The sequence below is a fragment of the Urechidicola vernalis genome, from assembly GCF_031846385.1.
Taxonomy (GTDB): Bacteria; Bacteroidota; Bacteroidia; order Flavobacteriales; family Flavobacteriaceae; genus Urechidicola; species Urechidicola vernalis.
Genome location: NZ_JAVRHV010000008.1, coordinates 1 through 57671 on the forward strand (window position 1 = coordinate 1; position 57671 = coordinate 57671).

Sequence of the window (57671 nt, forward strand, 5' to 3'; positions counted from 1 at the left end):
CAGACTGTCAACTAGAAATCTAAGTACGGGAGTTTATATTGTTAACCTTGAAACCGAACAAGGACTGATTTCTAAAAAGGTAATTCTTAAATAAAAAAGAGTCGCTTATTTAGCGACTCTTTTTATTTATGATAAAGTTTATTTGAATGCGCTCTCGCCAGTAATATCCAAACCAGTAATTAATAAGTGAATATCGTGTGTACCTTCATAGGTAATTACACTTTCAAGATTCATCATATGCCGCATAATGGAATATTCTCCTGTAATACCCATGGCGCCTAATACTTGCCTCGCTTCTCTAGCAATGTTTAAGGCCATATCAACGTTATTCCTTTTGGCCATAGAAATTTGAGCAGAGGTTGCGTTGCCTTCATCTCTAAGAACGCCTAAACGCCATGTTAACAATTGCGCTTTTGTTATTTCCGTAATCATTTCAGCTAATTTTTTTTGTTGTAGTTGAAAAGCGGCTATAGGTTTGCCGAATTGCGTTCTTTCCTTGGCATATCTAAGGGCAGTATCGTAACAGTCCATTGCAGCACCAATAGCACCCCAAGCGATTCCAAATCTAGCAGAATCAAGACATCCTAACGGAGCACCTAATCCGGTTTTATTTGGTAATAAGTTTTCTTTAGGGACCTTAACATCTTCAAAGATTAATTCACCGGTTGCTGATGTTCTTAAGGACCATTTATTATGTGTTTCTGGCGTTGAGAATCCTTCCATTCCACGCTCCACAATTAATCCATGTATTCTTCCTTCTTCATTTTTAGCCCAAACTACGGCAATGTCTGCAAAGGGAGAATTCGAAATCCAAAGTTTTGCTCCATTCAACAAATAGTGATCTCCCATGTCTTTGTATTTGGTTTCCATCCCTCCAGGATTAGATCCATGATTAGGTTCAGTTAACCCGAAACAACCAATAAATTCACCACTTGCTAATTTAGGTAAGTACTTTTGTTTTTGATCTTCAGTCCCATATTTAAAAATAGGATACATCACCAAAGATGATTGAACAGAAGCGGTAGATCTAATACCTGAGTCTCCTCGTTCTAATTCTTGCATAATTAAACCATAAGAAATTTGATCTAATCCTGCACCACCATATTCTTCAGGAATATAGGGTCCAAACGCTCCAATTTCTGCCAATCCATTTAAAATATGCTTCGGAAATTTTGCATTTTGCGCAGCATCTTCGATAATCGGAGAAATTTCACGTTTTACCCAATCGCGAGCAGCATCACGAACCATTTTGTGCTCATCGGTTAATAAATCATCTAAATTGTAATAATCTGGCGCCTGAAATAGATCTTGACTCATTCTGTTTAAGTTTAATTTTGTCAAATGTACAAATTAGCTCAACTTTAAATAAATTTAATTTAAAAAAAGCATTACTAATTAAGGTTTCATTAAAGACACTGCTAACTGCTGTCTATATCCGCATTTTACTTCATACGTTTTTCAATCGCTAATATTATTTATATTTGCTCTAATGAGAAATACGTTTTCAAAAGAGGAAAAACTTAAGAGTAGAAAACAAATTGCGTTATTATTTGAAAAAGGAAACTCGATTAAACAATTTCCAATTCGGATAAAGTATTTGAAGTTGAGCGATGTAGAAATTCCTCCAAAGATTGCTTTCTCAGTACCAAAGCGAAATTTTAAATTAGCGGTGGATAGAATTCGAATGAAACGATTGTTGAGAGAGTCTTATAGAAAGAATAAAGAGACTTTGTATCATGGATTATCTGGAGAATACATTTTAATGATTTTGTTCACAGATAAAAAGGAATGTAATCAACAAGATTTAGATGATAAATTATCCACAGGATTACAAAAACTTAAAGACAGATTAGAAGCAGATGAATAGTGATGAAATGACATCAATTTTAATTACAGGAGGAGCCGGTTTTATTGGCTCTAATTTTATACCATTTTTTCTGGAAAATAATAAAAATATTCGAGTCGTTAATCTTGATAAGTTAACTTACGCGGGAGATTTGGAAAATTTGAGAGAGATAGAATCTAATTCGAATTATGTTTTTGTTAAAGGTGATATTTGTGATAGAGAATTGGTTGAAGATTTATTTCAGAGGTATGATATTCGAGGGGTTATAAATTTTGCAGCAGAATCTCATGTAGATAATTCCATTAAAAACCCCGATGCCTTTATTAAGACTAATGTTTTTGGAACATTTAATTTAATCGATATCGCTAAGAACTTTTGGATGGAAGCTCCTCATAAATATAAAGAAGAATATAAAGATTGTCGTTTTCATCACGTATCTACTGATGAGGTTTACGGAACATTAGGAGAAACAGGACTCTTTACAGAAGAGACTCCTTATGCCCCAAACAGCCCTTACAGTGCTTCAAAAGCATCTTCCGATTTTGTGGTGCGAAGTTATTATCATACTTATGGCATGAATGTGGTTACGACCAATTGTTCTAATAATTATGGACCGAAACAACATGATGAAAAATTGATTCCGACCATTATTAGAAAGTGTCTAGCGGAAGAAAATATTCCAATTTATGGAGATGGTATGAATGTTAGAGATTGGTTATATGTGCTAGATCACTGTAAAGGAATTGATTTAGCCTTTAAAACCGGAAAAACTTCAGAAACCTATAATATTGGGGGTAAAAATGAAAGTACAAATATGTATATTGTTGATGCGATTTGTGTCATTTTGGATGAGGTAAGCCCTCGTGAAAATGGAAGTTCATACATTGATTTAAAGTCGTTTGTTACTGATAGACCTGGTCATGATTATAGATATGCCATTGATGCGAGTAAAATTGAAAATGAATTAGGATGGAAAGCAGATGAAAATTTTGAATCTGGAATTCGTAAAACGATTGAGTGGTATTTAAATAAATATTCAAAATAATGAAAGGAATTATATTAGCCGGAGGTTCAGGAACAAGACTCCATCCGATTACATTAGCAATGAGTAAGCAATTGATGCCTGTTTATGACAAACCATTGATTTATTATCCATTGTCTACTTTAATGTGGGCCGGTATTAATGAAATTCTAATTATTTCAACACCTCATGATTTACCATTGTTCCAAAAATTATTGGGAGATGGAAAAAAATATGGTTGTAGGTTTGAGTATGCAGTTCAAGAAAACCCTAATGGATTAGCAGAAGCATTTATTATTGGAAAGGAATTTATTGGAGAAGATAAAGTAGCACTCATTCTAGGAGATAATATCTTTTATGGCTCGGGATTGGCAACGTTGTTACAATCCAATAACAATCCGAATGGAGGAATAATTTATGGGTATCACGTAAACGATCCTGAGCGTTATGGTGTTGTAGAGTTTGATGCAAAAGGACAAGCGAAATCTATAGAAGAGAAGCCAAAGAAGCCAAAATCGAATTATGCGGTTCCAGGAATTTATTTTTATGACAATGATGTTATTTCGATAGCGGAAGGAATAAAACCAAGTGAACGAGGAGAATTAGAAATTACGGATGTAAATAAGGAGTATTTAAAAAGCGGAAAACTAAAGGTGAGCATTTTAGACAAAGGAACTGCCTGGCTAGATACCGGTACTTTTAATTCTCTAATGCAAGCATCTCAATTTGTTCAGGTTATTGAAGAAAGACAGGGATTAAAGATTGGAGCCATTGAAGAAGTTGCATATAAAATGAATTATATTTCCAAATCTCAATTTGAGAAACTAATTAATCCGCTATTAAAAAGTGGTTATGGAAAACACTTATTAAGTATTTTGAATAGTTAAAATGAAAGTAACTAAAACAAGTTTATCAGAGTGCTTTATAATTGAGCCAACAATTATTGGTGATGAAAGAGGTTATTTTTATGAAAGTTTTCATCAAAAGAAATTTGAAGACCTAACAGGTTTAAAAGTGAATTTTGTTCAAGATAATCAGTCACTTTCAAGAAAAGGAACATTAAGAGGGCTGCATTTTCAAAGAGATGACTACGCTCAAGCTAAATTGGTTCAAGTATTAAGAGGAACTGTTTTAGATGTAGTTGTTGATTTAAGGGAGGGTTCTAAAACTTTTGGTAAGCATTTTTCAATTGAATTATCTTCAGAAAATAAAAAGCAGTTGTTTATTCCAAGAGGTTTTGCACACGGATTTGTTGTTTTAAGTGCTGAAGCAGAGTTTTTCTATAAATGTGATAATTACTATCATAAAGACGCTGAATCAGGAATAATGTATAATGATCCTGATTTAGGAATTGATTGGGAATTACCACAACGAGAATTAATTATTTCTGATAAAGACTTGCACCTTCCATCGTTTTCAGCCTTATGAAAAATGTATTAGTAACAGGTGGAAATGGACAATTGGGCCAATGTTTAAAAGACTTAATTCTAAATGAAGACGGAATTAAATTCATTTTTACTGATTACAAAGAATTGGATATTACCAACAATGTTGAGGTAAGTCGTTATTTTCAAAAGAATAAGATAGATTACTGCATTAACTGTGCAGCTTATACAGCAGTGGATTTGGCTGAATCAGAAAGTGAAACAGCGATTGCAGTTAATGTAAAGGGCGTTCAAAATTTGGCGAGTGCATGTAAAAATTCGGGTGCAATTTTAATTCATGTTTCTACCGATTTTGTATTTGACGGAACTAAGAACACCCCTTATAGAGAGGATAATTTGACTTCTCCAACAAGTGTTTATGGTTCTACGAAATTGGAAGGGGAACAAGTAATTCAGAAAACTTTGAAAGAACACTTCATTATTAGAACTTCTTGGTTGTATTCTGAGTATGGGAATAACTTTATGAAAACCATGATTCGATTGGGTAATGAGAGATCAGAACTAGGTGTCGTAAATGATCAAATAGGAACACCCACTTATGCGAAGGATTTAGCTCAAGTTATATTGCAAATTGTCAAATCAGATTCCGATTTGTATGGGATCTATCATTACAGCAATGATGGTGTAATTTCTTGGTTTGATTTTGCTAAAAGTATTTTTGAATTAGAGAATATCTCAGTTCAACTAAATGGAATTCCAACAAAATTGTATCCAACACCTGCAAAAAGACCTAAGTATAGTGTTTTGGACAAGACAAAGATTAAGGAAATGTTAAAAATGAATATTCCTTATTGGAAAGATTCGTTAAAACAAGCCTTACAAGCCTATCATAACCTATAATTAAGTATTTTAGTTGCAATTATTGCCTAAATACTTGCATTATGAAAAATACACGTAAAATTCTTTCAGGGATTTTTCTAGTTATTGCGGTTTCATTTTCGTTTTCTTATAAATCGGATTTTTTTGAAATTGCAAAGCAGATTGAAATATATACAACCTTATTTAAAGAATTAAACCTTTATTATATCGATGAAATAAATCCTGCTGAGGTCATGGATCGAGCAATAGAGAATACGCTAAAAGACCTAGATCCGTATACAACTTTTTACGACGAACAAGGAGTAGAAAACGCCAGGATTGCGGCAGAAGGTGAATATGGAGGAATTGGAGCATCAATTGCGTTTAGAAATGGAGGTTTAATTGTTCGTGAAGTCTATAAAGATTTTCCGGCCCATAATGCAGGATTAATACCAGGAGATAAAATAGTTAAAGTTGACAATGTTATCTTAAAAGAACATGACGAACAATTTGTTCGGTCTTTATTAAAAGGATTACCAGGTTCTACGATAAACGTTCAATTTGAAAGACAGGGAGAATTGAAATCATTGGAATTAGAGAGAGAAACTGTAGAATTAAATCCTGTTCCTTTTTATGACATGATTGATGATGAAGTGGGATATATTTCGTTTATCAAATTCAACAGAAAGGCGTCGCAAGAAGTTAAGAACGCTTTTATGGATTTGAAGGCGCAAGGAATGAAAAAACTAATTATTGATGTGCGCCATAATCCGGGAGGTTTACTAGGTGAAGCAGTAAATATTGTTAATTTCTTTATTCCAAAAGATAGGGTCGTTGTAACAACAAGGGCAAAACTAGACAAGTGGAGCACCACTTTTAAAACCAAAAATGAACCGTTAGATTTAGAAATGCCAGTAACTATAGTCATAGATGAGCGGTCTGCGTCTGCGTCAGAAATATTGGCTGGAGCATTACAAGATTACGATAGAGCAGTTGTGGTAGGGCAACGTTCATTTGGAAAAGGATTGGTACAGAGAAGTAGAAAATTGTCTTATGGAACACAGTTAAAATTGACAATTTCAAAATATTACACTCCTAGTGGAAGATGTATTCAAGAGTTAGATTATACCAATAGAAATTTAGAAACGGGTGAGATTCCGAAGTTTTCGGACGGTGATGTAAGTACATTTAAAACAACGAACGGACGAACGGTTTATGATGGAGGCGGTGTAACACCCGATGTATTGGTAGAACAAAATGAATTATCAGAAGCAAGTAAAAAATTATTGTTATCTGAAATACCGTTTAATTATGCCACGCGATATTATTTTAAGAACGGAAAAATAGAGCCGCCGAAAACCTTTAAACTAACGAGTCAAGACTTTAATGATTATCAGGAATACGTTTCGAATAATTCGGAGGAGTTCAAGTTAGATTCTGAAATTATTTTTGCAAAAAGTGAGGAATTATTTATGGAAGAAAATGTAGATGCAAAGAATGAATTAAGTAAATTATCAGAAAAGATTAATTCACAAAAACTAGCATTAATTTCAGAGAACGAAACAAGAATTTTAAAGGATTTGGAAAATAGAATTGTAAATCGGTTTTATTTTAAAGAAGGAGAATATAAGCATAAAATGCTTTTTGATGATGAGATTAAAGAAGCCACAGCTTTGCTAAATAATGCTTCAGCATATCACAAAATTCTGGATTAGGTACAAAAAACCAAGAATTCATCGATGTAATATTTTTAAGAGCTCAACTTTTATCTAAATTGTCAATCTGAGCCTGTCGAAGACATTTTGAAAACTAGAATAATAAAACTTCGACAGGCTCAGTTTGACATTCGGTTGTCATTCCGATAGAGTTCTGAAAGACGATGAGGAATCTCAAAATTGAATACATCTACCTCGCTTAGCACTCCTCCTTGAAATCGAGGAGAATGTATTCTGAATTTAAATTCGAGCACAAAATAATTCCTTCCCTTAGTAACGGAAGGTGCTAAAAGAGGAAGGGTTGAAATACTCAAAATGAAAAAGAAAATTCACAATAGAGATTATTTAAAAGACAGAAGAAAAGACTTTCGAAGTAATCTTACATCTGCAGAAGCAACTTTATGGGAATCTCTGCAAAAGCAGCAATTGAATGGAATAAAATTTAGGCGTCAACATAGTATTTTAAATTTTATAGTTGATTTTTATTGTGTTTCTGAAAAGTTGATAATAGAACTGGATGGATCCGTTCATTTAGATTTTGCACAACAGAATTATGATGCTCAAAGAACTGAGAAGTTAGAAGCTGAAGGACTCACAGTTGTTCGGTTTAAACAATAAGGAAGTTTTTGAAAATTTAGAAATTGTTTTGGATAATATTGCAGAAAACTTTAAAAATTAACCACCTCGAATTTACTTTCAGTAAATCCACTCCTCCTTAAAAAGGAGGAGCGTTTTTTTAAGTGTTGGTTTTACAAAAAAGTAAAAATTCCGTAAAAACTAGATTTTGTATATTTGCTCAGTAAAAATTATATGCAAAACACAAAAACAAAAGGAAGAACTCGGGCGCAAGAATCTTCCGCTGCTATTGAGAAATTATACATAACCATGCGCCACTTATTTAGTCGTGGTTTTTATAAACCTATGGGGGTTTCGGGAGAATCTCTTAGAGAGGCATTATTGCTTTTAAGACCAGAAATCTACGGATCTATTGCCGAAGAGAAAATAGAGTTAAATGGACTTACCTATATTTTGGATCGTTTGCCAATTGGTATTGAAGAATGTAGATATATAAGTTTAACAGCCGATGAAGGGTATTCAAATTCCCATTTCAAATCCATCGTTCCGCCAAAAAGAAGGCGCAATTGTTATCGAATTGATAAGGATCAAATGAACATTGAGATAACAAGAGGACGTTCAGAAATCTACGATATTTTAACACACTTAACATTTCTATTCATAGAGTCTCATAAAATCAAAAATCGTGTTTTGGTTGGAGAAGGTAAAAAGTTGATTCGTGAGTGGAAATTGTTAGAGGAAATAGTGTTGTCGAATAAAAAACTGAACAACGAAGAATGCGATATTACCATTGCTCATATGGGTAGTGTTTTAGGTCGTTCTTTTGAAGAGGTTCAGGAAATTTATAAGGCATTAGCAACGAAAGAAAATCCACATCGTTTCTTACATATTATTTATTGGTTAGGGCATTTAGCAATTAAAGAAGTAACCGAAAACAAGAAAAGAGAGATTAGTTTTAGCCCATTGTTAAGAGAACAAATAGGGCACCATATTTATGGTGAGATTTGGGCAAATGATATAAAAAAGGTATTGGATAAAGAAGGGCTATTAGAAAGACCGATTCATATTATAAGTGCAAACATGCATAGTGTTATGAACTCCATTTATGCTCCAATTGTATTAAAAGATCAATATAACTCAGAAGATGCAAATGCATTGTTTGAAACGTTGAGCGAAGATAGTAATGATGGCTTGCGTAAAAAGGTGAAGAATTTTGCAGCGAAAAATGGATTGACTTATATTCCGGATGCATCAGGAACAAATATAAATGTTCAAGTTATTGATACAGCTAAAATAAAAATAGAAGAAACGCCATTTTCAATAGTTAACTCACTTGAGGAAAAACCTGTAATAATTGTTATGGATTATGCCTTTGGTGAGCAAGCATATGAAACAATGGATGAATTGTTGAAACCCTATTATTGTTCTGAAGGAGTGATACATCATTTGGATGTAGATAGTATTTCTATTATGGGGAAAGCGGGAATTTTAGAAGGAGGAAAAGGAGATATTATGATTCCATCATCTCATATTTTTGAAGGAACAGCAGACAATTATCCGTTTAAAAACAGATTAAAAAAGAAGGACCTCGAAGGTTTAGGGGTTGAAGTATTTAGTGGAGCAATGATTTCCGTGTTAGGTACTTCGCTTCAAAATAAAGACATTCTTAAATTTTTCCATGAATCTACTTGGCGTGTGATTGGATTAGAAATGGAAGGAGCGCATTATCAAAAAGCAATTCAAGCGGCGTCTAAGATTCGAAGAAACATCAAGAGAAAGGTGAAAGTAAGGTATGCCTATTATGCTTCAGACAATCCATTAGAAACAGGAAGCACTCTTGCATCTGGAGGTTTAGGAACTACAGGGGTAAGACCCACGTATATAATAACACAAAAAATGTTAGAGCAAATATTTTAAAAAGTATACTTTTGCCACATTAAAATCAATTCAACCATGTCAGAAAAAGAGACTCCACAAAACGAAGAAGTAGATTTAGGCCAATTGTTCAAATTGATTGGGAATATGTTTAATAAGTTCTTCAACTTTATTGGAAGCATATTTCAAGGAGCATTTCAATTTTTAATTTTAATTCTTGTTCATTTTTATAGAGGATTAAAATGGTATATCGGAGCTATTGTTTTAGGTGTTATTACAGGGGTAATACTTGATATGCGTTCAGAGAAAAGTTATGGGGTAGATATGTTTGTAAAGACCAATTTCGATTCTTCTAGGCAAATATATGAGAACATCAAAAACTTGCACCATTTAGTTGAGGGAGAAAAGGCCTTTGACGAGTTAGCAGGACTTCTAGAGTTAAAAATTGAAGATGTCGAAAATATCCGAGAGTTTACCGTTGAACCTGATTTGGACGAAACTCAAATAATCAAACTATTCTCCGAGTATAAAATGAGTTTGGATTCGGTTTCTAGATTAGAAGCCAATTATGAAATGTTTAAGGAGGATTTATCGTATCATAATTTTCCAATTCATAAAATTGAAATGTTATCAGCTACCAAGGAAATTCCAATAGGCTTGAATAGAAAGTTGGTGAACTATTTAACAAGTAATGACTATTTGAATGAACTACGTGATAGGACTCAAGATAATTTGAAGGCAGAGGCCGAAATCTTAGAAATTCAAACTAAGGAGTTAGATTCATTAACTAAGGAGTATTTTAAAATAAGAGTTCTTGAATCTCAAAAACAACCAATTCCGGGAGCAGGAACCAATTTGTATTTGGCTGATACGGAAAAAAACAGTCTGTTAATTGACGAATCTGTATTGTTAGAAAAGAGATATGCACTTGAAAAGAGAAAGCGCGAAATAGAATTAGAAAAATTGGAAAAGAAGGATGTGATTACGGTTGTTTCTGAATTTCCAAAATCTGGATATGAAGTGACGCGTTGGTATCAAAGAAAAACCATTCAATTACCTATACTATTATTTGGTCTAACTTTTATAATAACTTTAGCGTTTGTTTTACTTGACTTTTTGAAGACTCAAGATCAAAAGTTAAGGGCAAAATCTTAATAAATACTTGTGATTAGGGATGAATTATGATCTATTGACTACGGTTGTAATAAAAGCAGCTCTAGAAGCGGGAAATGAAATTCTGAAGGTTTATGATTCTGAGAATTTTGAAGTACAAATCAAAAGTGATAATACTCCATTGACAATTGCTGATGAAAAAGCAAATGCTATTATAAATTCTTATTTGGTTCAAACTGATATTCCTATTATCAGCGAAGAAAATAAACAAACGAGTTATTCAATTCGACAGTATTGGGACTCTTGTTGGATAGTAGACCCGCTTGACGGTACGAAAGAGTTTATTAACCGAAATGGTGAATTTACCGTAAACATCGCTTTGGTTGAAAAAGGCCAGCCTATAATAGGAGTTATTTATGCTCCAGTTACCAAGACTTTATATTACGCAGATGTTAAAGTGAAAAAGGCTTTAAAAGCAGTTCTGAATTCTCATGATTCAACTATTGAGGAAGTTATTGAGAAATCAGTCTCGTTAAAATTAAATAGACTTGAATCTGACATTATAAGGGTTGTGGGAAGTAGATCTCATATGAATAATGAAACACTTAATTTTATTGAAGAAATAAGAGTTGGAGGAAACGAAATTGAAGTTGTTTCTATAGGAAGTTCTTTAAAGTTTTGCTTGATAGCAGAAGGTTCTGCCGATGTTTATCCTCGTTTTGCACCTACAATGGAATGGGATACTGCAGCTGGACAAGTAATTTGTAACGCAGTAGGAGTTGAAGTTATTTCTCAAAAAACCAACTTACCTTTGAGATACAATAAGGAAAACTTATTGAACCCATCATTTATTTGTAAAAAGAAATAGTGATTTCTTAGAATGGCAGCAGTGCCTCTTAATGTCAGTCTGAGCCTATCGAAGACTTCTTATTTGGAATTAGTACAACTAAAATACTTTGGCTACTCTGATTCAATGTTAAATTCGGTTTGACGTTCAACTATCATTCCGACAAAGTTCTGAAAGGACGACGAGGAATCACAAAAATTATTAAAACCATCTCATTTCACACTTCTTCTTAGAGTCGAAGCCAAACGATGCTTTATTAATTGATCTTCGACAGCACTTCGACAGGCTCAGTGTGACATCAGGTTGTCATTTGTACGGAGTTCTGAAAGAACGATTATGTTTTAGGTAGAAATTACAAAAGATGCTTCACTTCGATTCCACTCATTGCCAATGGGCTCAGGAGTGTAATTATTGAGTGCTTATAGGGCTCAATTCTAGGCTTTCTATTTTTTATTTTAAAAACCCTACTAATTTAGTAGGCTATTAAAAATAGATTTGTATTTTTGGCAAAGATTTAGATTAAACATATTAAAATGAAAGATATTTCGCAAAAAAGACATTTGGCAAAAACGATCACTTGGAGAGTTCTAGCATCTTTAACTACATTTGTAATAGCGTTGATTTTCTTTAGAGAAGATCCTTTAGCTGCAGAAAAAGCAACTGGTGTTGCTTTAACGGAATCAGTTATAAAAATGGGCTTGTATTATTTTCATGAAAGAATATGGTATAAATCTAATTTTGGGCTGAAATCGAGAAGAAGCGCAAAAAAAATAGAATGACACATATTATCCCTCATAATTTTTCAATTAAAAAACAGGAACGAAATAAATTAAATAAGCACAATTCTTTTGTGGTCTGGTTTACCGGACTGTCGGGTTCGGGAAAGTCAACTTTGGCAAATGCTTTAGAGATTGAACTGTATAAAAGAAGCGTTAGCACATATGTTTTAGATGGGGATAGTATTAGGAAAGGATTAAATGAAGATCTAAGTTTTAGTTCGGAATGTCGTTCCGAAAATATTAGAAGAGTGGGAGAAGTTGCGGGTTTAATGGTAGATGCAGGTATAGTTGTTTTAGCATCTTTTGTATCACCTTATAAAAACGACAGGAAAAAAGTAGAAAGTATTGTGGGTTCTTCAAACTTTGTTGAAGTTTTTGTAAACACAGATATTGAAGAGTGTAAAAGGAGGGATGTAAAAGGCTTATACAAAATGGTAAAGGATGGTGAGATTTTAAATATGACAGGAATTACCTCACCTTATGAAGCACCGGAAAATCCGGAAATTGAAATTAAAACAGAATTAGAATCGATAGAAACATCAGTACAAAAAATACTGAAGTTTATATCACCAAAATTAGAACTCAAACATGAGTAAGTATTATTTAAATTATTTAGACGAATTAGAAAGTGAAGCGATTTTTATTTTGCGCGAAGTTTGGGCGCAATTTCAGAATCCGGTTATTTTATTTTCAGGAGGAAAAGATTCTATTTTGGTTACTCATTTAGCGAGAAAAGCATTTTATCCTGCTAAAATCCCATTTCCACTAATGCATGTAGATACTGGGCATAATTTTCCAGAAACTATTCAGTTTAGAGACGATATCATCAAAGAATTGGGTGTTGATTTAATCGTTGGTTCGGTTCAAGAATCAATAGATGAAGGAAGAGTTGCCGAAGAAAAAGGCAAAAACGCTACCAGAAATGCATTGCAAATAACAACACTATTAGATGCTATTGAAACAAATCGAGTAGATTGTGCAATTGGAGGAGGAAGACGTGATGAGGAAAAAGCACGAGCAAAGGAGCGTTTCTTCTCACATAGAGATGATTTTGGACAGTGGGATCCTAAAAATCAAAGACCAGAATTGTGGAATTTGTTTAATGGACAGCATTTCGAAGGAGAGCACTTTAGGGCTTTTCCAATAAGTAATTGGACAGAAATGGATGTTTGGAATTATATAAAAAGAGAAAATATTGCAATTCCATCGCTTTATTTTGCTCATGAAAGAGAGGTTGTTAGAAGGCAAGGTACCTGGATTCCGAATTCTGAATTTTTAAAGTTAGAGGAACATGAAGAAGTTGTAACAAAGAAAATTCGATTTAGAACCTTAGGAGATATCACCATTACAGGTGGAGATGAATCTGAAGCAGATACTTTGCAAAAAATTGCTGATGAGGTAGCCGGGATGAGACAAACTGAACGTGGAAATAGAAGTGATGATAAGCGTTCTGAATCTGCAATGGAAGATAGAAAGCGGCAAGGATACTTCTAGTGTTGAGTTGTGGAATTGTGAAGACGTTAAATTGTGAATTGGTGATTGGTTAATTGGTTGAAAGAAAAGAGCACAAATTGATATTTAAAATAAGGAGTTCTGATTTAACAAATAATTAGGTATGGCAGAAAACTTTGAAAAGTTAAAATGTTGGCAGGCTTGCCATGAGTTAAAGAAGTATTTCAAAGAAAATGTTCTAACTAAATTACCGAAAGAAGAGAAATACGATTTATATAGCCAAATTTTAAGGGCTTCGAGATCTGCGACAGCAAACATTGCGGAAGGATGGGGAAGGTATCATTACAAAGACAATGTGCGATTTTTATTAAACGCAAGAGGTTCGGTGGCGGAACTATTGGATCATGCATTAGAAGCGGGAGATTGTAATTATATATCGAGTGCAATTTTAATTGAAATTAGAGAAATTATAGATAAATGTATTCGTTTGATAAATGGATACATTAAATAGTTAAGAGAACAGGGAGATAAAAAGAAATGATGAATGAGGATTAATAAGTTGAATTATAAAAACAAGTTTCGAATCAACGAATCCCAAATTAACGAATAAACATTATGCTTGACAACAACCAATTATTAAGATTTACTACTGCAGGAAGTGTGGATGATGGGAAAAGTACCTTAATCGGAAGACTTTTATACGATTCAAAATCTATTTTTGAAGATCAATTAGCCGCAATTGAAAACACGAGTAAAAAGAAAGGACATGACGGTGTTGACTTGGCTTTGTTTACAGATGGGTTAAGAGACGAACGAGAGCAAGGAATCACCATTGACGTGGCGTATAGATACTTTACAACACCAAAACGTAAATTCATAATAGCAGATACGCCAGGACATATTCAGTATACAAGAAACATGGTTACAGGTGCTTCAACGGCAAATGTGGCAACGATTTTAATTGATGCGCGGCACGGTGTAATTGAACAAACCAAAAGGCATGCCTTTATTGCTTCTTTATTACAAATTCCTCATATAATTGTTTGTGTGAATAAGATGGACTTAGTTGAATATTCCGAAGAGGTATTCAACAATATAGTTGCCCAGTTTGAAGAAATTTCTTCCAAAATGTTAGTGACAGATGTTCGCTTTATTCCGATGAGCGCATTATTAGGCGACAACGTAGTAAATAGGTCTAAAAAAATGGGCTGGTATCAGGGAGCACCTATGTTACATACTTTAGAGACAATGCACATTAGTAGTGATGTGAATAAGGTGGACGCAAGATTTCCGGTGCAAACAGTTTTAAGACCACAAAGTGATAGGCATAGAGATTATAGAGGGTATGTGGGTCGAATTTCAAGTGGGGTTTTAAGAGTTGGTGATGAAGTAACAGTTTTGCCTTCTGGATTTACATCAGTAATTAAAGGAATAAATTTATTTGACCAAGAATTGAGTGAAGCATTTGCGCCCATGTCAGTTTCAATTACCTTAGAGGACGATATCGATATTAGCAGAGGGGATATGATAGTCCGTTCTAATAATAAACCAGCTGCATCTCAAGACATAGAAGTAATGCTATGTTGGTTAAATGACAAGCCTGCAAGACCAAGAGCAAAATATACGATTAAACACACTTCTAACGATCAAAAGGCAATGATTAAGGAAGTGATTTATAAAGTTGATATTAATACGTTGGGTAGAGTTAATGATAATTCAGAATTAGAAATGAATTCAATATCTAAAGTAAAGATTAGAACAACCAAACCCTTGATGATTGATTCTTATCGAGAAAACAGAACTACAGGAAGCATTATATTGGTTGATGATGCCACCAATGAAACGGTGGCTGCTGGAATGGTAGTTTAAAATTAAGTATATCCTTTTCTGTCATGCTGAGCATGTCGAAATAGACAAAAAAGGAATTATTCTAATAACTGAGGGTTTTCAATTTCTAATTTAGAATATAATTCCTTAACTTCTTGAGAGTTTTCTTTGTTCAAAATTAGATTTGCATCAGGAGTACTTACAAAAATCGTATTTTTCATTCCAAGAAAATACATAGGCTTCTCTGATCCTAAAACCATATTTCCATTTTCATCAACGGGATGCCCTGTACTTTTTAAATAGTCATAGACTGCTTCAAAAGAACCTAAATCGGACCATTCAAATTCAGTTGGTACGACTTTTATTTTTTCAGATCGCTCCATTACGGCATAATCTACGCTTATAGAAGGAATCTCCATTGAAAGATCGAAATCTAATATTCGTTTATTGTCAGTCGACGAATTTTGACTTTCCATAAAAGCCTTTTTGGATGAATGATATATTTCTGGAGACAAATTTTTTAATTCATCTAAAAATACATTTGCTTTAAAACAAAACATTCCACTATTCCACAAAAATTTTTCACTTTTAATAAATTCTTTGGCAGTCTCAATATTGGGTTTTTCACGAAACGAAATAACATCTGTACCATTAAATTCAATATAACCATATCCCGTTTCAGGCTTTGTAGGTCGAATTCCAAATGTGACAATATTCCCTTCTTCTGCCAATTTAATGGCTTGAGTTAAAGCCTCATTATATGCTTTTTTACCTTTAATAATATGGTCAGAAGGAGTCACTAAAAGGATAGAATTGGCAGAGGCTTCAAATGCAGCAAAGGCAATCGCGGCGGCAGTATTTCTTGGAGTCGCTTCGGTAATATCCGTATAATGCTCATTACATAATATCTTTTCACTTAAATGACGGTTGTCAATATTTCCAACAACATAAATAGAGTCCGAAATGAATGTATTTCGTTCAATGGTCATTTGGAACAGCGATTTATTATCAAAGATGTCTAAATATTGTTTTGGCGTGCTTTTTCTTGATATCGGCCACAACCTGCTTCCAACCCCACCTGTTAACATGACTTGAATGATCTGTTTCGGGTTTTTTAAATTAAAACTCATAATTAAAAATAAGACTTCTTTTAAAGAATAAAAAAGTTGATTTTGAGATTGCGAAAATAAAGAATTCCTTTTAATTATATTTTATAACTCAAGAAGGAAATATAAAATAATATAATTAGTAGTACGGAGTCATTTAAAATTTTATTTTTGCGATTAAAATAGTTGTTAGTGGATTTATTAAAGTTAATCGGCAGGAGTAAGGAGTTATTTTCACCTGATATCTCTTTTTATAATAATGAACTTAAAAAAAAGGTCTCAAAATCAAGATTTTTAGTAATTGGAGGGGCAGGGTCTATTGGGCAAGCGGTAGTCAAGGAGATTTTTAAAAGAAACCCATTGAAATTGCATGTGGTTGATATAAGTGAGAATAATTTAGTCGAAGTTGTTCGAGATATAAGAAGTTCATTTGGTTACATTGAGGGAGATTTTAGAACCTTTGCCTTAGATATAGGTTCCATTGAATATGATGCATTTATTGAGTCTGATGGAAGGTACGATTATGTTTTAAATCTATCTGCGTTAAAACATGTAAGAAGTGAAAAAGACCCATTTACTTTAATGAGAATGATTGATATAAATATTTTTAACACTGAAAAAACATTACAGCAATCAATTGATAACGGAGTTAAGAAGTATTTTTGTGTTTCTACAGATAAAGCAGCAAACCCAGTAAACATGATGGGGGCATCTAAAAGAATTATGGAAATGTTCTTGATGAGAAGAAGTAAAGAGATATCAATTTCAACAGCACGTTTTGCTAATGTTGCTTTCTCCGATGGATCTCTTCTACATGGTTTTGAACAGCGCATAAAGAAGAGGCAACCTATTGTTGCACCTAATGATATTAAACGTTATTTTGTAATACCAAAAGAATCTGGAGAGCTGTGTTTGATGTCTTGTATTTTTGGTGAAAACAGAGATATATTTTTTCCTAAACTAAGTGAAAATTTACATTTGATCTCTTTTGCAGATATTGCTGTTAAATATTTGAAAGGGTTAAATTATGAACCTCATTTGTGTTCAGACGAAGATGAAGCTAGAAAATTAGTAGAAACTCTTCCTGATGAAGGAAAATGGCCATGTCTATTTACTGCAAGCGACACTACAGGAGAAAAAGATTTTGAAGAGTTTTTTACAGTGAATGAGTCGTTGGATATGGAACGTTTTGAAAATTTAGGCATTATAAAGAATGATGCCATTTACGAAGATGATAAGTTAAACTTATTTGTAGAAACTATTCAGAGTATGAAGCGGAAAAAGTATTGGAAAAAAGATGAAATAGTTAAATTATTCTTTAAAATGATTCCCGATTTTGGACACAAAGAAACAGGTAAATATTTAGATAGTAAGATGTAATCTTTATGCATAGAGAAACGATAGACTTTATAAAAAAGTTATATAACACAAATGAATTTATTCCGTTACATGAGCCACGTTTTTTGGGTAATGAGAAAAAGTATTTAAATGAGTGTATTGACTCTACATTTGTTTCGAGTGTTGGAAAATTTGTTGATAGATTCGAGAGTGAAGTGGCAGCATATACAGGAGCAAAATTTGCCATTGCAACGGTAAACGGAACAGCCGCGTTACATATTTCTTTATTGATGGCTGGTGTTGAGAGCGGTGATGAGGTAATTACTCAGCCTCTCACATTTGTTGCGACTTGTAATGCTTTAAGTTATATAGGAGCAAAACCAGTATTTGTTGATGTAGATAAAAATACTTTGGGTTTGTCACCTGAAAAATTAGAACATTTTTTAGTTAATAATACAGAAGTAAAAAACGGTCATTGTATTAATAAAATTACAAAGAGGAAAATTAAAGCAGTCGTACCCATGCATACATTCGGATTACCGATAAAAATGGATGAATTGATTGATGTGTGTGAAAGATTCCACTTGATAATAGTAGAAGATGCAGCCGAATCACTCGGGAGCTATTATAAGGGGAAACATACAGGTACATTTGGACTATTAGGAACTTTGAGTTTTAATGGAAATAAAACCATAACAACTGGTGGAGGTGGAATGGTTTTAACAAATGATGAAAATTTAGCAAAAAGAGCAAAACATATAACGACTACCGCTAAGATGCCTCACCGTTGGGATTTTGAACATGATATGGTGGCCTATAATTATAGGCTACCAAATTTAAACGCTGCATTGGGTTGTGCTCAAATGGAAAGTCTTCCTAATTATATCAAGAGTAAAAGAAAATTAGCGTTAGAATATAAAACCTTTTTTCAGAATAAATTACAAGAGTTTATTACTGAACCTAGTGATGCTAAATCAAATTACTGGCTAAACGGATTAATTTTTCCTGATTTAATGGAAAGAAATAAATTTCTAGAGGAAACGAACGACAATGGAGTTATGACAAGGCCAATTTGGAAGCTAATGAGTAACTTATCAGTTTATAGTCTGGCCCAGACAGGAAATTTGGAAAATGCAAAATGGCTTGAAGAAAGAGTAGTTAATATACCAAGTAGTGTTAGAGTCTAATTCAATTTATATATTAGGTTATTCAGGGCATGCATATGTGGCTATTGATATTGCCTTAGCTAACAATTTGAATGTTAAAGGGTATTTTGATTTTAAAATGGTAGATAATAACCCATATAAAATTGATTTTTTAGGATCGGAATATAGTGTTGATATAAGGTCTATTGTAAAATCCGATGTAGTGTTCCCTGGAATAGGAGACAATAATTTAAGGAAAAAAGCTGTTAATTTTATAGAATCAAATAATTTGAATCAAACAACATTAATAGATTTATCTGCATCTGTTTCATTACTGTCATCTGTTAACAAATCAACATTGATTTGCCCTAATACGGTAGTAAATAGTATGACAGTAATCGATAAAGGATGTATAATAAATTCTGGAGCTATTATTGAGCATGAATGCAAAATTGGAGAATTTTCCCATATAGCCCCTGGAGCAGTTTTAGCAGGGAATGTTAGAATAGGGATAAATACGCTTATTGGTGCAAATGCTGTTGTTAGAGAAGGAATTAAAGTAGGAAATAATGCAACAGTTGGAGCAGGAGCAGTTGTAATTAATGACATTTCTGATGGTGAAATGTGGGTAGGAAATCCGGCTAGAAGAATACGATAAGATGAAAAATAGAGTTTTAATTATTGCAGAAGCAGGAGTAAACCATAATGGTGATATTAACTTGGCAAAAAAGTTGATTGATGCCGCTTCTGAGGCAGGTGTTGATTACGTGAAGTTTCAAACTTTTAATTCTAAAAAATTGGTGAGTAAAAATGCCCAAAAGGCTACTTATCAAAAAGAAAACACTAATAATAAAACAGAGTCTCAACTTGAAATGCTTCAAAAACTAGAGCTTAGTAAAGAGGCTCATTTTGAACTAATAAAATATTGTAAATCTAAAAAAGTTAAATTCTTATCTACTGGTTTTGATTTAGAAAGTATCGAATTTCTGAATGATTTGAATATAGACTTGTTTAAAATACCTTCTGGTGAAATAACAAATTTACCATATTTAAGAAAAATCGGAGGGCTTGGGAAACCTGTAATAATCTCTACTGGAATGGCAGATATGAGCGAAATTGAAGATGCAATTAATGTTGTGATTGAGGCTGGAACAAATAAAAAAGATATCAGCATATTGCATTGTAATACAGAGTACCCGACGCCAATGGAGGATGTAAATTTGAAGGCAATGCTTTCAATTAAGAAAGAGTTTAATGTTAACGTGGGGTATTCAGATCATACATTGGGAATTGAAATTCCTATTGCAGCAGCAGCAATGGGAGCCAAAGTTATAGAAAAACATTTTACACTAGATAATAATATGGAAGGACCTGACCATAAAGCATCTTTGGAGCCAAGAGATTTGGAGAGTATGGTACATGGTATTCGAAATATTGAAGAGGCTTTAGGTAATGGGATTAAGGAGCCGAGTAAAAGTGAAATCAAGAATAAAATAGTTGTTAGAAAAAGCATAGTTGCAAGCACTAGAATAAATAAAGGAGAAATTTTAACAGAGAGTAATATTGCCGTAAAACGCCCGGGAAATGGAATTTCTCCAATGTTGTGGGATTCAATTATTGGAACAAAAGCAACAATGGAATATAAGGAAGATGAATTAATATGAAGAGAAAAATTTGTGTTATAACTGGGACTAGAGCCGAATTTGGCTTAATGTTTTGGCTATTAAAATTCTTAAAAGAAGATAAAAATATTGAGTTGCAATTAATTGCAACTGGAATGCATTTATCTCCAGAGTTTGGCTTAACTTATAAGACGATTGAGGAATCAGGCTTTGATATAAATAAAAAAATAGAAGTATTACTTTCTTCTGACACTGGTGTTGGAATTTCGAAATCCATGGGGTTGGTTCAAATTAGTTTTTCCGAGGCATACCAAGAATTGAACCCAGACATTATTGTTGTATTAGGTGATCGATTTGAAATTTTCTCTGCAGTATCTGCAGCGATGATATGTAATATCCCTATTGCTCATTTACATGGAGGAGAAGCTACGGAAGGATTAATTGATGAGTCAATTAGGCATTCAATTACTAAAATGTCTCAGATTCATTTTACTGCTACGGAAATATATAGAAGAAGGGTTATACAATTGGGAGAAAACCCAGAAAGGGTATTTAATGTTGGTACTCCAGGATTAGATAATATCCATTATTTAAAACTATTAACGTTTGATGAATTTGAAAAATCCATTGATTTTAAGTTAAAGAAGAAAACGATTTTAATAACCTTTCATCCCGTAACACTTGAAAATAATACAGCCGAAAGGCAGTTTTTAAACTTGTTAAAAGCATTAGATAGGCTAGAAAACACAAGTTTTATTTTTACAAAACCAAATGCCGATACCAATGGTCGAATTATTATAGAACTTATTGACCAATATGTCACTAAAAATCCATTAAAGGCTTGTGCTTTTGTATCTTTAGGACAGTTAAGATATTTATCGGCTTTAAAGCATGTTGATGTTGTTTTAGGAAATTCTTCAAGTGGTTTAACAGAGGCTCCAAGTTTTGGCATCCCAACTATTAACATTGGAGATAGACAAAATGGAAGAATTAAAGCTGAAAGTGTTATTGATTGTAACCCTGATGTCTTAGGAATAGCAGAAGCTTTGGAAAAAGCTTTTTCTCACGAGTTCTTAATAAATATAAAAGACGTAGTTAATCCATATGGTGATTCAGGAGCCTCTGAGAAAATTGTGGAAAAACTAAAGGAAGTAGACTTGGAGAATATTCTTAAGAAATCGTTTTATGATTTAGATTTTAACATGTAAGACTAATGAGAATATTTTTTATTGGTACCGTAGAGTTTTCGAAGAGATCCCTTGAAAAATTAATTGACATTAACGCAAATGTAGTTGGTGTTGCTACAAAAACGAAATCAAGTTTTAATGCAGATTTTGCAGATATTGTAAAAGTATGCAAAGAAAACGATTTAAATTATAAATCAATTGCGAATATTAACTCTGCGGAATGCATCAATTGGATAAGAAGTTTAAAACCCGATGTAATATTTTGTTTTGGTTGGTCAAACTTACTCAAAAAAGAAATATTAAATTTAGCCCCTTTAGGAGTGGTTGGGTATCATCCTACAGAGTTGCCAAAAAATAGAGGAAGACATCCAATAATTTGGGCGTTGGTTTTAGGCTTGAAAAACACTGCCTCTACGTTCTTCTTTATGAAAGAAGGAGCCGATGATGGTGATATTTTATCTCAGAAGAAAGTGTCAATATCTTGGGATGATGATGCTCAAAAATTATATGATAAATTATCGACTGTGGCTTTGACCCAAATAGAAACATTCCACGAAGAGTTAAAGTCAAAGACTTATACTAGAACTCCTCAAGACCATTCCATTGCCAATTTGTGGAGGAAAAGGGGAAAGAATGATGGTAGAATAGATTTCAGAATGTCTAGCGAAGCAATCTATAATTTGATAAGAGGTCTTGCCAAACCCTATATTGGCGCGCATATAGAAAAAGAAGGCAAGGATATAATGGTATGGAAGTCTAAGGTCGGTAATAATTACAATAGAAACATTGAGCCAGGCAAGGTAATACAGATAGTTGATAGCCATATTGAAGTTAAAACTGGGAATGCAAGTATATGGTTAATTAACCATGAGTTTAGTAATTTACCTAAACCAAATGAATATTTATAATCTATGAAAAAAAAAGTAATTGTTATTTCAGCACATCCAGATGATGAAATGTTAGGTTGTGGAGGGACACTATTAAAACACGTTGCAAATGGGGATCAAGTAGATTGGTTAATTACTACAAGTATTTTTACAAGTCAGGGATTTTCGAAAGAAAGAGTTTTATTTCGAGAAGAGGAGGTAAAACAAGTTAAAAATAAACTAGGATTTAACAAAGTATATAAACTTGGATACCCTACTATGTGTTTAACCGATGACTCTTTATTAAAGATGATTCCAGAAATAAGCAAAATTTTTAATGAGTCAAAACCAGAGATTATTTATGTATTAAACAGGTCTGATGCACATTCTGATCATAATATTACATTTCGGGCGGTAATGGCTTGTACAAAATCATTCAGGTATCCTTTTATAAAAAGGGTGTTAATGTATGAATGCATTTCAGAAACGGAATTTGGCCCTACGCTTCCTGAGAACGTATTTATACCTACTTATTACGTAGATATAAGTCTTTATCGTGATAGAAAAAATGAAATTATGTCCATATATGAATCAGAAATTGGAGACCATCCGTTTCCAAGAAGTTATAGAAATATGGACGCTTTATCAACATTTAGGGGCGCTACCATTGGAGTTGAATATGCAGAGGCATTTCAAGTATTAAGATGGATTGATAAATAAAAACTTAACTAAAATTAACGTTAAGTTTAAAAGTTTTAAATTATGACAGATTATAGAGATCATTTGCTTTCATCTGAAAGCACAATAAAGGAGGCATTAGTTAAATTAGATCATTTAGCCAAGGATGCAATATTATTTATAGTTTATGCGGACAACACCTTATTGGGCTCATTAACAGACGGGGATGTAAGACGGGCATTAATAAAAGGAACGAGTATTAGTGAAAATGTTGAGGGTGTTATACAGTCCAATCCAAGATTTATAAGGAAAGGCGAATCCAATATTCAAAAAATTATTGAATATCGAGAGGGTAATTACAGAATAATACCCGTACTTGATAAATTCAATAGAGTTGTGAACGTTATTAATTTTAGATTTTTAAAGTCATACTTACCTATAGATGCAGTTGTAATGGCAGGAGGTAGAGGAGAGCGTTTAAAACCACTAACAAATGACACACCAAAACCCCTTCTTAAGGTTGGAGAGAAACCAATTATTGAGCATAATATTGATAGGTTAAGATCTTTTGGGATAGATGACTTTTGGTTGTCTGTTAGATATTTAGGAGAACAATTAGAAGATTATTTCAAGGATGGTTCACATAAACATATATGTACGGAATATGTTTGGGAAACAGAGCCTTTAGGTACGATTGGAGCAGTTTCTAAAGTGAAAAATTTTAAGCATGATTATATATTGGTAACGAATTCAGATATATTGACTAATTTAAATTATGAAGAATTTTTTCTAAATTTCTTAGAATCTGGAGCAGATTTATCTGTTGTAACTATTCCATATGATGTGCCTATTCCATATGCTGTAATGGAGACTGAGGATAATAAAGTAATAAGTTTTAAAGAAAAGCCAACTTATACGTACTATTCTAATGGGGGAATTTATTTGATGAAAAAAGAAGTGCTAAAATTAATCCCAAAGGATAAATTTTACAATGCTACTGACCTCATGGAGGCCTTGATAGAAAAGAATTTTTTAGTGCATTCGTATCCCTTAAGAGGTTATTGGTTGGATATTGGAAAGCACGATGATTTTGCTAAAGCTCAAAAAGATATTAATAAGGTAAATTTTTAATTATGAATTTATTAATAACAATTTGTGCCAGAGGAGGATCTAAAGGTATACCTCAAAAAAACATTAAATTGTTAAATGGTATTCCTTTGATCTTTTATTCCTTGAATACAGCAATAAAATTTTCCACATTATCTGATTTTAATGTTGATATTGTTCTATCTACAGATTCTAAACAAATTTTAAATTTAGTTAAACAAAAATACAATCAAATAGATATCGATTATATAAGACCAGAATATTTAGCGACAGATACTGTTGGTAAGATAGACGTTATAAAAGATGTCTATAGCTATTCAGAAGAAAAAAATAATTTACGTTATGATTATATTTTGGATTTAGATGTCACTTCTCCATTAAGGACAATACTAGATTTAGAAAACGCTTTACGAATTATTGAAACAAAAAAGGAAGCCTATAACATTTTTTCTGTGAGCCCCTCTAGTAGAAACCCTTATTTTAACATGGTAGAGGAAAATAGGGAGGGTTATTTCGAAGTATGTAAAAAAGGAGATTTTTTTACAAGGCAATCTACCCCAAAAGTTTTTGATATGAACGCGTCATTTTATATTTATAGAAGGAACTTTTTTGAGGAAAAAATCACTAAATCGACAACAGTTAGGTCGTTGATTTATGAAGTTCCACATTTATGCTTTGACCTTGATGAAGAAATTGATTTTGAGTTTATGAGTTATTTATTAGAAAACGATAAACTCGAATTTGAGTTATGATGAGGGCTTTAATTATTGGGTTAGGATCTATAGCGCAAAAGCATATTGAGGCGATTAGAAAATTAGATTCAAATTCTGAATTATATGCTTTAAATTCCTCCTCACAAAAATTAGAGAAACTAGGAGTAACTAACTTAACATCTTTAGAAAATATCGCGAGACTAAATTTAGATTTTGTGATTGTATCTAATCCTACATATAAACATTTCGACACCATACAAAAACTCAAAAAATTTAAAATACCTTTGTTTATTGAGAAACCACTCTTCTCTAATTTAAATGCAAAGGAGGAATTAGTACATTTTATTATTTCTGAAAATATTGTTACATATGTTGCTTGTAATCTAAGGTTTTTGGAGTGCTTAATTTATACCAAAAAATTAATTACAAATAAGAGAATAAACGAAGTAAATATTTATTGTGGCTCATATCTTCCGGAATGGCGAAAGAATGTTGATTTCAAGAAAGTGTATAGTGCAAATAAAGAACAAGGAGGAGGGGTTCATTTAGATTTAATTCATGAAATTGATTATGCATATTGGTTATTTGGAAATCCAATCAAAATTAATAGAATATTTTCGTGTAAATCATCATTAAATATAGATTCTTATGACTATGCCAATTATAATCTTCAATATGACAGATTTAATATAAATATAGTTTTAAATTATTTTCGAAAAGATTCTAAAAGAACTCTTGAAATTGTTTGTGATGATGAAACGCTCTTAATTGATTTGTTAAATAATAAAGTTTATAAAGGAGACAAGATTATTTTTGAATCAAGGAATAAAATATATAATACTTATGAATCTCAAATGAAATTCTTTCAAGAAGAGATATTATCAGGAAAGAGTAAAATGAATTCTATTGAAGAAGCATATAAAATATTAAAAATATGTCTGAAAAAAGATTAAAAAACAAAGTAGTAATTGTAACTGGAGGAAACGGATTAATTGGGAGACCTATTTTAAATCATTTGAAAGATAATGGAGCAATTGTCATTAATGCAGACATTAATGTAAAAACAAGTATTGAAACAAATAATTATTCCTGTGATGCAACATCTGAAGAATCAATTTCAAAATTAGTAGAATCTGTGTTGAAAAAACATGGAAAAATAGATGGATTAGTTAATAATGCATATCCTCGAACTAAAGATTGGGGAAATAAATTTGAGGATGTAACATTAGAATCTTGGAGGAAAAATGTAGATATGCAAATGAATAGTGTTTTTTTTATTTGTCAGCAGGTATTAAAAGTAATGCAAAATCAAAAAAGTGGATCTATTGTTAATATATCTTCTATTTATGGTGTTGTGGGAAATGATTTTACTATTTATGAGGGATATGGAGGAACCTCTCCTGCGGCTTATTCTGCAATTAAAGGGGGAATAATTAATTTTACTAGATATCTCGCATCTTATTATGGAAAACATAATGTGCGAGTTAATTGTGTATCACCAGGTGGTATAAAGGACAACCAACATTCTTCTTTTATAAAGAGATATGAAAATAAATCACCATTAAAAAGAATGGGTCAGCCCTATGAAATTGCTCCTTCAATAACTTTTTTATTATCTGATGAAGCCTCCTTCATAACGGGTCATAATTTAATGGTTGATGGAGGATGGACAGCTATATAAATTGTTAGAGTTTTGATAGGAATTATAAAAAAAATAAGATTTGATTTTTCTTCTGATAGGATTGGTCCGGATTGCCCCTTTACTCATTGGAAATTATTTTTTAAAAAATCAATGGTTACATTTTGTAAATCAAAATTTCACACTTTTGGAAATTATTCCGAATTTAGACCCTATGCCTTTGCAATTAATTGTTCAAAAATTAGAATTGGGAATAATGTAGTAATTAGACCTGGAGCTATGCTTTTTGCCGATAAGAGAAAGGAAAAAAAAGGTTGGATTATATTAGAGGATGATGTACTGATCGGATCAGACGTACATATTTATGTTTCTAATCATAAATTTGGAAAAACGGATACTAAAATAATTGATCAAGGTCATTTTGAAGCCGAGAACACACGTCTTGAAAGTGGGTGTTGGGTTGGTGCTAAATGTGTTATTTTACCAGGTGTTACAATTGGTAGAAATAGTGTTATAGGTGCTGGTAGTGTTGTTTCAAAAAGTATTCCTCCAAATTGTATTGCGGTTGGCAGCCCTGCAAAAGTTATTAAAAATATAATATAAAAGATCTTATTATGATATTTAAGAAAAAACATACAATTAAGTTGATCAAAATTATTACCTTATTTACTATAGGTTTAATTGTTTTTGCTCAATGTAAAAAGAGAAGTGCTCAATCGATAAAAACTGAAAAGGAATCTTTAATAAAGAAAGAGGCTAATTCTGAATATGTATACTTGCTTGATAAACAGCCTGTTTATCGGGATAGTATATATAACATATATATATCTGAAATAAATTCGGACACTGAAATTATATTTATAAAATCAGATACTCTATCTGAAAAGCAAAGGAAAAGTAAATTTTTTGTACATGTATATCCAGCAGATAAAAATGAATTGGATGAAGGTATGAACTTTATTGGATTAGATTTTAAAAATAATAGTCAACAGTTTATTTACAATGGGCGCAAATATTTTGTGTCTAGTACTACTCTTCCATATATCAATATAGATAAGATAAATGTCGGGCAGTATGCATTTAATGGAGATAGTAGCATAAATTGGAGAATAAAAGAATTATTGAAAAGGGAAAGTGTACTAAAAATCCTTGATGTGAATAAAGAAAATATTTTCATGTTTGACAAGTTTGAAGAAAAATAAGAATGAAAGGATTATTCTGTAAATCAAGATTAAAAATGTTGCCAGTTTGAAAGAAAGTATTGAAAGTCTAATAACCAGAGGAGTTTCTATTGGATTGAAATTCCTTTTGTTGGGGTTTTTAGCAAGAAATATGAGTTTAAATGATTTTGGGGCTTTTCAATTGATAAGTTATTTCGTTTTAATTGGAATTACATTATTTGGTTTCGAGTATTATAATAAAAGTAATAGAGAGATTGCGAAAGGATTAGACTCTAATAAAATTTATCAAAAACATATTAGGTTTTTTTTTACTATCTCTCCAATTCTTTTAGGTTCATATATTCTATTTTATATTTTAATCCTTCCTAAGGAATTAATTTCTTTAAAAAACATAATAATAGTATTTATAATAATTATTTGTGATTATATATCACAAGAAATTTATAGATATTTGATGATCTCTAAAAAATTCAGATTAGGAAATATTCAATTAATATATAAAAGCAGTATTTTTTTGATTTTGTGTATTTTACTGTCTTTGTATAGTAGTCCTATCAATTTTGATTCTTTATTGGCTATAATGTTGATTTCATACATATGTTTACTTCTTTTAGCCTATTTAACTTTTAGTTCAAAACTATATTCGGTTTCCAAAGAAGATTTTAGATTTTTAAAAGGTCAAGAAGTTTTCTCAGAAATAAAAAAATTGTGGCCTTTTATTGTATTGATAGCATTTGTTAAAGGGATTGAGTTTTCCGATAAATTTATTCTTGGAAAGTTTCTAAGCCTAGAAGAAGTAGGTGTATATTCCTTTATTTTTTCTATGGCATTTGTAATAAATGTATTTGTCTTAAGCGGTTTTTATATTATTTACTTACCTCAATTAATAGAAGCTTATGAATCAAATTTTAATTTATTTAAGAAATTGATACTTAAATTTGGTTTATTAAACTTCTTGTCAAGTTTGGTAATGGGGTTAATGATAATACTTTTGAGCGAATCTATTTTTATGTTAATTAATAAACCAGAATTAATTATTCATACCAATCTATTAATTTACATAATAATTGGTTTTATATTTTGTAACATGTCATTAATTGGACACATTTATTTGTACATTGTTCACGATGAAAAATTTATTACATTAACTATGGGCCTAGCATTATTTACAAATATAATTTTGAACTTTTATTTGATTGATATTTATGGTTTAATGGGTGCATCAATTAGTTTTTGTATTACCTACGTAATAGTTTTAATTTTTAAATCTCTTAGAGCCATTTTGTTATGGAAAAGGAAGGTTGTTTATTAGTTTTTGAAAATTCAATGAATGAAAGGTTTGGTAGTTTAGCGAAGCACCATAATTTAAATTTATTTGAAGTAGGATTTGATAATTATTTCTCAACTAGTATGTATTCTTTAATTAAGAAAAGATATAAAAATAGGATAATTATTAAAAATCAAACAGAAGAAATTATCAAATATATTAATGAGAATAAATTTAAAAAAGTTTATTTATCAAATGGAGAGGGATATATATGTATGAATATTATCAATGAATTGATGAAAGTGTTTCCTGAAAAAGAATTTATAGCCCTTCAACATGGTATTTTTGTCTTAAAAAATCGTTTGTATATTGAATTGGCAAGAAATTTTATAAATCGTTTATCGTTTCTTTTTTCTAATTTTTACATTTTTGGGGCAGGTTTTGGTGGAATAAATTTCGATAAGTATATTGTTTATTCAAATCTAGAAAGAAACTATTTAGTTGAAGAAAAGAAATGGGCAAAATCCGATGTTGTGGTAGATTTGAATTTTTTAAAAAAACCGTTATTTGAATTTTTTGACAAGCAAATAATAAACCAAAAAAATAAAAACGCGGTTTTCTATTTACAAAACTTATCATCATCTGGACTCTGCAGTGAACAGGATGAAATTTATTTAATTAGTAAATCACTTCAATATTTAAGTAAAAAATATACAAAAGTATTTTTAAAGGATCATCCTTCTTGTAAGGATAGAACTAAACATTTAGATTTGCCGAAAAATATTAAAATTATAGATTCTGCTTCTGATGGATTTATTCATTGTAAATCTGCTTACAGTTTTTTTTCAACGGCATTAATAGATGCTAAAGTTTTCAAGATGAAAACTTATGGGATTTATTCGAATAGAATTAATGTAGACATTAATATTTATAATAATTTTGATCAAAGTTTAAGTTTTGAAAATAAAATCGATATCTAAACTTTTACTAGGAATATTATTTTTTATGATTCCGCTTAATGTTGTGGTCGTAGAAAGTGTCGGAAATCTATATATTTCATCTATTCTCATCTTTGGGATTATTATGCTTTACACTCTTGTGAAAAGGGGGAAAATATTTCAAAATCAACTTTCTTTATTGGCAATATTTATCCTTTTTTTTACTTGCTTTTTTACAATGATAAATGTAATGCTTTATAATGGGGATTTATTAAATATTCAAATTGTAAACAGTATAATTTATTTGCAAAATACGATTGTATTTATTTTAACACTTAACTTTCTAACTAATGTTCGTTTAGATTACGTGATCAAATTATTTATTTGCGTTATCTTTTTATCTTCTTTAAGAGTATTAATTGAAGAACCGAATCAATTTTTTCAACTTAGTATAAGATGGACTGAGCGGATAGAGGCTCTTTTCATTGGAGGAGTAAATAATTTTGCACTATTTAATGGTCTTGCTTTTTGTTTCAGTTTTTTTTATTTGAAAAAAGGATGGATAAAGGTATTTTTGTGTTTAGTTTTCCTAGTTGTTATTGTTTTAACAATGTCTAGAGGTGCTTTATTGGGAGTAATTCTTGCGGTTTTCATTACGGCGTTTTACGATACAAATAGAAGAACATTAAGGTTGTTGATTAAATTTGCATCAGGCCTCTTTTTTATCGGATTGTCTTTTTTATATTTTACTGGAAAATTAGATTCTGTAATTGAAATTGTTAAAAACAGATTTTTTAGTTTATTCACTGGAGAACAAGAATTAAATGTGTTTTTTTCAGGGAGGGGGTCCTTATTTATAAATATTTTTGAAAGAATGAAAGAAGCTCCTTTATTTCAATTTTTATTCGGGCACGGTAATGGAGGAATTAGTTTTTTTGATCCAGAATCAAATCAAGATTATGAAACATCTCATAATATTTTAATCGATATATTATATCGAAATGGAATTTTTATTTTGGGAATTTATATTTTAGTTTTTATTTATATATTTTTATTATTTATAAAGCATAGGCATAAACAAAGGTTGGCATTATTTAGCACTTTTGTGTTTTTTCACCTTGAGTTGTTGGTAAATCCAGTTTTATTTGCGGCTCAGGTTGGATGGATATATTCAATTTTTTTAGGGTTGTTTTTAATGCAAAACAAATTACTTGTTGATGAAGGGTAGACTCACTTATTTATTGCCTATTACATTAGCATTATTACCAATAACTGCAGTTTTTCTCTCGGTAAAAATGATTCCTTTCATGGTATTAATGCTATTATTTATTTCTTTATTAGAGATAGATAAAAAACAAACATTAAGAAAAAACAAAAAATTCCTTTACCCTTACATTTTATATGTATCAGTATTTTTTCTTTATACTGTTATTTCTATTGATTTAAAGGAATCTTCTAGAATTTTAGAGAGGCAAATTTCTTTGCTACTTATTCCTTTCATTGTGTTTTATAGTAATTTATCTAGAATAAGGATTCAATTATTTTTTAAATGGTTTATCTTATTAATGCTTGGAATTACTGTTATTTCCGTGCTCAAATTAGTGATTTTTATTTATGAATTTGATGAGTGGATAAAAATAATGAATGAAGTCAGTAGTAACAATACTTATATTCAATTTAAATATCCTCATCTAATGAATGTACACCCAACTTATTGGAGTTATTTATTAGTAATATCAAATATTGTATTATTAAATAATAGGATTTCCAAAATATTTCCAAATAGGTTATCTATTTTATTGTTAGCAATTTTTAATTTGAATATTCTGTTTTTATCTGCACGAACACCATTGATAATAAACCTTTTCATTCACTTTTTTTACCTTATCATATTTTTCAAGTCTGTAGCAACAAATAAAAAAAGTAAAATGTTTGCAGCAGTTGTAGTTGTAGTAATTTTAGGTTTAATTATTGGCAATTTCCCATATTTAATATTTAAGTTCAAAACAATTTCAAGTGATGAGAGAGTTTTTCTATGGCAAAATGCTTTTAATAAAATTCAGGATAATATGTTTATTTTAGGGGAAGGATTAGGTTCGGGAACTAAAGTGTCAAAGGAATATATTCTTTCGATTAATGACCCGAGAATTCATTATAAAGGCTATGATTTACATAATCAATATTTGATGCATTTTCTTGACATGGGTATTTTGGGTTTTACAAGTTTAGTTTATTTGATTTTTGGTCCATTAATTAAAATTAAAAGGTGTTTTTCCTTTACTCATTTTGAATTGGTGGCTTTTATTATTTTCTCGAGTTTATCAATATTTACCGAGTCTTCGCTTTATATAATAAAAGGTATTATAGTGTTTTCTGTTTTTTCTTCAATATTTGTATTATATTTAAGTAATAGTATAAATAAGAATTAAAAAAACTATTATTAACTATGCCGTTAGATTTTTATGATAAAATTTTTAAACTTAAAAAGGAAGTAAAGAAATGACAGAATTGATAGATAAATTAAAGGCAGACTTAGATAAAGTATTTGAAGAGGAAACAATTTTAAAATCTGGATTTTATTTGAAACAATACGAATGGATTCACAAGAATACGTCTAAATTAGTCGGAAGAAATTTATTAGATTGGGGAGCTGGGTATGGACATTTTTCGTATATTCAATCTATGCTAGGTAAGAATGTAACAGCTCTAAGCCCCCAAGAAGACGATTATACAATTTATACGAAATCGTTGAAGTCACTTTCTGAAAAAGGGAAATTTGAATGTTATTTTACAGATTCCCCAATAAAACTTCCATTTAGAAATAATCAATTTGACATTGCAGTTTCGTGTGGGGTACTTGAACATGTGAGAGAATTTAAAGGAGATGATACGAGTTCTCTTAAAGAATTGAATAGAGTTTTGATTAATTCTGGTTTTTTAGTTATTGCTCACTTACCGAATAAATATTCCTGGATTGAATTTATTTCGAGACTTTTTAATCGACAACATCATGCATTTCTTTATTCAAAAAAAGAAATTATTTCAAAAATTAATGATTCAGGATTTTATGTTGTAAAACATAAAAGATATGGGTTTTTACCGAAGAATATGATGTCTAAAATTATCCTAAAAATTTCAAAAAATAGAATAAAAAAAATTGAAGTTCTTTTTTATTATTTTGACAACATTTTAAGTAATTTATTTCCATGGTTTTCTCAAAACCACTTTTTAATTGTTAAGAAACAATAAACAGTTTTTCGTTTTAATTCTAATTTAAATTGTGTTATTTTTGCAATAAATAGTATAGAGTGAAAATTGCAATTATTTTTGGAGGGGCTGGTTATATAGGCTCCTTTTTAATTGAAAAACTTCTTGAAGAGAAGGTATTTAGTAAAATATACGTTTATGATTTAAATCTAAATCCATTTCTATGTGATTTAAAAGATGATGACAATATTAATTATCTAGTTGGAGATGTTAGAAATAAAATTAAATTTGACGTTGAAGCAGAATTTGACAAGGAGAAAAGTTGGATTTTTAATCTAGCTGCAGTCCATAGGGAGCCGGGACATGAGTTTAAAGAATATTTCGATACAAATATTCCTGGAGCAGAAAACATTAATGAATTTGCAAGAACTTCTGGAATAAAAAATTTGTTTTTTACGAGTAGTATCGCCCCATATGGAAGATCTCTTGATCAAAGGAATGAAAATTCTATGCTTTATCCAGAAACAGCATATGGTATTTCTAAAGGTTTGGCAGAAAAAATTCATCAACTATGGTTAAAGGAGGACGATTCGAGACGACTCATTATTGTGAGGCCAAGTGTAATATTTGGGCCAAACGACCCTGGGAATGTTTATAGAATGATTAAATCATTAAAAAAAGGAACTTTTGTTTTACCTGATGGAGGTAAAGTAGTTAAAGGTTATGGCTATGTTTATGGGCTTGTCGATAGTTTTTTGTTTACGATGAATAGAAAAGTGCCCTTAATTATATATAATTATGCTGAGAACCCAGTTGTTCCTTTAAATGAGATGGTTGAAATAGCCAAGGATGAATTGGGTTACAAAAAACCAACAATTAAAATGTCAGTAAAATTGCTCTCTTTTATAGCTTTTTTTATTCAATTCGGATTTAAATTAATAGGGAAGAAATCTGATATTCACCCAGTAAGAGTTAGAAAAGCTGGATTCCCGACAAATATTAAGCCACAGTATTTGATTGAGAATGATTTTGAGTTTAAATATGATTTTAGAAGCGCATTGAAGCACTGGAAAACTATTACTCCAAAAGATTTTAATTAATATGAAAGTAGCTATAGTTCATGAATGGATTACTGTTGTGGCAGGGTCTGAAAGTTGTTTTAAGGTTTTTACAGAAATTTATCCAGAAGCAGATATTTTTGTTTTAGTTTCTGATGAAAAAAGTGTTAATGCATTAGGTATAAATCCAAAAAGGGTAAAAAATTCTTTTATTCAGAAATTACCAAAGGCTAAAAAAAAGTGGAAGAGTTATTTACCATTATTTCCGTATGCTATCGAGCAGTTCGATTTGTCAAAATATGATTTAATTATTTCATCATCACATGCGGTTGCAAAAGGTGTTATTGTAAATGCAAATCAAACCCATATTTGTTATATATATTCTCCGATAAGATATGCGTGGGATCTTTATCATCAATATTTAAAGGAGGCGGGTCTAAAAACTGGATTTAAAGGGTTTTTAGCCAAAAGTGTTTTACATTATATTCGCAGATGGGATTTAGGTACGTCAAATAGGGTTGATGAATTTATTCCTATTTCAAAATACATTGAAAAAAGAGTATGGAGAACATATAGAAGAGAATCATATAAAGTTATTTATCCACCTGTTTCAGTTGAGGAGTTCACTTTTAACGAAAAGAAAGATGACTTTTATTTGGCGGCATCTCGATTGGTTCCATATAAAAAAATTGATTTAATTGCTGAAACCTTTACACGACTTCCTGAAAAAACTTTAATAATAATAGGAGATGGGCCAGAAATGGATAAAATTAAGAAGAAATCAGGACCCAATATTCAAATTATGGGATATCAAAAGTTCGAGGTATTGAAAGATTTTATGCAGCGAGCGAAAGCATTTATATTTGCAGCCGAGGAAGATTTTGGAATTATTCCTATTGAGGCACAGGCATGCGGTACACCCGTAATTGCTTTTGGGAAAGGAGGATCTTTGGAAACCGTGAAGGGTAAATTTGTTAATGAATTTATTAATAACGATGATACTGGAGTTTACTTTGATAATCAAAGCCCGGCATCATTAATGGCTGCAATAGAATATTTTGAAAAATGTAATTCGGTTTTTGACCCCGTTAAAATTAGAGAATTTGCACTGACTTTTGGAAAAGATATTTTCGAGAAAAACATAAAAGAAACATTTACAGAGATAATAGAAAAACATAAAAAATGAAAAAGGCAATAATTACTGGTATTACAGGTCAAGATGCAGCGTATCTTGCTGAATTATTATTAGATAAAGGGTATCTAGTTTATGGTACGTATAGAAGAACAAGTTCAACTAATTTTTGGCGAATAGAAGAATTAGGTATTGAAAATCATGCTAATCTGAAATTATTAGAATATGATTTAATTGATTTGTCTAGTGCTTACAGGATTATATCAGAAGTAGAACCGGATGAGATTTATAATTTAGCCGCTCAAAGTTTTGTAGGGGTTTCGTTTACACAACCTGTAGCAACTGCTAATATTACTGGAGTGGGAGCGTTGAATTTATTAGAAGCTATTAGAGCAATTAACCCAAAAATAAAGTTTTATCAAGCGTCGACTTCAGAAATGTTTGGGAAAGTTCATGAAATCCCTCAATCAGAATCTACACCATTTTATCCAAGAAGCCCATATGGAAGCGCCAAGGTGTTTGCTCACTGGTCGACGATAAATTATAGAGAATCGTATGATATTTTTGCATCTTCTGGGATCTTGTTCAATCATGAGTCGCCTTTGCGTGGAAAAGAGTTTGTTACTAGAAAGATTTCAGATTCTGTGGCTAAAATTATGCTAGGGAAACAAGATAAAATTGAACTGGGAAATATTGATGCTAAAAGAGATTGGGGTTATGCAAAAGAATATGTTGATGGAATGTATCGTATGCTTCAAGCTGATAAGCCGGATACATTTGTTTTATCTACGAACCAAACCCAAACAGTAAGAGATTTTGTAAACTTGGCTTTTAAAGTTATTGATGTTGATTTGGTATGGAAAGGAAAGGATGTTAATGAAGTTGGGATTGATGCTAAGTCTGGAAAAACACTAGTTTCAATTAATCCTAAATTTTACAGACCAACTGAAGTTGATTTACTGATAGGAGATGCAAGTAAAGCAGAAGAAGTATTGGGCTGGAAAGCCAAAACTAGTTTAGATGATTTGTGCGAATTGATGGTTAAAAAAGATATAGAAAGAAATAAAAATGGAAGTACTTTCTAGAGAGAAGATTTTTATAACAGGAATAGAAGGATTTACTGGAAGATATCTTGAAAAATATTTTTTAGAGCAAGACTTTTTAGTTTATGGAACTTGTCTTCATGAATCTGAAAAAGAGAACATCTTTACCTGTGATATTTTGAATGAAAACGCTATTTTCGATTTATTAAATGAGGTAAATCCAGATTATATAATACACTTGGCTGCAATTTCTTTTGTTGCTGAAAAAAATCAAAAGAAAATATATGATGTTAATATTTTTGGAACACTTAACCTTTTAAATGCAATTGAAAAATCGGGTTGCAATCCTAGAAAAATATTAATTGCTAGTAGTGCGGCTGTATATGGGAATGTAGAGGGCGTATTAGAAGAGTCAATGTGCCCAAACCCTGTAAATCACTATGGAAATAGTAAATTAGTCATGGAAAATATGGTCAAGCAATTTTATAATAGATTAAACATAATTATTGTTAGACCATTTAATTATACAGGAACCGGACAAAAGAATCACTTTTTAATTCCCAAAATAGTATCTCATTATAAGGATAAAAAAGAGAAAATTGAATTAGGGAATATTGATGTTTACAGAGAGTTTAATAGTGTGTTTTTTGTTATAAAATGTTATAATGAATTACTTTTTTCTGAAATTAAGTCTGAAGTTTTCAATGTATGTACGGGTAAAGAGAAAAACATTAGAACAATTTTGAATACGATGAACGATATAGCTAATTACTCTATAGAAGTTGAGGTAAACCCAAAGTTTGTTAGAAAGAATGAAATTAAAATGTTAAAAGGATCTCCCGATAAACTGTTTCAGAGCATAGGAGATTTTACCGATGAGTTCAGTTTGGAAGGGACATTGAGAGACATGTATGAGTGCTAATTATAATATTATTTGAATAATCTTAATTAAAAAAGAGACTATAGTTAAATCATACATTTTTTATTTATTTTGAAAAAAGGATACTCTACATATTTGCGGACACTGTCTATAATTAGTGATTTACTAATTATTAATTTGGTATTTTTTTTTTATTATCCAGAATTATTTTTTGATTGGTTGTATGTAGTTTATTTTAATTTAGCTTGGTTAATTCTTTCTAGTTATACCAAATTTTATCATGTCTATAGATATACAAAATTAACAAAGGTAATTTCATTACTTTTCATTCATTTTACAATTTTTGTTTTTATATATCTTTCTTACTTTACTGTTTTTAAAGAAGGCTTGGTTATTGGAAATCAGTTTATTTCAATCATAACAATATTTTTTTTAATTCTAATATCTAAAATAATTAAAGTTGTTTTACTTCGTAATTACAGAATTGGAGGAGGGAATATTAGAAAAGTTGTAATTCTAGGAGGTAGTCCCTCAGTCAATGCCTTAAAGACCTTATTTCAGGAACGCAAATATTTAGGATATGATTATAAAGGTTTTTTTTCAGATAAGAATAAACATGAAAAGATGAAGACATTTCTTGGGTCAATTATGGATAGTTTTGAATTTATACTGAAGAATGGAATTGACGAAATTTATTGCTCTGTTTCTGATTTTAAAAGAAAGGAATTAAATCAAATTATTGAGTTTGGTGCGAAGCACGGAATTGGAGTAAAACTAATACCTTCTTCAATAGGAATGTTTCGAAAGGGTTTGGAAGTAGAGTATTATGATTACGTTCCAGTTCTTTCATTGCGAAAATTACCTTTTGATAACCCATTAATCAAACATTCTAAACGAGCGTTTGACGTATTGTTTTCGACCTTAGTTATTGTATTTGTATTGTCCTGGTTGTCTATTGTACTGTTTATTATTATAAAGATTGAATCCAAAGGACCACTTGTTTTCAAACAGGTGAGAGACGGATTGAATGGAGATCAATTTGAATGCTTTAAATTTAGATCTATGGCTGTTAATAAAGACGCCGATAATAAAATGGCTACTAAAGGAGATATGCGTATTACTAGGGTTGGTCGCTTTATCAGAAAAACAAGTATTGACGAGTTGCCGCAGTTTATCAATGTGTTTATGGGGGACATGAGCGTAGTAGGGCCAAGACCACATATGATTAGTCAATCTAGATTGTATTCAAAAACGATTGATAGATATTTAGAACGGAATTTAGTAAAACCTGGTGTAACAGGATTGGCGCAAATACGTGGTATGAGAGGGGAGATTGAGCAGCAATCTGATATGGAGAACCGTGTAAGGTTAGATTTATTTTATATCAATAATTGGTCATTTTTTTTAGATTTAAAAATTATAATTCAAACTGTATTAAATGCACTTCAAGGAGAAGATAAAGCGTATTAATTTTTTAAAATATTTTTTTCTTTTTTAAGTTTAAAATTATTTAATTTATTTAGACAACATATCTTTGCTAACAGATATTAAAATAATTTTAGCCACCATTATTGTGGTATTTAAAGGTAACCAAAAACAATGAATATACTTATTATTGGATCAGGTGGAAGAGAGCATGCCATTGCATGGAAATTGAGTCAAAGTGAAAAACTAAATCAATTATTTATTGCGCCAGGAAATGCTGGAACTTCTGAAGTTGGAACAAATGTAAATATTGGAGTTTCAGATTTTCTGGGAATTAAGAAGACTGTTTTAGAGAATGAAATTGAACTCGTTATTGTTGGCCCCGAAGTGCCTTTGGTAGAAGGTATTCATGATTTCTTTTTAGGAGACAATGAGATTAAGAATGTTGCAGTAATCGGACCGCAACAATATGCCGCACAACTGGAAGGAAGTAAGGAGTTTGCAAAGGAATTTATGGAAAGGCATGGTATTCCGACTGCTGTATATAAAAGTTTTACCAATGAAAATTTGACGGAAGGACATTCGTTTATAGAAGGCTTAAATGCGCCTTATGTATTAAAAGCAGATGGTTTAGCGGCAGGAAAAGGTGTTGTAATATTAAACGATTTACAAGAGGCAAAAGATGAGCTAACTGATATGCTAACGAACGAAAAGTTTGGTGAAGCAAGTAGTACGGTTGTTATTGAGGAGTTCTTAGATGGAATTGAAATGAGTTGTTTTATTCTAACGGATGGAACAAGTTATGTAAACTTACCTAGCGCTAAAGATTATAAAAGAATTGGAGAAGGAGATGTTGGTTTGAACACAGGTGGCATGGGTGCAGTTTCACCAGTGCCATTTGCATCTAAAGAATTATTAGAGAAAATTGAAGAAAAGGTAATAAAGAGAACTGTTGATGGTTTAATAAAGGATGGAATTCCGTACAAAGGATTCATCTTTTTTGGTCTTATTATTGTAAATAATGAACCAATGGTAATTGAATACAATTGCCGAATGGGGGATCCTGAAACAGAAGTGGTTATTCCTTTAGTTCAATCTGACTTGTTAGAATTGTTCATTGCAACGGCAAATAATAGTTTAGACAAAGCCTCTGTAAAGATAGATGAAAGAAGTGCGACAACGGTAATGTTAGTTTCTGGAGGCTACCCTGAGGCCTATGAGAAAGGAAAAAAGATTACTGGAGTTGAAAATGTGAAAGATTCAATTGTTTTTCATGCAGGAACAGCTAAAAAAGAAGATAATTCAATTGTAACTAATGGAGGACGTGTAATTGCTATTACATCGTTTGGGTCAGACTTTAAAGAAGCATTGGCTACTTCTTATAAGAATGTTGAAAAGGTCAATTTTGAAAAGAAAAACTTCAGAACTGATATTGGTTTCGATTTGGGATAAATTTTCTTTATCCTAGATGTCACACTGAGCTTGTCGAAGTGCATTTAAAATATATAAAATGAATCTTACAGTTATTGGCACCGGTTATGTTGGTTTAGTTTCAGGAACTTGTTTTTCTGAAATGGGGAATCACGTAACTTGTGTTGATGTAGATGAAGTTAAAATTAATGGGCTTAAAAATGGGGTTGTTCCAATTTTTGAACCAGGTTTGGAAGCCATGGTTTTGTCTAATGTAAAAAGTGGAAATTTACATTTTACTACTTCTCTAGAAAGTAGTTTATCGAACTCAAATATTGTTTTTATTGCGGTTGGTACTCCAATGGGAGAAGATGGTTCGGCGGATTTGCAATATGTTTTGTCTGTTGCTAAGCAAATAGGTGAATTGATGGATAAACCATTGGTAATTGTGGATAAATCTACCGTTCCTGTTGGTACGGCCGATAAAGTTAGAACAGCCATTCAAAAAGAGTTGGACAGTAGAGAGAAGAATATAGAATTCCATGTAGTTTCTAATCCTGAGTTTTTGAAAGAAGGTGCGGCTATTGATGATTTTATGAAACCAGATCGTGTTGTTATTGGTGCGGATAATGAATACGCTTTGGGTGTTATGCGAAAATTATACGCTCCGTTTTTCAGAACTAATGAACGTTTTATTGAAATGGATATTCGCTCTGCTGAAATGACAAAATATGCAGCGAATGCAATGTTAGCAACTAAAATTTCGTTTATGAATGAAATTGCAAATATTTGCGAGTTGGTTGGCGCAGATGTTAACAACGTGCGTTTGGGAATAGGTTCAGATAAAAGAATAGGTTATAGTTTTATTTATCCTGGAAGTGGATACGGAGGGTCTTGTTTTCCAAAAGATGTAAAGGCGCTAGCACGTATCGCTGATGAGAACAATTACAGCGCTGAATTAATTTCATCAGTAGAGAAAGTGAATGACAACCAAAAGTTGGTGATCGCAAATAAAATTATAGCTCGCTTTGGTGATGATTTAAATGGATTTACATTTGGTTTATGGGGGCTGGCATTTAAACCAGGTACTGATGATATGCGTCAGGCACCTGCTATTTATGTTGTGAAAGAATTGGTTAAAAGAGGAGCAAAAATAGTTGCTTACGATCCAAAAGCAATGACGGAAGCAAAAGAGTTTTATCTAAAAGACACTCCTGAAGTTTCTTACGTAGCATCTAAATATGAAGTTTTAAATAATGCCGATGGGCTTATTTTACTTACTGAATGGAAAGAGTTCCGTTCTCCAGATTTTGAGGAGATTAAGTCAAAATTAAAACATCCTGTTATATTTGATGGTAGAAATCAATACAATGCTTTCGATCTAGAAAACAATGGAATCGAGTACTATCAAATTGGGAAAAAAAGAGGGTAACATTCTTGTTGCACCTCTAAATTGGGGTTTAGGACACGCTACACGATGTATTCCTATTATTATTCAATTACAGAATCAAGGATTCAATCCAATCCTCGCTAGCGATGGAGATTCATTATTGATGCTTCAAAAAGAATTTCCATTATTAGACTCAATTAATTTACCATCTTACGGGATATCATACCCAAAAAATGGAACTTTTCTAAAACTAAAATTGTTGATTAGGTTGCCAAAAGTAATCAAGACTATAATAAAAGAAAAGCAAGTTGTATCGCAATTAATTAGGGATAAAAACATCATTGGGGTAATTTCTGACAATAGAATTGGGGTAAGAAATAAGGGAATACCATCTATATATATAACACATCAAATTAATGTGTTGGCGGGTATTTTTACATTTTTTACAAGTAGAGTTCATCAATATTATATGAAAAAGTTCGACGAATGTTGGGTGCCAGATGTAGCTGGAGAATTTGGTATATCGGGACTATTGTCAAAGAATGAATCAAATCGTAAGATTCGAAAAATTGGATTACTTAGTCGTTTAAAAAAGAGAAAAATTGAAATTAAGTACGACTTATTAATTTTGTTATCGGGTATTGAACCTCAGAGGTCACAATTAGAAAATAAACTAATTGAAGAAGTTAAAAACTTCAATGGCTCTGCACTTTTTGTTAGAGGCTCAATAAATTCGGAAACAAGTTTTAAAGATTCAAAAAAGATAATCTATAAGAATTTTTTGAAGTCTGATGAATTGGAAAAAGCAATTGCTCAAAGTAAAATTGTGTTGGCTCGTTCAGGTTATTCAACCATAATGGATTTGGCAATAATGAGTAAAAGAGCCTTTTTTATTCCAACTAAAGGACAAAACGAGCAAGAATATTTAGCCAAGCATTTAGAGGCTATTTCAATCGCTCCATATGCTACAGAGGAAAAATTTGAAATACAAATGCTGGAAAACATGAAGTATTATTCTGGGTTTATTCACGACTTTAATACTGAGTTTCCTAAGACCTTATTTAACCTTTTTCATCGTAAATGAAAATTCTGAACCTTTGCCAAATTCACTTTTTACAAGAATTGTTTCGTCATGTGCTTCAATAATATGCTTAACAATAGCTAGGCCCAAACCAGACCCGCCTTGCTCTCTAGATCTGCTTTGATCTACTCTGTAGAAACGTTCGAATAATCGAGAAAGGTGTTCTTTTTGAATACCTTCTCCGTTGTCGGTGACTTTAACTAGAACTTTTTTGTGACCATTTGGTTCTATACTTAGTGTGGTAGTACCGTTGAGTTTTCCGTATTTTAAGGAATTTACAATAAGATTTGTTAGCACCTGTTCCATTCTTTTTTTATCGCCATATACTAAAACCGGAACGTCGTAGTTTTTATCAAAAACAATTGTAATCCCTCTTGGTTTAGAGCGAATTTCTAATAACTCTATGATTCCCTCAATCAATTCAACAATATTAAAAGGTTCAATCTCAAGGGTCATTTCATTCGATTCCAATTTTGATATAAGGTCCAAATCTTGAACTATTGCAACCAATCTCTCTACACCTTTAGTAGCTCTGTTTAGATACTTTTCGCTAATCTCACTATCGTCCATCGCGCCATCTAAGAGCGTTAGTAAATATCCTTGAACTGTAAACAGAGGTGTTTTTAATTCATGAGCAACATTACCTAAAAATTCTCGTCTATAGGATTCTTGTTCGGTAAGCGAGGTAATTTCAATTTGTTTCTGTTCAGCAAATTTCCGGACCTCTTCAGAGAGGTTTTCCATGTCGGTAGTAATGGATGTTTTCATAAGATCTGACTGATCCAATAACGACACCTCGTCATATATTTTTTTAATTCTTGAGTAAATAAACAACTCAACTCTAATTTGAATAATTACGAAGGAAAAAATAAATACCCCTAAAATTGTAACTCCGGCTATTATTGGTTCTACTGGTCGATTCAATAGAAAATGAATCACAAATAAAATACCAATAAGAAATAGGGAAATTAAACTGGCACACCAAAAAGCGAACGCATATGTTTTTTTAGACTTCATGCGTCAACAACAAACTTATACCCAACACCTTTTACTGTTTGAAAATAGTCATCACCAATCTTTTCTCTTAATTTTCTAATATGCACATCTATGGTTCTACCTCCAACAACAACTTCACTGCCCCAAACACTGTTTAAAATAACATCACGTTTAAATACATTTCCTGGCTTTGAAGCTAACAATGCTAATAACTCAAATTCTTTTCTAGGAAGAAAAATAGTATCCCCATTTTTAGTGATTAAATACTCATCTCTATTAATAGTTATTGAGCCAACAGTTACTAAATTTTCTTGTTTTTCAGATTTTATTCTTCGTAATAGCGATTTTACTTTACTTATGAGAACCTTGGGTTTAACCGGCTTGGTTATATAATCATCGGCACCGGCATCGAAGCCTGCCATTTGCGAATAGTCTTCACCTCTAGCTGTAAAAAATGCAATGATTACATCTTCTAACCCTTCAAGTTCTCTAATTTTTTCACATGCCTCAATTCCATCCATTTCTGGCATCATAACATCTAATAAAATTAAATGAGGGTGTGTTTTCTTTGCTTGATTTATGGCTTGAACTCCATTTTCTGCTGTAAAAATGGAATACCCTTCATTTTTAAGATTATAACCGACAATTTCTAAAATATCTGGCTCGTCATCTACCAATAAAATTTTAATATCACTTTTTTTCATTCTATTTTTCTAATCAATGATTCAAAGATACTCATTTAATCTTTTGGACTTTTTATTCTTAACGTTGATTTAAAATAAGATATGGATTGATAATTATTTCTTAACATTATCAATATAGGTCTAATTTTTTAACTATTAATTTAAATTGCTATATTTGAGTAGTTTATAAGTTTCCTTAAATATTTCTATGAAAAAAAACTACTTATTAATAATTGTATTACTAACATCTACATTGTCATTTGGACAATTATCAAATTCGGAACCCACGAAAGGCTATAATCAGATCGATGGTTTTGCGGTATATCCAAATCCAATAACAAATAGAAGTTTTAGAATTAGTTTTACTCAAGGTACGACTAAAGAATTAAAGGTATATGACATGTTGGGAAAACTTGTACTTGCAAAGAATGTAAGAAGAAATGAACTTATCAAAGTTGATAAATTAAACCCAGGGATATATATTTTAAGGGTGGAAGAAGACGGGAAAAAGGCGACTCGAAAATTGGTCATTGAATAATCAAAATGAATACTTATTATAAGCACTTTTACAATAAAAGGTGCTTTTTTCATACCTTGTATTAAAATTGCTACATCATGAATTCTAGAATAGAATTTAAAAACATTTTGTTTTTAGATATTGAAACTGTGCCTGAGGTTGAGTCATTTGAATTGCTAACTGAAGAAAAGAAAGAACTTTTTGCACAGAAAACACAATATCAACGTAAGGAAGAATACTCCCCTGAAGCGTTTTATGAAAGAGCAGGTATTTGGGCCGAATTTGGAAAGATAGTTTGTATTTCGGTAGGCTACTTTTCCGAATTAGAACCGAAGAGATCTTTTAGAGTACGTTCATTTTCTGGAATGGATGAAGAGCAGTTGTTGTTAGGTTTTAAAGAATTGTTAGACAGTCATTTTAATAAAGCAAATCAATTGTTATGTGCTCATAACGGAAAGGAATTTGATTTTCCATATATAGCACGAAGAATGATAATTAATAGAATAGACCTTCCTGTAAAGTTGAATTTATTTGGAAAAAAGCCTTGGGAAATTCCGCATTTGGACACGTTGGAACTATGGAAATTCGGAGATTACAAGCATTATACGTCCTTAAAATTAATGACAAATATTTTAGGAATACCATCTCCAAAAGATGATATTGATGGCAGTCAGGTTGCTGCAGTTTTTTATAAAGAACAAGACCTCGATCGAATTGTTCAATATTGTGAAAAAGATACCATTGCGGTTGCTCAATTATTATTGAGGTTGTTCAATAAAGACTTGTTACAGGATACCGAAATTGTACATATTTAAACGTCTAATTTCATCGAAATTTCCAACCAACGCTCTTCTTTTGCTTCTATTTCATTAATAATGTTCTGTAGTTTTTGAGAAACTTCTTGAATTTGATCGGGACTTACACTACCATCTACAAACTTTTTTTCGTAGGTCAATTTTTCCTTATTTAAAGACTTTAGATCTTTTTCTATTTGCTCAAATTCGCGTTTTTCATGGTAAGATAATTTTGGCACTTTGGCGGTCTTTTTTTGAATTTTATAAACCTTTTCATTGACCACTTCAATCTTCGGTTGAGAATCTTCATAGGCTCTATAATCAGAGTAATTCCCAGGGAAATTGGTTATTTTTCCTTGACCTTCAAAAACAAATAAGGAATCCACTATTTTATCCATAAAATAACGATCGTGAGATACCACTAAAAGGTTTCCAGGAAAATCTAATAGGAAGTTTTCTAGTACATTTAAGGTTACAATATCTAAATCGTTTGTAGGTTCATCTAAAATTAAAAAGTTCGGGTTCTGGATTAAAACGGTACATAAATACAAGCGTTTTTGTTCTCCACCACTCAATTTTTCCACAAAATCATATTGCTTTTTTCTACTGAATAAAAACCGTTCTAATAATTGACTAGCTGATATTTTATGGCCTTTTGCAAGAGGAATATAATCACCAAATTCTTTTATGACCTCAATTACCTTTTGGCCTTCTTTTATTTTAATTCCTTTTTGCGTGTAATAACCAATTTTAACCGTTTCGCCAGCCACAATTTTCCCTGCATCTAAAGGGATTTGTTGCGTAAGAATATTAAGAAAAGATGATTTTCCAGTACCATTTTTACCAATAATTCCGATCCGTTCTCCTTTTTTAAACATATATTCGAATTTGTCTAGAATTTTAAGGTCATCAAATGACTTTGAAATTTTATGCAACTCCAAAATTTTATTACCAAGTCGCTCCATATTAATTTCTAGCTGTACTTGATGGTCACTTCTTCTTTGATGTGCCTTTTGTTTTATTTCGAAAAAGTCATCTATTCGAGATTTAGACTTGGTGGTTCTTGCCTTGGGTTGTCTTCGCATCCAATCCAATTCCTTTTTGTACAGCAACTTAGTTTTGTGTAATTCGGTTTGTTCTTGAATTTGACGCTCTTCTTTCTTTTGTAAATAGTAGGAATAATTCCCCTTGTATTTATATAATTGACCATTATCTAACTCGAATATTTCATTACAAACACGTTCTAAAAAATAACGGTCGTGTGTAACCATAAACAAGGTTATCTTTTCCTTTTTAAAATATGATTCTAGCCATTCGATCATTTCTAGATCTAAATGATTCGTTGGTTCATCCAGAATTAGTAAATCTGGTTTATGAATTAAAACAATTGCAAGTGACAGTCGTTTTCTTTGCCCTCCGGATAATGATGAAATATTTAAGGAAAGATCATTAAATTTTAATTTCGACAAAATCTGTTTGTATTGCGTTTCAAAATCCCATGCGTTGTATCGATCCATTTGCTCAAATGCCTTTTGATAAACGTCCGCGTTCTCTGGGTTTTGTAAAGCATGTTCATATTGCGATATAACAGAAAGAATAGGATTTTCAGACTTAAAAATAGCTGCCTCAATAGTTAGGTTAGAATCAAGGTTGTCTTGTTGAGATAAATAGGCAATTTCCAATCCTTTTCTTGATGAGACTTTACCAGTGTCAGTACTGTCTACGCCTGCCAAAATATTTAAAATAGATGTTTTTCCAGTTCCATTCTTGGCAACAAAGGCTATTTTTTGGTCCTTATTAATTCCAAAAGAAATGTCTTGAAATAATATACGCTCGCCATAACTTTTGGCTATTTGTTCTACGGTTAAATAATTCACACTTCTGATTTTCTACAAAGGTCGGAAAAGTTTTGTTGGGTTTAGGTGTTCCAAGTAAAATGTCTTTAATGTAAAAAGTTAATTTATGTACATACTATGTGCACAATTCAGAACAGAATTAAACGTTGGTATAGGACATAGAATTGTATATTTGCGTACAACCCACAAGAAAAAGACATATATGAAAATTATTGTACCAATGGCGGGAATGGGCTCTAGATTACGACCACATTCTCTAACTACGCCAAAACCCTTAACTATAATTGCTGGAAAATCAATTGTACAACGATTGGTTGAAGAAATTGCAAAAGTAGTAAAACAAGATATAGAAGAAATAGCATTTATTATAGGGCCGGCTTCTAAAGGATTTCCTGCAGATAGTGAAAATCATCTAAAGGAAATAGCAAATGGAATAAATGCAAAAGCGCGTGTTTTTGTGCAAGAAGAGGCATTGGGTAACGCCCACGCCATTCAATGCGCCAAGGAGGTGCTAACTGGACCTTGTGTAGTGGCATTTGCGGATACTTTATTTAGAGCTGATTTTACTATGGATGAGAGTGCTGATGGTGTAATTTGGGTAAAACAGGTAGAAGATCCAAGTGCGTTTGGAGTGGTGAATACAAAAGACGGATATATTACAGAGTTTGTTGAAAAACCAGATGATTTTGTATCTGATTTGGCCATTATTGGGATTTATTATTTTAAAAATGCGGCCATTGTTAGAGATGAGATTCAATATTTAATAGATAATAATATTACAGATAAAGGAGAATTTCAATTAACAAATGCTTTAGAAAACATGAAGCAAAAAGGAATGAAATTTGTACCTGGTGAAGTGGAAGAATGGATGGATTGTGGTAATAAAAAAGATACAGTTGAAACGAATGCTAAGGTATTGACGTTGCTTCATAAAGAAGGAAGAGAATTGGTTTCTGAGTCCGTTGTTTTGGAAAATGCAACAATAATTCCTCCTTGCTATATTGGAAAGAATGTAGTTCTAAAAAATACTGCTATTGGACCTAATGTATCCTTAGGGGCAAATAGTATTGTAGAAAGTTCTAGAATTGATAATTCATTGATTCAATCTAATGTAGAAATCGAAAGTGCCAATTTGAGTAATGCCATGATCGGACATCATGTAAAATATAATGGTAAATATACTTCGGTAAGTATTGGAGATTATTCAGAGTTAGTTTAAGAATGAAAAAAAGAAGCACATATGTATTAATGATCAGCATTTTATGTTGTGCTTTTTGTAATTCTTTTGGGCAGGTAGATGAAGGAATGGAAATTCTTGAAGATTCTGATGATGTGAGAATAAAGTTTGAGAATCATTATTACGAAGCTTTAAAATATAAGGCTATTGGTAATTATTCAAGAGCTATTACCGAATTAGAAAAATGCCAACAATTAGATGCGAATGATGCATCTGTTGCTTTTGAGTTTTCTAAAAACTATTACCTTTTAAATAAGTTTAACGAATCAAGGTTGTATATCGATTCTGCTCTGAATTTAGAGCCAACGAATTATTGGTATTTAGAACAGGCTAAAAAAGTGTATTTGAAGCAATATGAATATCCAAGCGCAATTAATGTACAGCAAAAAATTATTGAGCAAAAACCTTCTAAAAAGGAAGATTTGGTGCTTATTTACATTTTAGCCAATGAAAGAGAGAAAGCCCAAAGTTTGCTTGATGAATTAAATGCTGCAGGAATTCGATCTTCTAAATTGAGAAATTATCAGAATGCCATTAAAAATTATAAGCGCAACCAAACATCAAGTACTCCAGCAACTACAACAAAAATGTCGACGGAAGACTTGAAAGAATCTTTTAGTGCGAATAAACAGTTTGAGGTGTTAAAGCAAATATTAATTTTGGAATTTGCTGGAGGTAATAAAGTCGAATTAGAGAAGTATAGTACTGAAGGAATGGCATTATTTCCTGCGCAACCATTAGTGTATTTAATGCATGGACGTGTATTAAATTTTAATGAAAAATTTAAGGAAGCCATTAGCACATTAGAAATGGGAATGGATTTTTTGATTGAAGATAACATGTTACAGGCAGACTTTTACGAATCACTTTCAAATAGTTATTTAGGGCTACAACAGACTAAAAAGGCCGAAGAATTTAGAGTAAAATCGAACGAATTAAGAAAGAATAAGTAATGAAGAGAATAGGTGTTTTATTATTGTTAACAGTTTTTTTCGCATCATGTAAATCTACAAAGGTTGCAGGTACGGAATCGGTTACGGCAATGTCTTCGAAAAAAATAATAAACAACCATTACAACGAGAGTTTTGATGAGAACACGTTAAATGGAACTATAAAAGCAAAATATCAAGACAAAAAATCAAGTCATTCGGTAGGTATTAGTTATAGAATTCAAAAAGATTCTGCAATTTGGATGAGTGGAAGAATGTTGAATATTACATTGGCTAAAATTTTTATTACGCCTACAAAAGTTCAGTTTTACGAAAAATTAGGGAAAACTTATTTTGAAGGAAATTTTGCATTGCTAAGTGATTTTTTAGGCACCGAAGTAGATTTTGAAATTGTTCAAAACTTACTATTGGGCCAGGCCATTGTAGATTTGAAAGAGCAGAAATTCAACGCTTCTGTTGACGAGAATTCATATAAGTTAGAACCTAAGAATCAAGCAGATTTATTTGATTTGCTATTTTGGATGAATCCGACTAATTTTAAGGTGAGTAAGCAAGAAGTTAGGCAGCCAGATATTCAGAAAAAATTAACTATAGATTATGTCGAATATCAAGAGGTACAGGAAGAAATGCTTCCTAAAAAAATAAATATAACGGCGGTTGATGGTGTTGAACGTGTATTTTTGAATTTAGAATACAAATCTGTTCAATTTAATAATAATATCAGTTTTCCGTTTTCAATTCCTAGAGGATATGAACAAATTCAGTTGAATGAATAGAATAAAACCCCTTTTAGTAATAGCGTTATTTTTATTTAGTGGTTCTTTTTATGCTCAAGAAACAAGAGCGGAATTAGAAGCAAAGAGGAAGGAGATTCAAGCTGAAAAAGACAAGATTAACATTCTTTTGTCGCAAGCTATTTCGGAAGAGAAAAGTTACTTAAGTCATTTAAATGAAATCAACTTAAAAATTGATATTCAACAAAAGTTAATCGATGCATTTACAAAAGAAACGAACGCATTGAATAAAGAAATACGCTCCAATCAAAATGAGTTAAGCGCGTTAAAAGCAGAATTAAAAAAGTTGAAGAAAGAATATGGAGAGATGATTTACAAGTCCTACAAAAGTAAATCTCAACAAAGCAGGTTAATGTTTGTTTTATCTTCCGATAATTTTTATCAGGCTTTTAAGCGCCTTCAATATATGAAACAGTATGCTGATTTTAGAAAAAATCAAGGATATCAGATTAGTGAAAAAGCGGATGAATTAGAGATCTTAAATGATACTTTGGAGGTTCAGAAAAAGGAAAAGCAAAAACTGTCTGATAAAAGTAAAAATGAGCAGGATAAATTAAAGGAAAAGAAAAAAATTCAAGACGATTTAATTGCTAAGATTAAGAAAGATGAGCGAAAGTATCGAAATGAAATTAAGAAAAAACAAAAGGAGCAAGGAAAAATAAATGCAAAGATTGAAAAAATAATTCGGGACGAAATTGTAAAATCTAATGTAAAAGCGGGTAAAAACACTTCTGGATTCGTATTAACAGCAGAAACAAAACTATTGGCAATTGAATTTGAAGGAAACAAAGGAAAACTTCCTTGGCCTGTTGAACGAGGTTTCGTGTCTAGAAGATTTGGTAAGCAAAAACACCCTACTTTGGCGGGCATATATGTTCAAAGTGCTGGAGTAAGAATTACAACAGAAAAGGGGAGTAATGCCAGAGCCGTTTTTGATGGTACGGTTATGATGGTTCAGGTTACATCAGGAAACCGAAAGGCGGTATATGTTCAACATGGTAATTACATTTCTATTTATAATAATTTAGAAACGGTTTTTGTAAAGAAAGGAGACCAAGTTTCTACCAAACAGTTAATCGGTAAAATATATACCGATAAGATCACGAACAAAACGATTTTAAGGTTCCAAATTTGGAAAAACACGACTAAATTGAACCCAGCTTCTTGGGTTTATAAGATGTAATTTAAAAGCTTAAATGATTTTAGAAAAGAATAGTAGTGACGTTGAGAGCAATTCGGATTTAGAAAAACTAAACCCAGAAGCGAAGGCAATTGTTACGCACTTTTCTAGTAACCAAGATTTAAGGAAGAAAAATCCTTATAGAAAACCGTATGAATCATTAGGTTTAAAAAGTAATGAAGTGCCAAAACCTAAGAAGCCCTCGACTTTTAAATTTATAGATTTGTTTGCGGGAATAGGTGGTTTTAGAACTGCTTTACAGAATTTAGATGGCCGTTGTATGTTTACTTCTGAATGGGATTTAAATGCTAAAAAGTCGTATTATAACAATTATGGTGAATACCCTTTTGGAGATATAACGAAGCCAGAAGTTAAGAGTTATATTCCTGAAGGATTTGATGCTTTATGTGCAGGGTTTCCTTGTCAGCCGTTTTCAAAAGGGGGCTATAGAAACGGATTTGAAGATACAAGAGGAACGTTGTTTTTTGATATCTGTGAAATTGTTCAAAAACATCAACCAAAATATTTATTGTTAGAAAATGTTGCCAATATGGTAACGCATGACAAAGGGAACACCTACAAGGTTATTTTAAAAAGTTTGGATGAATTAGGTTATTATTTTCCGGATGAACCTTTATTGCTTTCTCCTGATGCTTTTGGAGTTCCAATCTTGAGACCACGAATATTTATTCCATGCGTTAGAAAGGATGTTGCGAATGGGAATATTGACAAGATTAAGCAATTTAAAAATGAAATAGCACCTCGTTTTATATCAAGAATGCAAGCTGTTGATGATATATTAAATCCAGATTTACCGGCAGATTTACCGGAATATGAAGAACGAGTTCTTGGTATGTGGGATGCATTTTATAAGGGGATAGATTTAAAAGTTATTGGATTTCCTATATGGATGGAATTCTTTAAATATGAAGGGGCTTTGGATGAATTTCCGTTGTGGAAAGCAAAGTTTATTCAGAAAAATATAGATTTATATAATAGGAATAAGGAGTTTATTGATTCTTGGCTTTTTGAATATGATAATTTAGAGTGGTGTATTAAGACCCATAGAAAAATGGAATGGCAGGCAGGAAAGGATATTTCTTCGGTTTTCGAAGGATTAATCCAGTTCAGGCCATCGGGTGTTCGTGTAAAGCGCCCAAATAGATTCTCTACATTAGTTGCCATGAATCATCAGCAGATTATTGGTAAATACAGACGAAGAATTACTATTGATGAGTCTAAAAAACTACAGTCATTTCCAGATGATTTTAAACTTTCAAGTACCAAAGGAATTGCACTAAAACAATTGGGTAACTCGGTAAATGTAAAAGTAGTTGAAACTATATTTGATGTTATTTTGAAAAACTTTGCATGATCGAAATCTTAAGAAATAAGCCACTTATAATCAACGCGGATTTAGACGGGATTATTAGCGGGCTGCTTCTTTCGAAATACATCAATTGCGCTATAGTTGGATTTTCAAATAGTAACAAAGAGATTTGGTTACGTCAAGATTTTAATAAAGAATTAAAGTCTATTTGTTTCTTAGATTTGTTCGTTGTAAACCCTGAAATTGTTTCAATAGATCAACATATTATTGCCGGAAACCAAACTCATTTTAAAGAACTTTCAAAAAATCCGAATAAAATAAACCCCAACCTTTTTAACCCTAGATTTCATCAACCTTCCAAGTCTTATAGATTAAAATATCCTTTCGGAACAGTTCATTTTATTATTGCCTTGTTAGAGAAAAATGGAATTGACCTAAGCGAAATTAAATTACAAAAAGAACTACAAGGAATTAAGTTCATGGATTTGTTATTACGAGCAGATGATTGTATGAAAACGAGTATTTATAGTTCTTATACCTCAAATGCAGAAGAATGGTGGGCTTGGTTGTATTCGTATTCTATAAAAGGAAAAACTATTGCGGCATGTAAAGGTTATTTAGATAACTTATCAAAAAAAGATGCTGAACAAATTAAAAGAAAGTTGAGCAGGTTTATGAAAAATGCTCCTTATAATTGTGACTCTTCAGATGGGGGAATTGATCAGCTTACTACGAATGGTTTTATAAAAGAGAATGTATTTCAATTGGTTGAACTACTATGTAATCTAATCGAGGAGCCAGTTTTTAAGTTGGGAGGGCTTTATAAGAAGTTTACTGGTATTGCAGAAAGAACGACTCTTTCTGATACCCAATTAACTGAATTAATTCTAAAAGGAACAATCGATAAAAAAAGGGTATTTTCCTACGCCTTTGTGCGCACAGCGGAACGAGAAGAATATTTCAGTGTTACTTTTTACCAGAATTAAAAACCGTCTGTTAATTTCTAGTTGAACAAGGCCTTTAACTCGGTCGCGTTATCAGCTTCCATTCTTCCAGAAAGTACAAGGCTTAATTGTTTCCTTCTTAAAGCACCGTCAAAGCGTTCTTTTTCCAAGTCAGTTTCAGGAATAATTTCAGGTACTTTTACAGGAGAACCAGTTCTGTCTACCGCTACAAATGTATAGATACCCTCATTTGCTTTTGTACGCTCACCCGTTTCCCTATCTTCTATCCAAACATCTACATAAACTTCCATAGACGACCTGAATGCGCGAGATACCTTTGCTTCCATAACCACAACACTTCCAACTGGCACAGCCTTTCTAAAAACAACGTGATTTACAGAAGCGGTTACAACAATTCTTCTGCAATGCCTTCTTGCCGAAATACTGCAGGCTCTGTCCATTCGCGCTAGTAATTCCCCTCCAAAAAGGTTGTTTAATGGGTTTGTTTCTCCAGGCAACACCATATCTGTTAATACGGTAAGTGATTCTTTAGAGTATTTAGCATTCATACCTCAAATTTTTGGCAAAGATAGATAAAATACAAGGTGTGTAGAACAATGTTAACCCCTAATTTTTTATGGAGCTGTTCAATTTTAAGTCAGTTAAATAGAGTATTTAATTTTTAGAATTCTTGAACAAGTAACCAAGCATCTGGCGATTCTTGTTTTTTGATGGCTCTTAAATTATTAATTGCATCTCTTTTAGAATTAAAACTAGCATAAGAAACTTGAGTTAATCCCCATTTGTTTACGCCTAAAATTTGTGCGTCAAATCCTTTAGAAATCAATTGCTTTACTTTTTTATCGGCATTGGCTACTTCTCTAAATGCACCTGCAATTACATGGTAATTTTTATCCTCCTTAGTAACGTTTAATGTAATGGTTGGAAGTGGATTATCAATAACAAAAGTAGCTTCTTGTATCTTTTTATTTACGGTTTCTTGTTGCTGTTGTTCCGCTAACAACTGTTGCTGGTATTGGTTCTCATTATAGGTGTCCCAAACAAAACTTCCTGCTGCAAATAAAATAGCCACAGATGCTGCATATTTTAAAAAGGCAGGCGCTTTTCTATTCGTTACAGGAACTACTGGCGATACTGTTTCTATAGCACGTACTTTTTCTAAATATTCAGTACGTTTAATAGCCGAAGAATTAAAAGAATTTAATCCGAATGAACTTGTCAAATAATTTTCTGACAGCACTGGCTCAAAGATTAATTTTTGATCCGTATTTATGGTTAATGATCCAATTTTTGGAAGTTCAATTAATTCATTTTTAAGTACTTGATTCCAGCTCTTAACTTCTTCTTTAATTAAGTCAGTTGCTTCTGCAAATGAAATGTTTTCAACAGAAGAGATGTAGTTAGCCAACAATCCATCATTATTTTTTAGATGACTATTAAACGAAAGTTGTTTCGTTGGTGGATAAAATGTATGTGTAAAGTTATTTACCCTTGCTGAAATTTCGTTGGTAACAAAACCGCCAAACTCAGGCACAATAACACATTCGTATCTATATAGTAAATCGCTGATGTATGTTGCTAATCTCATGTAAACAAATATAAAAAATAACGGCATCTGACGAAGAAGCTTATACATTACTTATTAACAAATGTTTTGTATATTGAGTTTCAATTTTTTACAGATGCTAGAAGAAGAATTATGGGCTGTTTTGACCTTGCAAAAGGCCAAAGGAGTGGGAGATGTTATCGCAAAAAAGTTAATTGCGCATTGCGGATCGGCCCAAAATGTGTTTTCTGAAAAGAAGGGAAACGTGGCTAAAATTAATGGCGTAGGTAGCGCAAAAATTCAACATTTATTTGATAAGAAAAATAAAGTTTTAGCCGAGCAGGAATTGAATCATATTTTAAAGAACAAAGTTTCGTATTGCTATTATCTAGATGATAATTATCCCAGTAAATTAAAGCATTGTATAGATGGCCCAATTCTACTCTTTTCTGATGGTCAAATAAATCTAAATAAACAGCCAATTATAAGTATTGTTGGTACTCGAAAAATGACACTTTATGGCCGTGATTTTATTGATGCGCTTATGGAAGAAATTGCACCTTATAATCCGGTTATTGTTAGCGGTTTCGCTTATGGGGTTGATATTACTGCGCAAAAGGCAGCCATAAAAAATGAGTTGCAAACCATTGGGGTTCTAGCTCATGGATTTGATAAAATATATCCAAAATCGCATAAAAAGTATATTTCTGAGGTGAATGCAAATGGTGGTTTTTACACTGAATTTTGGCATAATGATGAGCCGTTAAGAGAGCATTTTTTAAAACGAAATAGAATCGTTGCAGGAATGTCTGATGCTACAGTTATTATAGAATCAGCACAAAAGGGAGGCTCTTTGGTCACGGCTGATATTGCTAATTCATATAGCAGAGATGTATTTGCTGTTCCTGGTAAAACAACAGATTTATTAAGCAGAGGTTGCAACGATTTGATTAGACGAAATAAGGCTGGGATATTGACTTCTCCTTCAGATTTAATAGATGCTATGAATTGGAAATTGAAACAAGAATCGGCTAAAAGTATTCAACCACAATTATTTTTAGATTTACCAGAAGAGGAGCAATTAATTTATGATTTTTTGCTTAAAAACAATAAACAGCATCTAGACGCTATTGCCTTGGAATGCGGATTACCAGTCTATAAATTGGCAACATTATTATTTAACATGGAAATGAAGGGTATAATGCGTCCGCTACCTGGAAAACTGTTTGAGGTGGTTTAATTAATAACTATTTTTGACCATGGCTTCGAAACAAAAATTAATGTCTCAAAAAAAACCTGCATATCCAGTTTCGGATTTGCTAAAGGATTATTTGGTTGAGTACAGTAGAAATATAAAAATTCCAGTTTTTTATGAAGACCTTCTTAGGTTTCAGGGCTCAATTGTGGTCTATGATAAAAATGACGAAGATACCTTATGGGTTCGTGTTTATTATTCTGATTACGAACGTGAAGATATAGATTTAAGCCTTAAGAAAGTTTATACAATCTTACATTCTAACGGTAATGAAGATATAATTCAATATTTAAGTATTGATGCTATTGACTATTGCACATTCGGAAACTCAAAACCATTTAGAGTAAAGGTCCGAAATATTTTAAATGATAACTACACACATTTTTATGTAAAAAAAGCGGATGCTTCTAGAATTTACGGACTAGAATTAGAGCATGTGCTATCGCCATACAATTTAAATTTTTTGGTATACAAAGACACCTTGATAGAAGAGCATATAGCGGGAATTCCAGGGGATGAATTTATTAAGGAGATGCTACCAGAATGTAATGAATCTGAAAAGTCTCAAATTGCCAAAGAGTTTGTAAAATTTAATGAACGTTGTATGATTAGATTACTTGGTGATATGCGTTCTTATAATTATGTGATAGTACCAGTGCACGATTTTGATCAAGTGGTATATAGAATTCGAGCAATTGATTTTGACCAACAAAGCTTTGAAGGGAAGTTTAGAGTGTATTCTCCTCAATATTTTAAAGAGAATTTTAAAATGGTGACTTTGGTCAGTGAAAAGTTGCAAGGAAGTTCCATAGCACAATACAAGCTTGAGGAGCGATCTATAGTGGCAAAACGTATTTTAAG

59 protein-coding genes (1 of these 59 running past the window's edge) are annotated in these 57671 nt (G+C 31.8%); 52 read left to right on the top strand and 7 right to left on the bottom strand.

The features are described from left to right. Positions 1-4 precede the first annotated feature (4 nt). On the top strand, positions 5-94 hold the full coding sequence (locus RM519_RS14020) for a T9SS type A sorting domain-containing protein (protein ID WP_432280189.1): 90 nt from the start codon (positions 5-7) through the stop codon (positions 92-94). A 44-nt stretch (positions 95-138) separates the two neighbouring features. Here RM519_RS14020 and RM519_RS12780 read toward each other — a convergent pair whose 3' ends face one another. Then, a complete protein-coding gene (locus RM519_RS12780) occupies positions 139-1317 on the bottom strand; it encodes an acyl-CoA dehydrogenase family protein (protein ID WP_311594212.1) in 1179 nt (392 codons plus the stop codon). A gap of 172 nt (positions 1318-1489) precedes the next feature. On the opposite strand from RM519_RS12780, the gene rnpA reads away from it, so the two are divergent. The 15 genes from rnpA (at position 1490) to RM519_RS12855 (ending at position 15336) form a co-directional block, all read left to right on the top strand. Beyond that, positions 1490-1867, top strand: a complete 378-nt coding sequence (rnpA, locus tag RM519_RS12785; RefSeq protein ID WP_311594213.1) for a ribonuclease P protein component — start codon at positions 1490-1492, stop codon at positions 1865-1867. Between the two features lie 7 nt (positions 1868-1874). Further along, positions 1875-2891 carry a dTDP-glucose 4,6-dehydratase gene (gene rfbB / locus RM519_RS12790; RefSeq protein WP_311594214.1) on the top strand — a complete coding sequence of 339 codons (1017 nt, stop codon included), beginning with the start codon at positions 1875-1877 and terminating at the stop codon, positions 2889-2891. Then, complete coding sequence (gene rfbA / locus RM519_RS12795; protein ID WP_311594215.1) at positions 2891-3754, top strand: glucose-1-phosphate thymidylyltransferase RfbA; 864 nt, start codon at positions 2891-2893, stop codon at positions 3752-3754. Before rfbB ends, rfbA begins: the two co-directional genes overlap by 1 nt. Position 3755: 1 nt before the next feature. Next, positions 3756-4295 (top strand): dTDP-4-dehydrorhamnose 3,5-epimerase, encoded by a 540-nt coding sequence (gene rfbC / locus RM519_RS12800; RefSeq protein WP_311594216.1) that lies wholly within the window; start codon positions 3756-3758, stop codon positions 4293-4295. Beyond that, complete coding sequence (gene rfbD, locus RM519_RS12805; RefSeq protein ID WP_311594217.1) at positions 4292-5152, top strand: dTDP-4-dehydrorhamnose reductase; 861 nt, start codon at positions 4292-4294, stop codon at positions 5150-5152. Before rfbC ends, rfbD begins: the two co-directional genes overlap by 4 nt. A gap of 41 nt (positions 5153-5193) precedes the next feature. Then, entirely contained in the window at positions 5194-6825 is a 1632-nt protein-coding gene (locus RM519_RS12810) for a S41 family peptidase (RefSeq protein ID WP_311594218.1), read from the top strand. 315 nt (positions 6826-7140) lie between these two features. Further along, a complete protein-coding gene (locus RM519_RS12815; RefSeq protein ID WP_311594219.1) occupies positions 7141-7443 on the top strand; it encodes an endonuclease domain-containing protein in 303 nt (100 codons plus the stop codon). 192 nt (positions 7444-7635) lie between these two features. Continuing rightward, positions 7636-9318 (top strand): DUF6909 family protein, encoded by a 1683-nt coding sequence (locus tag RM519_RS12820; protein WP_311594220.1) that lies wholly within the window; start codon positions 7636-7638, stop codon positions 9316-9318. Between the two features lie 36 nt (positions 9319-9354). Further along, positions 9355-10431, top strand: a complete 1077-nt coding sequence (locus RM519_RS12825; RefSeq protein ID WP_311594221.1) for a hypothetical protein — start codon at positions 9355-9357, stop codon at positions 10429-10431. A 19-nt stretch (positions 10432-10450) separates the two neighbouring features. Further along, positions 10451-11257: a 3'(2'),5'-bisphosphate nucleotidase CysQ gene (gene cysQ, locus RM519_RS12830; protein ID WP_311594222.1), complete on the top strand. Its 807-nt coding sequence runs from the start codon at positions 10451-10453 to the stop codon at positions 11255-11257. 512 nt (positions 11258-11769) lie between these two features. After that, positions 11770-12015 (top strand): DUF2061 domain-containing protein, encoded by a 246-nt coding sequence (locus RM519_RS12835; RefSeq protein WP_311594223.1) that lies wholly within the window; start codon positions 11770-11772, stop codon positions 12013-12015. Beyond that, on the top strand, positions 12012-12611 hold the full coding sequence (gene cysC / locus RM519_RS12840; protein ID WP_311594224.1) for an adenylyl-sulfate kinase: 600 nt from the start codon (positions 12012-12014) through the stop codon (positions 12609-12611). Before RM519_RS12835 ends, cysC begins: the two co-directional genes overlap by 4 nt. Continuing rightward, on the top strand, positions 12604-13509 hold the full coding sequence (cysD, locus tag RM519_RS12845; protein ID WP_311594225.1) for a sulfate adenylyltransferase subunit CysD: 906 nt from the start codon (positions 12604-12606) through the stop codon (positions 13507-13509). The genes cysC and cysD overlap by 8 nt, the downstream gene beginning before the upstream one ends. A gap of 121 nt (positions 13510-13630) precedes the next feature. Continuing rightward, the gene (locus tag RM519_RS12850) at positions 13631-13978 is read left to right on the top strand and encodes a four helix bundle protein (RefSeq protein WP_311594226.1); all 348 of its coding nucleotides are present in this window, start codon (positions 13631-13633) and stop codon (positions 13976-13978) included. 104 nt (positions 13979-14082) lie between these two features. Then, positions 14083-15336 carry a sulfate adenylyltransferase subunit 1 gene (locus RM519_RS12855; protein ID WP_311594227.1) on the top strand — a complete coding sequence of 418 codons (1254 nt, stop codon included), beginning with the start codon at positions 14083-14085 and terminating at the stop codon, positions 15334-15336. 56 nt (positions 15337-15392) lie between these two features. Here RM519_RS12855 and RM519_RS12860 read toward each other — a convergent pair whose 3' ends face one another. After that, on the bottom strand, positions 15393-16424 hold the full coding sequence (locus RM519_RS12860; protein ID WP_311594228.1) for a mannose-1-phosphate guanylyltransferase: 1032 nt from the start codon (positions 16422-16424) through the stop codon (positions 15393-15395). Positions 16425-16592: 168 nt separating this feature from the next. Here RM519_RS12860 and RM519_RS12865 point away from each other — a divergent pair, with 168 nt between their 5' ends. The 26 genes from RM519_RS12865 (at position 16593) to RM519_RS12990 (ending at position 42710) form a co-directional block, all read left to right on the top strand. Continuing rightward, positions 16593-17780, top strand: a complete 1188-nt coding sequence (locus tag RM519_RS12865) for a UDP-N-acetylglucosamine 4,6-dehydratase (protein WP_311594229.1) — start codon at positions 16593-16595, stop codon at positions 17778-17780. Between the two features lie 5 nt (positions 17781-17785). Further along, complete coding sequence (locus RM519_RS12870) at positions 17786-18925, top strand: LegC family aminotransferase (RefSeq protein WP_311594230.1); 1140 nt, start codon at positions 17786-17788, stop codon at positions 18923-18925. Continuing rightward, positions 18912-19541 (top strand): acetyltransferase, encoded by a 630-nt coding sequence (locus RM519_RS12875; RefSeq protein WP_311594231.1) that lies wholly within the window; start codon positions 18912-18914, stop codon positions 19539-19541. Before RM519_RS12870 ends, RM519_RS12875 begins: the two co-directional genes overlap by 14 nt. A 1-nt stretch (position 19542) precedes the next feature. Beyond that, the gene (neuB, locus tag RM519_RS12880) at positions 19543-20547 is read left to right on the top strand and encodes an N-acetylneuraminate synthase (RefSeq protein ID WP_311594232.1); all 1005 of its coding nucleotides are present in this window, start codon (positions 19543-19545) and stop codon (positions 20545-20547) included. Then, complete coding sequence (gene neuC, locus RM519_RS12885; RefSeq protein ID WP_311594233.1) at positions 20544-21713, top strand: UDP-N-acetylglucosamine 2-epimerase; 1170 nt, start codon at positions 20544-20546, stop codon at positions 21711-21713. The genes neuB and neuC overlap by 4 nt, the downstream gene beginning before the upstream one ends. A 5-nt stretch (positions 21714-21718) precedes the next feature. Beyond that, on the top strand, positions 21719-22600 hold the full coding sequence (locus RM519_RS12890) for a formyltransferase family protein (protein WP_311594234.1): 882 nt from the start codon (positions 21719-21721) through the stop codon (positions 22598-22600). A 3-nt stretch (positions 22601-22603) separates the two neighbouring features. After that, positions 22604-23278 carry a PIG-L deacetylase family protein gene (locus RM519_RS12895; protein ID WP_311594235.1) on the top strand — a complete coding sequence of 225 codons (675 nt, stop codon included), beginning with the start codon at positions 22604-22606 and terminating at the stop codon, positions 23276-23278. 42 nt (positions 23279-23320) lie between these two features. Beyond that, entirely contained in the window at positions 23321-24367 is a 1047-nt protein-coding gene (locus RM519_RS12900; protein WP_311594236.1) for a nucleotidyltransferase family protein, read from the top strand. A 2-nt stretch (positions 24368-24369) separates the two neighbouring features. Further along, complete coding sequence (locus RM519_RS12905) at positions 24370-25095, top strand: acylneuraminate cytidylyltransferase family protein (RefSeq protein WP_311594237.1); 726 nt, start codon at positions 24370-24372, stop codon at positions 25093-25095. After that, positions 25092-26009, top strand: a complete 918-nt coding sequence (locus RM519_RS12910; protein ID WP_311594238.1) for a Gfo/Idh/MocA family protein — start codon at positions 25092-25094, stop codon at positions 26007-26009. Before RM519_RS12905 ends, RM519_RS12910 begins: the two co-directional genes overlap by 4 nt. After that, entirely contained in the window at positions 25991-26737 is a 747-nt protein-coding gene (locus tag RM519_RS12915; protein ID WP_311594239.1) for an oxidoreductase, read from the top strand. Before RM519_RS12910 ends, RM519_RS12915 begins: the two co-directional genes overlap by 19 nt. A gap of 12 nt (positions 26738-26749) precedes the next feature. After that, a complete protein-coding gene (locus RM519_RS12920) occupies positions 26750-27298 on the top strand; it encodes an acyltransferase (RefSeq protein WP_311594240.1) in 549 nt (182 codons plus the stop codon). An 11-nt stretch (positions 27299-27309) separates the two neighbouring features. Then, a complete protein-coding gene (locus tag RM519_RS12925; RefSeq protein ID WP_311594241.1) occupies positions 27310-27897 on the top strand; it encodes a hypothetical protein in 588 nt (195 codons plus the stop codon). Positions 27898-27943: 46 nt separating this feature from the next. Beyond that, on the top strand, positions 27944-29188 hold the full coding sequence (locus tag RM519_RS12930) for an MATE family efflux transporter (RefSeq protein ID WP_311594242.1): 1245 nt from the start codon (positions 27944-27946) through the stop codon (positions 29186-29188). Next, entirely contained in the window at positions 29164-30123 is a 960-nt protein-coding gene (locus RM519_RS12935) for a polysialyltransferase family glycosyltransferase (RefSeq protein ID WP_311594243.1), read from the top strand. The genes RM519_RS12930 and RM519_RS12935 overlap by 25 nt, the downstream gene beginning before the upstream one ends. Before the next feature lie 208 nt (positions 30124-30331). Continuing rightward, positions 30332-31309 carry an O-antigen ligase family protein gene (locus RM519_RS12940; RefSeq protein ID WP_311594349.1) on the top strand — a complete coding sequence of 326 codons (978 nt, stop codon included), beginning with the start codon at positions 30332-30334 and terminating at the stop codon, positions 31307-31309. Then, a complete protein-coding gene (locus RM519_RS12945; protein ID WP_311594244.1) occupies positions 31299-32510 on the top strand; it encodes an O-antigen ligase family protein in 1212 nt (403 codons plus the stop codon). The genes RM519_RS12940 and RM519_RS12945 overlap by 11 nt, the downstream gene beginning before the upstream one ends. 70 nt (positions 32511-32580) lie before the next feature. Then, the gene (locus RM519_RS12950; protein WP_311594245.1) at positions 32581-33330 is read left to right on the top strand and encodes a methyltransferase domain-containing protein; all 750 of its coding nucleotides are present in this window, start codon (positions 32581-32583) and stop codon (positions 33328-33330) included. Between the two features lie 59 nt (positions 33331-33389). After that, the gene (locus tag RM519_RS12955; protein ID WP_311594246.1) at positions 33390-34388 is read left to right on the top strand and encodes an NAD-dependent epimerase/dehydratase family protein; all 999 of its coding nucleotides are present in this window, start codon (positions 33390-33392) and stop codon (positions 34386-34388) included. 1 nt (position 34389) lies between these two features. Beyond that, the gene (locus tag RM519_RS12960; protein WP_311594247.1) at positions 34390-35532 is read left to right on the top strand and encodes a glycosyltransferase; all 1143 of its coding nucleotides are present in this window, start codon (positions 34390-34392) and stop codon (positions 35530-35532) included. Beyond that, positions 35529-36563 carry a GDP-mannose 4,6-dehydratase gene (gmd, locus tag RM519_RS12965; RefSeq protein ID WP_311594248.1) on the top strand — a complete coding sequence of 345 codons (1035 nt, stop codon included), beginning with the start codon at positions 35529-35531 and terminating at the stop codon, positions 36561-36563. The genes RM519_RS12960 and gmd overlap by 4 nt, the downstream gene beginning before the upstream one ends. Next, a complete protein-coding gene (locus RM519_RS12970) occupies positions 36547-37443 on the top strand; it encodes a GDP-mannose 4,6-dehydratase (RefSeq protein ID WP_311594249.1) in 897 nt (298 codons plus the stop codon). Before gmd ends, RM519_RS12970 begins: the two co-directional genes overlap by 17 nt. 135 nt (positions 37444-37578) lie before the next feature. After that, positions 37579-38871, top strand: a complete 1293-nt coding sequence (locus RM519_RS12975) for an exopolysaccharide biosynthesis polyprenyl glycosylphosphotransferase (protein ID WP_311594250.1) — start codon at positions 37579-37581, stop codon at positions 38869-38871. Between the two features lie 129 nt (positions 38872-39000). Then, entirely contained in the window at positions 39001-40278 is a 1278-nt protein-coding gene (gene purD / locus RM519_RS12980; RefSeq protein ID WP_311594251.1) for a phosphoribosylamine--glycine ligase, read from the top strand. 58 nt (positions 40279-40336) lie between these two features. Then, positions 40337-41668: a UDP-glucose dehydrogenase family protein gene (locus RM519_RS12985; RefSeq protein WP_311594252.1), complete on the top strand. Its 1332-nt coding sequence runs from the start codon at positions 40337-40339 to the stop codon at positions 41666-41668. Beyond that, positions 41628-42710: a glycosyltransferase gene (locus tag RM519_RS12990; RefSeq protein ID WP_311594253.1), complete on the top strand. Its 1083-nt coding sequence runs from the start codon at positions 41628-41630 to the stop codon at positions 42708-42710. The genes RM519_RS12985 and RM519_RS12990 overlap by 41 nt, the downstream gene beginning before the upstream one ends. On the opposite strand, the gene RM519_RS12995 is transcribed toward RM519_RS12990, so the two are convergent. Then, on the bottom strand, positions 42684-43724 hold the full coding sequence (locus tag RM519_RS12995; protein WP_311594254.1) for a sensor histidine kinase: 1041 nt from the start codon (positions 43722-43724) through the stop codon (positions 42684-42686). The two genes, RM519_RS12990 and RM519_RS12995, sit on opposite strands and share 27 nt — an antisense overlap. Beyond that, on the bottom strand, positions 43721-44407 hold the full coding sequence (locus RM519_RS13000) for a response regulator transcription factor (RefSeq protein WP_311594255.1): 687 nt from the start codon (positions 44405-44407) through the stop codon (positions 43721-43723). The genes RM519_RS12995 and RM519_RS13000 overlap by 4 nt, the downstream gene beginning before the upstream one ends. Positions 44408-44594: 187 nt before the next feature. Here RM519_RS13000 and RM519_RS13005 point away from each other — a divergent pair, with 187 nt between their 5' ends. Together RM519_RS13005 and RM519_RS13010 are read left to right on the top strand one after the other, a co-directional pair. Continuing rightward, a complete protein-coding gene (locus RM519_RS13005) occupies positions 44595-44924 on the top strand; it encodes a T9SS type A sorting domain-containing protein (protein ID WP_311594256.1) in 330 nt (109 codons plus the stop codon). Positions 44925-45001: 77 nt separating this feature from the next. Beyond that, complete coding sequence (locus RM519_RS13010) at positions 45002-45718, top strand: 3'-5' exonuclease (protein ID WP_311594257.1); 717 nt, start codon at positions 45002-45004, stop codon at positions 45716-45718. Here RM519_RS13010 and RM519_RS13015 read toward each other — a convergent pair. Beyond that, on the bottom strand, positions 45715-47574 hold the full coding sequence (locus RM519_RS13015; protein WP_311594258.1) for an ABC-F family ATP-binding cassette domain-containing protein: 1860 nt from the start codon (positions 47572-47574) through the stop codon (positions 45715-45717). The two genes, RM519_RS13010 and RM519_RS13015, sit on opposite strands and share 4 nt — an antisense overlap. A gap of 181 nt (positions 47575-47755) precedes the next feature. Between RM519_RS13015 and RM519_RS13020 the strand changes: the two genes are divergently transcribed. From RM519_RS13020 to RM519_RS13045, 6 genes are read left to right on the top strand one after another with little or no spacing between them, the layout of a single operon-like run. Continuing rightward, positions 47756-48772 carry a sugar nucleotidyltransferase gene (locus tag RM519_RS13020; RefSeq protein WP_311594350.1) on the top strand — a complete coding sequence of 339 codons (1017 nt, stop codon included), beginning with the start codon at positions 47756-47758 and terminating at the stop codon, positions 48770-48772. 2 nt (positions 48773-48774) lie between these two features. Beyond that, positions 48775-49743 carry a tetratricopeptide repeat protein gene (locus RM519_RS13025; protein ID WP_311594259.1) on the top strand — a complete coding sequence of 323 codons (969 nt, stop codon included), beginning with the start codon at positions 48775-48777 and terminating at the stop codon, positions 49741-49743. After that, positions 49743-50516 carry a lipoprotein insertase outer membrane protein LolB1 gene (lolB1, locus tag RM519_RS13030; RefSeq protein WP_311594260.1) on the top strand — a complete coding sequence of 258 codons (774 nt, stop codon included), beginning with the start codon at positions 49743-49745 and terminating at the stop codon, positions 50514-50516. Before RM519_RS13025 ends, lolB1 begins: the two co-directional genes overlap by 1 nt. Continuing rightward, positions 50509-51717, top strand: a complete 1209-nt coding sequence (locus tag RM519_RS13035) for a murein hydrolase activator EnvC family protein (RefSeq protein WP_311594261.1) — start codon at positions 50509-50511, stop codon at positions 51715-51717. Before lolB1 ends, RM519_RS13035 begins: the two co-directional genes overlap by 8 nt. Positions 51718-51730: 13 nt before the next feature. Next, entirely contained in the window at positions 51731-53089 is a 1359-nt protein-coding gene (locus tag RM519_RS13040) for a DNA cytosine methyltransferase (RefSeq protein ID WP_311594262.1), read from the top strand. Further along, a complete protein-coding gene (locus RM519_RS13045) occupies positions 53086-54030 on the top strand; it encodes a hypothetical protein (protein WP_311594263.1) in 945 nt (314 codons plus the stop codon). The genes RM519_RS13040 and RM519_RS13045 overlap by 4 nt, the downstream gene beginning before the upstream one ends. 17 nt (positions 54031-54047) lie before the next feature. Here the strand turns inward: RM519_RS13045 and RM519_RS13050 are convergent, their stop codons facing one another. Both RM519_RS13050 and RM519_RS13055 read right to left on the bottom strand, forming a co-directional pair. Next, positions 54048-54557, bottom strand: a complete 510-nt coding sequence (locus tag RM519_RS13050) for an acyl-CoA thioesterase (protein ID WP_311594264.1) — start codon at positions 54555-54557, stop codon at positions 54048-54050. Positions 54558-54670: 113 nt separating this feature from the next. After that, positions 54671-55597 carry an HU domain-containing protein gene (locus tag RM519_RS13055; protein ID WP_311594265.1) on the bottom strand — a complete coding sequence of 309 codons (927 nt, stop codon included), beginning with the start codon at positions 55595-55597 and terminating at the stop codon, positions 54671-54673. A 94-nt stretch (positions 55598-55691) separates the two neighbouring features. On the opposite strand from RM519_RS13055, the gene dprA reads away from it, so the two are divergent. After that, the gene (gene dprA, locus RM519_RS13060) at positions 55692-56795 is read left to right on the top strand and encodes a DNA-processing protein DprA (protein WP_311594266.1); all 1104 of its coding nucleotides are present in this window, start codon (positions 55692-55694) and stop codon (positions 56793-56795) included. Between the two features lie 40 nt (positions 56796-56835). Beyond that, positions 56836-57671, top strand: partial view of a hypothetical protein gene (locus RM519_RS13065; RefSeq protein ID WP_311594267.1) — the 5' portion only. Its footprint extends 202 nt past the window's final position; only the first 836 of its 1038 coding nucleotides appear in the window; the start codon lies at positions 56836-56838; its stop codon lies beyond the right edge, outside the window.

Coding starts and splice junctions, on each gene's coding strand:
- RM519_RS12940 (WP_311594349.1), top strand. CDS start 30,332: ATGCTTTATAATGGGGATTTATTAAATATTCAAATTGTAAACAGTATA.
- dprA (WP_311594266.1), top strand. CDS start 55,692: ATGCTAGAAGAAGAATTATGGGCTGTTTTGACCTTGCAAAAGGCCAAA.
- purD (WP_311594251.1), top strand. CDS start 39,001: ATGAATATACTTATTATTGGATCAGGTGGAAGAGAGCATGCCATTGCA.
- rnpA (WP_311594213.1), top strand. CDS start 1,490: ATGAGAAATACGTTTTCAAAAGAGGAAAAACTTAAGAGTAGAAAACAA.
- RM519_RS12905 (WP_311594237.1), top strand. CDS start 24,370: ATGAATTTATTAATAACAATTTGTGCCAGAGGAGGATCTAAAGGTATA.
- rfbA (WP_311594215.1), top strand. CDS start 2,891: ATGAAAGGAATTATATTAGCCGGAGGTTCAGGAACAAGACTCCATCCG.
- RM519_RS12970 (WP_311594249.1), top strand. CDS start 36,547: ATGGAAGTACTTTCTAGAGAGAAGATTTTTATAACAGGAATAGAAGGA.
- RM519_RS12815 (WP_311594219.1), top strand. CDS start 7,141: ATGAAAAAGAAAATTCACAATAGAGATTATTTAAAAGACAGAAGAAAA.
- RM519_RS12780 (WP_311594212.1), bottom strand. CDS start 1,317: ATGAGTCAAGATCTATTTCAGGCGCCAGATTATTACAATTTAGATGAT.
- cysD (WP_311594225.1), top strand. CDS start 12,604: ATGAGTAAGTATTATTTAAATTATTTAGACGAATTAGAAAGTGAAGCG.
- RM519_RS13020 (WP_311594350.1), top strand. CDS start 47,756: ATGAAAATTATTGTACCAATGGCGGGAATGGGCTCTAGATTACGACCA.
- RM519_RS12890 (WP_311594234.1), top strand. CDS start 21,719: ATGAGAATATTTTTTATTGGTACCGTAGAGTTTTCGAAGAGATCCCTT.
- RM519_RS12995 (WP_311594254.1), bottom strand. CDS start 43,724: ATGAAGTCTAAAAAAACATATGCGTTCGCTTTTTGGTGTGCCAGTTTA.
- RM519_RS12935 (WP_311594243.1), top strand. CDS start 29,164: ATGGAAAAGGAAGGTTGTTTATTAGTTTTTGAAAATTCAATGAATGAA.
- RM519_RS12960 (WP_311594247.1), top strand. CDS start 34,390: ATGAAAGTAGCTATAGTTCATGAATGGATTACTGTTGTGGCAGGGTCT.
- rfbD (WP_311594217.1), top strand. CDS start 4,292: ATGAAAAATGTATTAGTAACAGGTGGAAATGGACAATTGGGCCAATGT.
- RM519_RS12835 (WP_311594223.1), top strand. CDS start 11,770: ATGAAAGATATTTCGCAAAAAAGACATTTGGCAAAAACGATCACTTGG.
- rfbB (WP_311594214.1), top strand. CDS start 1,875: ATGACATCAATTTTAATTACAGGAGGAGCCGGTTTTATTGGCTCTAAT.
- RM519_RS13050 (WP_311594264.1), bottom strand. CDS start 54,557: ATGAATGCTAAATACTCTAAAGAATCACTTACCGTATTAACAGATATG.
- RM519_RS12825 (WP_311594221.1), top strand. CDS start 9,355: ATGTCAGAAAAAGAGACTCCACAAAACGAAGAAGTAGATTTAGGCCAA.
- neuB (WP_311594232.1), top strand. CDS start 19,543: ATGAAAAATAGAGTTTTAATTATTGCAGAAGCAGGAGTAAACCATAAT.
- cysQ (WP_311594222.1), top strand. CDS start 10,451: ATGAATTATGATCTATTGACTACGGTTGTAATAAAAGCAGCTCTAGAA.
- RM519_RS12925 (WP_311594241.1), top strand. CDS start 27,310: ATGATATTTAAGAAAAAACATACAATTAAGTTGATCAAAATTATTACC.
- RM519_RS12990 (WP_311594253.1), top strand. CDS start 41,628: ATGGAATCGAGTACTATCAAATTGGGAAAAAAAGAGGGTAACATTCTT.
- RM519_RS12915 (WP_311594239.1), top strand. CDS start 25,991: ATGTCTGAAAAAAGATTAAAAAACAAAGTAGTAATTGTAACTGGAGGA.
- rfbC (WP_311594216.1), top strand. CDS start 3,756: ATGAAAGTAACTAAAACAAGTTTATCAGAGTGCTTTATAATTGAGCCA.
- RM519_RS12820 (WP_311594220.1), top strand. CDS start 7,636: ATGCAAAACACAAAAACAAAAGGAAGAACTCGGGCGCAAGAATCTTCC.
- lolB1 (WP_311594260.1), top strand. CDS start 49,743: ATGAAGAGAATAGGTGTTTTATTATTGTTAACAGTTTTTTTCGCATCA.
- RM519_RS12850 (WP_311594226.1), top strand. CDS start 13,631: ATGGCAGAAAACTTTGAAAAGTTAAAATGTTGGCAGGCTTGCCATGAG.
- gmd (WP_311594248.1), top strand. CDS start 35,529: ATGAAAAAGGCAATAATTACTGGTATTACAGGTCAAGATGCAGCGTAT.
- RM519_RS12985 (WP_311594252.1), top strand. CDS start 40,337: ATGAATCTTACAGTTATTGGCACCGGTTATGTTGGTTTAGTTTCAGGA.
- RM519_RS12910 (WP_311594238.1), top strand. CDS start 25,092: ATGATGAGGGCTTTAATTATTGGGTTAGGATCTATAGCGCAAAAGCAT.
- RM519_RS13010 (WP_311594257.1), top strand. CDS start 45,002: ATGAATTCTAGAATAGAATTTAAAAACATTTTGTTTTTAGATATTGAA.
- RM519_RS13045 (WP_311594263.1), top strand. CDS start 53,086: ATGATCGAAATCTTAAGAAATAAGCCACTTATAATCAACGCGGATTTA.
- RM519_RS12855 (WP_311594227.1), top strand. CDS start 14,083: ATGCTTGACAACAACCAATTATTAAGATTTACTACTGCAGGAAGTGTG.
- RM519_RS13035 (WP_311594261.1), top strand. CDS start 50,509: ATGAATAGAATAAAACCCCTTTTAGTAATAGCGTTATTTTTATTTAGT.
- RM519_RS12860 (WP_311594228.1), bottom strand. CDS start 16,424: ATGAGTTTTAATTTAAAAAACCCGAAACAGATCATTCAAGTCATGTTA.
- RM519_RS12945 (WP_311594244.1), top strand. CDS start 31,299: ATGAAGGGTAGACTCACTTATTTATTGCCTATTACATTAGCATTATTA.
- RM519_RS12895 (WP_311594235.1), top strand. CDS start 22,604: ATGAAAAAAAAAGTAATTGTTATTTCAGCACATCCAGATGATGAAATG.
- RM519_RS12950 (WP_311594245.1), top strand. CDS start 32,581: ATGACAGAATTGATAGATAAATTAAAGGCAGACTTAGATAAAGTATTT.
- RM519_RS13000 (WP_311594255.1), bottom strand. CDS start 44,407: ATGAAAAAAAGTGATATTAAAATTTTATTGGTAGATGACGAGCCAGAT.
- RM519_RS13005 (WP_311594256.1), top strand. CDS start 44,595: ATGAAAAAAAACTACTTATTAATAATTGTATTACTAACATCTACATTG.
- cysC (WP_311594224.1), top strand. CDS start 12,012: ATGACACATATTATCCCTCATAATTTTTCAATTAAAAAACAGGAACGA.
- RM519_RS12900 (WP_311594236.1), top strand. CDS start 23,321: ATGACAGATTATAGAGATCATTTGCTTTCATCTGAAAGCACAATAAAG.
- RM519_RS12870 (WP_311594230.1), top strand. CDS start 17,786: ATGCATAGAGAAACGATAGACTTTATAAAAAAGTTATATAACACAAAT.
- neuC (WP_311594233.1), top strand. CDS start 20,544: ATGAAGAGAAAAATTTGTGTTATAACTGGGACTAGAGCCGAATTTGGC.
- RM519_RS12810 (WP_311594218.1), top strand. CDS start 5,194: ATGAAAAATACACGTAAAATTCTTTCAGGGATTTTTCTAGTTATTGCG.
- RM519_RS13025 (WP_311594259.1), top strand. CDS start 48,775: ATGAAAAAAAGAAGCACATATGTATTAATGATCAGCATTTTATGTTGT.
- RM519_RS13040 (WP_311594262.1), top strand. CDS start 51,731: ATGATTTTAGAAAAGAATAGTAGTGACGTTGAGAGCAATTCGGATTTA.
- RM519_RS13055 (WP_311594265.1), bottom strand. CDS start 55,597: ATGAGATTAGCAACATACATCAGCGATTTACTATATAGATACGAATGT.